This is a genomic window from Nonomuraea sp. NEAU-A123 (assembly GCF_018603905.1).
GTDB lineage: Bacteria > Actinomycetota > Actinomycetes > Streptosporangiales > Streptosporangiaceae > Nonomuraea.
The window spans coordinates 683386-741056 of sequence record NZ_JAHFZZ010000001.1; the positions used below are offsets into that span (position 1 = coordinate 683386).

The window sequence follows — 57671 nt, forward strand, 5'->3', positions numbered from 1 at the left end:
GGGCTCCAACTGATCGACACCGTCTGGTCGGTCGTGCTTCCGAGCGCGTTCTTCCCCTTCGGGGTCTACCTCACCTACCTCTACTACAACGACAACCTTCCGCGCAGCCTCATCGAGGCCGCCCGGATGGACGGCGCGTCGGAGTGGCGGGCCTTCGTGTCCCTCGGCCTCCCCCTGGGCCGGCCCGCCCTTGGGCTCACCGGGTTCTTCTGCTTCGTGCAGGCGTGGAACCAGTACTTCTTGCCCTTCGTCATGCTCGCCGACGACTCCAAGTACAACCTCCAACTCGGCCTCCAGACGCTGATCAGCTCCACCGCCGCCGTCAATCCGTCCTACGGCGCGACGATCCTGCCCATCCACCAGCCGGAGGCGGCGCTCGCCGGGCTCGTCACCGTCGGACCCATCCTCGTGATCTTCCTCGTCGCGCAGCGGTACTTGCGGGCCGGACAGCTCGGCGGAGCTGTCAAGGGATGATCAGCCACGTCCCCGCCACCGCGGCCGCTTCAGGAATGGGATTCCGATCTCGGAACAGGGTCGCGCGGAATCGCAGACCCGCCCGATCAAGCAGGCGCTGATCAATCGTTGGCAGCGCTGATTCCGAGCGATGGCCGACACTCGGCAACGCCGACAAGTTCGATATCGTCACGGCGAGCTACTGCCCAGCGCTCCCTCGTGAGCCTCCAACGATTTAAGGCCGCGGCTTCACCTCGTCGAGTGGCCCAAGTGACGCCGTTCGGCTCATAGCCCAGGGCCTGTGAGACACGATTCGAGGCGAGGTTGTCGTGGAACGCCTCGCTGGCAGTCTCCCGTGCTCCAAAGCCCTCGAAGGCCAGGTGCAGCACGGCCTGCCGCATCTCCTTGCCCCATCCGCGGCCCCGTACTTCGGGATCCAGCCAGGAGAAGGTGTGTACGGTGCCGAACGTCATGAATTCCGTGCCAATGAGGTCCTGCATCCCGACAGGCTCACCGTCCACAATGACGACGAAGTACAGCCGCCAGAAGTCTTCGCTGACCCGTGCCCGGCCCGCCCAGATCGCCCGCCGCCAAGCCCACTCACGTTCGGGGTTCTCCTTGTAGAGAGACATCGGGTCGTCGAACGGCCAAGGCTCAGAGACGGCAACTCCTTTACGGACCACCGGGACCAGGCGTTCGAGGAGTTCGTCAGTCGCCGCAGCCAACGTGAGGCGCGGGGTGCGAACCTGCAGGCGAAGCGGAGGATAGGAGGACATGGCTGACGAAGGCATCGACATGGTCCCGCACCCTAGACGGGGGCCTCGATGCCGCGCATCCGAATAAGTCGGCCGCCAACGACGCCCGCTTGGAAAGCTCGCCACCGCCGAGGCGCTTCCGGGGCGTGGCTGTCCCGGTTTGCCGAGGTCGGCGAGTTTGCGGACGTGGTGGACCTGGATGGTGCCACGTGTGCCGCATAGCTCGCATCGGCCTGCAAGGAGACGGACGATCAGCTCCTTGCGGCGGATGATGCCCGGACCGGGTGAGCGTCGCGATCGAGAGCGAGTTGCCCGGGAACGCGGTGGGCAAGGTCCGCAAGAACCGGCTCGTCGCCACGGTGGGATAGACCGCACACAGGTTCTCAGCTGGTGGCGCCCCAGGTGAGAGAGAGGCCGGTGGCGGCGCGTTCGGTGCGGATCTCCATCATGCTGCCGAGGATGGTGGCATGGTCGGACACCACGGGCGTGGCGTCGAGCGTGTAAGTGATCCGGGTGCTGACGAGCACCGGGCTGCCCTGCGGCTCGTGGAGGTGGCGGGCGGCGGCGGGGTCGAGCAGACCGGGCCGGACCGCCTCGGACGCCCGGGCGACCGTCACTCCCGCGTCGGCGAGGGCCGTGTAGAGGGAGACGGCGGTGAAGTCGCGGTCGCGGATCTGGTCGGCCACCGGCCGGCGGACCCAGGACACCTGGTGTACGGCGGGACGTCCCGCGAACTCGCGGACCCGCTCCAGCCGCAGAGCGGTGTCGCCGGGACGCAGCCGCAGCTCCGCGGCGATCCGGGCGGGGGCCCGGCGCACCGCCCGCCCGGCCACCGCGGTGCGTACGTCGTGGCCCTGTTTACGCAGGTCGTCGACCAGGCTGCGGAGCGAGTCGAGCTGGTACGCCAGGTGGGGCGGGGCGACGAACGTACCCCTGCCGGGCTGCTGCACGATCAGCCTCTCGTCGCTGAGCTCGCGCAACGCCTGGCGCAGCGTCATGAGGGTCACCCCGTAGGAGGCGCTCAGCTCCCGTTGCGGCGGCAGGGCCGCACCGGGGGCGTAGTGTCCCGACCGGATCTTCGCGGCGAGGTCGGCGGCGATGGCGCGGTATCTCGCCTCGTGCCCGGCGTCGGGAGTCATCGTGGTTGGTCACACTCCTGGTCGAGGGCTTGCCGCAGAGTCGCGAGGAAGGCCCGCAGGTCGTCCGGCCCAGCCCCGTCGAGCACCCGCCGCATGACCGCGGCGCCGACCACCACGCCGTCGGCGTGCCGGCGGGCTTCGCGTGCCTGGTCCGGGGTGGAAATGCCAAATCCTAGCAAGACCGGCCGGTCGGTGACGCGCCTGATCCGCTCGGTGAGCTCCGCCGCCGAAGCGGCGAGGGCGGTCCGCTCACCGGTGGTGCCCATCAGCGACACCGCGTAGACGAATCCGCGGCTGCGGCACGAGATCTCCGCCAGCCGCGGCTGCGGCGTCGCCGGCGACGCCAGCAGGACCAGCTCGATCCCGGTGGCGGCGGCCACGTCCGTCAGCTCGTCCGCCTCGTGCACCGGCAGGTCGGGCACGATCAGGCCACCGACGCCGGCCCGGCGCAGTGCGGCGCAGAACGTCTCGGGGCCGTCGTGCAGCACCAGGTTGTAGTAGGTGCTGACGACCAGCGGCACGCCCAGGTCCGGCATGCCGGACAGGTCGGCGAGGATCCGGCGGGTGCTCGCCCCCCGGGCCAGTGCCGTTTCGCTGGCCTGCTGGATGGTGACGCCGTCCAGCGTGGGGTCGGAGAAGGGCAGGCCGACCTCGATCGCGTCCGCCCCGGCGGCGGCGAACGCCCGCAGGTAGTCCGTCCAGCCGGGCGTGATCCCCGCGGTGACGTACGGCATGAGCAGGCCGCGGCCGGTGTCCCGGCGGGCACGTAGGTGGCGTTCGACCGCGCCCGCGGTCAGGGTGGGGTCCGTCACAGCAGCTCCTTCAGGGTTGAGACGTCCTTGTCGCCCCGGCCGGACAGCGTCATCAGCACCGTCGATCCTGCGGGCAGGTCGCCGTCGCCCGCCGCGCGGATCACCCAGGCGAGGGCGTGCGCCGATTCGAGCGCCGGGACGATGCCTTCGGTACGCGCCAGCCGTACCGCCGCGCCGACCGCCTCGTCGTCGGTCACCGTGACGTAGCGGGCCCGGCCCAGGTCGCGCAGGTGGGCGTGTTCCGGGCCGACTCCCGGGTAGTCGAGCCCGGCGGCGATGGAGTGCGCCTGGGTGATCTGCCCGTCGTCGTCCTGCAGGAACAGCGAGCGGCAGCCGTGCAGGACGCCGAGCCGGCCGCGGGCCGCCCCGGCGCCGCCCTCCGCCTCGACACCGACCAGGCGCGCCGGGGTGTCGGCGAATCCGGCGAACGTGCCGGCCGCGTTGGAGCCGCCGCCGACGCACGCGACCACGTAGTCCGGGACGCCGGTCCGCAGCTCGGCGGCGCACTGCCCGCGGGCCTCGTCGCCGATGATCCGCTGGAACTCCCTGACCATCCATGGGTACGGATCCGGCCCGACGACCGAACCGATGCAGTAGTGGGAGTCGCCGGTCGCGCCCACCCAGTGCCGCATGGCCTCGCTGGTCGCGTCCTTGAGCGTACGGCTGCCCGTGGTCACCGGGACCACCTCGGCACCCAGCATGCGCATCCGGAAGACGTTCAGCGCCTGCCGCTCGATGTCGCGCTCGCCCATGAACACCGTGGCCTCCAGCCCGAGCAGCGCGGCGGCGGTCGCGGTGGCCACCCCGTGCTGGCCCGCTCCCGTCTCGGCGATCAGCCTGCGCCGCCCCATCCGGATGGCCAGCAGGGCCTGGCCCAGCACATTGTTGATCTTGTGGGATCCGGTGTGGGTGAGATCCTCGCGCTTGAGATACAGCTGTACGCCCAGCGCCTCCGACAGCCGGTGGACCGGTGTGAGCGGGGTCGGCCGCCCGACATGCACGGCGAGCAGCCTCGCCAGGGCACCGCGGAACCCCGGATCCGCCCAGGCCTCCCGGAACGCCTCGTCCACCTCGCGGCACGCCTCCACCAGGGACTCCGGCGCGTACCGTCCGCCGTACTCGCCGAATCGGCCCCGCGCTCGGGGCTCGCCCATCGTCGCGTCCAGCGGGACTGGCTCACGCCACGGCAACGCTTCTCGCATGCCATGCTCCGATCGTCGTTCTATAACTCTATAGAGAGTTCTATAACAGTGAGTGTGGCACGGGAGGCCTGGACGCGCCACCACCTGTGCTCGGCATGGCAGCCAGGAGGGCCTTCGGCCGCGAATCGCAGCACGAGCGTGCGGTTACGGGTGCCGCGCTGAGTGGCGGCCAAGTCGATCTTGCGCAGCGGCAGCTTGACAGAGTGCCGCAGGTGCCTGTGGCCAGCGAGCGGCCGTCGATCAAGGCAGAATGCTACGCATGACCAAGACAGTGGACTTGCCTGGTGGGACTGCGTTGCCGTTGATCGGTTTTGGGACCTGGCAGCTCTCGCCCAAGACGGCGTACGAGTCGGTGCGTGCGGCGCTTGAGATCGGTTATCGACATGTCGACACCGCGACCTTGTACCAGAACGAGTCGGACGTCGGCAGAGCCGTGAAAGACAGTGGCCTGGACCGGGAGCAGGTCTTCGTCACCACCAAACTCCGCCCGCAGGACGCGCGGCATGCCCGTCGTACTCTGGAGTCGAGTCTTCGGCTGCTCGACACCGGCTACGTGGATCTCTGGCTGATCCACTGGCCGACGAGCCAGGACGAGCTCGTCTCGACGTGGCAGGAACTGTTGTCCGCCAAGGATGCCGGACTGGTCCGGAACGTCGGTGTCAGCAACTACAGCCCCGCACAGATCGACCTTCTGACCAAGGCGACCGGACAGCAGCCGGCAGTCAACCAGATTCCGTGGAGCCCGGCGCAGCACGACCCAGCCCTGCTGGAGGAGCACCGCCAGCGAGGGGTGGTCGTCGAGGGCTACAGCGGCCTTAAGAACACCGACCTGAACAACCCGGTTCTCACCGAGATCGCCCAGAGGCACGATGTCACTCCCGCCCAGGTCGTCCTCCGCTGGCATCTGGAACACGACATCGTGATCCTGCCCAGGTCCTCCCGCCGGGAACGCATCGCCACCAACTTCGACCTGCAAGGCTTCAGCCTCACAGCTGAAGACGTCACCGCGATCGACACCCTCACCCGAGCCGGCTGAGCGAAGACGGCGGGTGAACCTCTCCCGCGTGAACTCGGAGTCCACATACCCGCCCTATCTGCAGACCGCTCCGGTCCTGGAGAGCTGGGATGTGGTGGGCCGTCCAAGTCAGCGGCGGCTCGGCCGCGTTTCACAAGGGTGTTGAGCCACTGGTTGATCGCGGCGATGATGGCGACGGCTTCGTAGCGTACGGCGGCCAGCCTTGGTGGCCGGGAGAGGCGATCGCCGCCGTCGCGGCATTGCTCGATGCGCCCCATGGCCTCGGCGATCCGGTCGAGCGCGGTGAGAAAGCCGCGGCGGCGCTTGGCGCACGATTCGTGCAGCTCGACGTGACCGACGACGCATCGGTGAGCAACGCGCTGGCGGCGATCGACTTGGCTGAGGGCCGCCTCGACGTCCTGGTGAACAACGCAGGCATCCTCGGGGACGGCGTCACCGACGGCCCCACGGCTCTTCGGGCCTTCGACACCAACGCGGTGGGAATCGTGCGGGTCACGGAGGCGGCACTTCCCCTCCTGCGTAAATCCTCGAACCCAACCGTGGTCACCGTTTCGAGCAGTGCCGGATCGTTCTGGGCAGTGACCAATCCGGACCGGCCGGAATTCAACTTGCCGTTGGCGCTCTACTCCGCCTCGAAGTCCGCAGCCACCATGCTGACGATCCAGTACGCCAAGTCCCAGCCGGGCATCAAGTTCAACGCAGTCGAGCCCGGCACCACCGCGACCGACATGACCGCGGCGTTCGGAATCGGAAGGGCGCCGGAGGCGAGTGCCAGGGTCGTCGTGCGTTTGGCAACTCTCGACGCGGACGGCCCGACAGGAACTTTTCAGGACGAGAACGGGGAAGTGCCTTGGTAGCCGTGTAGGTACGAACACGAGCGAGCGAGCGGCGAGACCTGGCGACACCAGGAGAACTGTCGGAAAGTGCTGCGCGGCGACCGCGTAGAACTGGCCTTCGATGACCCGCCCGCCAACAGAGGCTCTCAGACGACCGGAGGCTCCAGCTCTACAGGCTGGAGCCTCCGTCGTGTACTGCCCGTTTTGCGCTACTCAGTAATGGGATGGCTCTTGCGCAGGCCTTTGCCGAGATTATGCGCCGGGACATGGATTGTTGCGCATACCCTCGCCGAGATTGAACAGACGGTCGTCCCACTTATCGCGGCCTTCAGGGGTCTTCAGGCTCTCGATCTCCCGCCGGACCTTATCGCCTACGTAGGCGCCTCCGGCTGCTCCGGCCAGTGGATGCCCAACGAGAGTGCCGAGAGCCGTCCCCTTCACCGTGACCGCTGCATGAGTAATGACGGCTACACCGTCGATGATCTCGTGACTTACGGGGGTCTTCTTTTTCTTTCCCATATCGACCCTTCTCTGCAACCCCTAGGGGGGCTGGTCGCACATAGCTGCACGGTAAAACACGGCATGGTTTTTAGCGACGGCGAGCCATACGGTTGTGGCTTCCCAGGTAGCGCGCTGAATATTGACATGGGCCGTGTATTGGCCTGACAAGAGGCGGTCTTTCTGCCCGCGTTCGCGGACGTCGATCGCCAGGGCGTGGATCGCGGCCTCGCGATCGTCGAACAGCACGACGTCGCTGGGGGTGCCGTCGCCGCATTTCAGCTCGGGAGCGGGATGTGCCACGCATCCGCGCAGCTACTGTCGTGACGCCATCCGGCCGCGACCCGCCTCTTCTCGAACACTCATTTTATGAGAAGGCTCGCCAACGTCGAGGCGCGGCCGGCTTCTGGCGGCAGAAGGGACGGTTGCGGAACTCGCGTGCGATGGCCTGCGGAGTGATTGAGAGTCCATAAATGCGGTCGTGGTCGCCGGACGGCTCGCGGCGTCCCGAGGCGCGAGGACCTTCGGGGGTGATGGACGAACCAGGTCCGAAGGTCCTCACTTTCATTCAGGATGCTTTCAGCAGAGCGTCACGCGCTGGGATTCCACCGTGCCACCCCGGCTGATGGTCTGGGTGTAGTAATTGCCGTGGCCCCAGTTGCAGCTGCCGTAGACCCTGATCGGGTTTGACCCCGAGCCGGTCGCCACCAGAGCGTCGAGCCCGACCTTGTCCTGGTAAATGCGTGCTTCGATATTCGTCTCCCCGCAGCCCGTCGAGCCGCCGATTCCTCGGATCTCGCCGACGCCATAGGCGAATGGGGGGTTCGCGTAGACCGAACAGGGGAGGGCGGAGGTGGTCGCCGATGCCGCCGGGATCCCGGTTGCAGTTCCTGCCGTGAGAATCAGGGCTCCGACGAGTATCCTCGACAGTTTGGTCCGCATGGTTCTCCTATCTGGAATGGAGAGGTGTGAGGACATGGCACATTGGTGTGCCTGTATCCCCACAGGGGAAGGGACACTGATGTGCGAAAAGATTTGCCGCTGGTAATCGGAAGTGCCGTCTCCGGCGCCCGGTAGACCACCTACCGCGGGAAACGGCTTCCGCTGAACGCCATTTCTGCGGTTACTGTGTCAAGGCTCGCCCTTCATCACCGCTACCTCCTTTCGGTTGCCGATGACGCGTGTCCGCGCCGCAGTCCGCCCCGATGAGGGCGCGTCAATGAGGTCTCCATAGCTGGGCAGGATCGGCAGGCTGGGCTGGTGCACGGTGATCGGAGGGAGTTCTGCGTCGGGACTTGCGCTCGCACCGGATCAGCATGCCTGAACGGCGTTGTGGGTTCGTTGTGGGTTCGTTGCGGGGCCTGGACGCGCTACCGTTCCGGGTGATCGTGGATCTTGGCGCGGATCTGGTCGGCGTCGGCGTGGCCGAGTTGCTCGAAGATCTCCAGTGCGCGCCGCCAGGCATGGTCGGCCGGCTGGTCGTGGCCGGTGGTGTGGTGGGCGTCGCCGAGGTGGACGAGGGTGGCGGCCTCGTTGTAGCGGTCGGCGACCTCTCGGAACAGGTTCAGGGCCTGCTCATAGCAGGCGGCGGCGTGGGCGTGGTGGCCGAGATGCAGGTGCGCGTGTCCGAGGCTGTCCCAGGTGGTGGCCTGACCGTGCTGGTGGCCGAGTTCGCGGTGCAGGTCGAGGGCCTGCTCGCAGTGGGTCAGGGCCTGGTCGTGGTGGCCCAGCAGGGTGTGATACCAGCCGATCGCGTTGAGCGCGTGCGCGAGTCCGGCGCGATGGCCGGCCTGTTGGTAGAGATCTCGGGCCTGCTCGGCATGGCCGAGCGCCTGTCGATAGTTCTGGTGGGTCTCCAGGAGTGAGGCGACGCCGCGGTGGGCGTTGGCCAGGCCGACCCGGTCACCGAGTACGCCGAACAGGGTGAGCGTCTGCTCGACGTGGGCGCGGACGTCGTCATGGCGGCCCAGCCGGGTGTAGGCCCGGACGAGTCCGCTGTGGGCGTGGGCCTGGCCGAGTCGATCGCCGAGCCGCTGCGCGGCGTCCAGCGCGGTCTGTTGCGTGGCGAGAAGGTCCTGCCAGTGTCCTTGGTGGTCGAAATAGGTGACCAGGGACCAGGCCAGTTGCCAGGTGATGGTGCTGAATCCCAGGTCGGCGGCTTGCCGCACAGTGGCGATCAGCACCGCGTGCTCGGCGGTGAACCAGGCCATCGCCTGTTGCGGGTCCGTCAGGACCGTCGGGCGCACTCCGTCACGCGGCGCGGACAGGATGATCGGATGGCGGTGCGGGTAGAGCAGCAGCATGGCGGTGTGAGCGGTGTGTAGGTAGTGGTCCAGTACGCGGTGCGCCGCGGCACGCCGGGCGGCCTGTGTATCGCGCGTGCGGGCCTGCTCCGCGGCGTAGGCGCGCAGTAGATCATGGAAGGTGTAACGACCCGGCCGGTGCTCGATGAGCAGGTGCGCCCGCGTCAGCTCGGTCAACAGCCGTCGCGTCTGCGCAGGCTCCAGCCCGGCCAGGCTGGTCGCCGCCTCCTCGTCGGCGTCCGGACCGGGGTGCGTACCCAATAGTCGAAAAAGTCTGGCGGCCGGTGCCGACAAGGTGCGATAGGACCAGGAGAAAACCGCTTTGAGGTCGGCGGTCGGCTCTCCTGCGTCCAGGGCGTCCAGCCGGGCCGAGTCCCTGCCCAGATTCTCGGCCAGGGCCTGCAGCGGGAAGTCCGGGCGGACCTTCGCCCGGGCGGCGATGATGCTCAGCGCGAGCGGCAGCCCGGCGCACAGCTCCAGCAGGCTGCCCACGGCCGCAGGTTCGGCCGCGGCCCGCCGGCTGCCCACGTGGCGGGTGAAGAGCCGGCGCGCCTCGGCCTGGCCGAGAGGGGGCAACGTGATCGGGTGGGCGCCGTAACCGGTCATCAGGCCGACCAGCTCGTGGCGGCTGGTCACCAGCACGAAGCAGGACGGGCTTCCCGGCAGCAGGGGCGTCACCTGGGTGGTGTCGTGGGCGTTGTCCAGAACGATCAGCATGCGCTTGCCGGACACCAGACTGCGATACAGCGCTACCTGCGCGTCCAGCATCGGCGGGATCGCCGCCGGATCGACGGCAAGGGCGCCCAGCAGGGTCCGCACCGCCACCGTCGCCGACATCGGCGCGTCGCAGGGGGCGAAGCCACGCAGGTTCACGTACAACTGCCCGTCGGCGAACGCGTCCGCGTTCTGGTGCGCCCAGTGCAGCGCGAGCCAGGTCTTGCCGATACCGCCGCAGCCGTCGATCGTGACGATCCGCACCGTACCCGTCGTCTGCTGTATGGCCAGCGCCTCATCGAGACCCGCCAGTTCCCGGTCTCGGCCGACGAACAACGGCGGCGCCGCCGGCAAGGTCTGCGGCACCAGAGCGACGCCGCGCGCTGCCACAGCGACGTGTACCGCCGCCGGGGCCAGCGCGGGGTCGGCGGTGAGAATCTGCTGATGGAGCCCCTGGAGAGCAACGCCGGGATCGGTCCCTAACGCCTCGGCCAAGCCGCGCCGGATTTGCGCGTAGTACGCCAAGGCGTCTGACTGGCGGCCACTGCGATACAGCGCGATCATGAGTTGACCGGCCAGCCGCTCGTCCAGCGGATGCACGGCCGCCAGCGCTGCGAGGTCGGCGAGCAACATGGCGTCCTCGCCGCACCGGAGCCGGAGGTCGTGATAGTCGAGCTGCGCGGCGAACCGCTCGGCCTGCAGCGTGTGCCTCAGCGCCGCCAACCAGGGCGTGTCCAGGTCGGCGAACGCCTCGCCGCGCCACAACGCCAGCGCCCGTTCATACAGCGCCGTCGGCTCCGCACCGCTCCGGCCGCCCCGCGCCTGCGCCAGCAGTCGGCGGAACAGATGCAGATCCACGGCCGTCTCGTCAACCTCAAGCAGATAGCCGCCGGAACGACGCCGGATGCCCCACTCCTCGACCACCGGCACCGCGGCCCGCAATCGCGACAGGTAGCTGCGCAACGTACCCGCGGCCTGTGGTGGCTGGTCCTCACCCCAGACCCGCTCGGCGAGCTGATCCATGGACACCGGGTGATTCGCCTCCGCCAGCAGCACCGCCAGCACATAGCGCTGCCGCGCCGGCCCGACATCGACCGGCCTGCCGTCCACCCGGGCGCCCACCTCGCCCAGCAGCCGGAACTCGACTCGCATCGCTCTCCCCCAGCCGGGTCGTACGATGACCGAAGAAGGCGAGCGCATCGCCCATGCCCCGCAGCGGCCTCGGATCCTGCTTCAACTCCTGCGAGAACGCCCGCCCGCCACCGATGCCTGCCGCCTTGCTGCCCTCGTCCTCGGCGTCAGACCGCTCCACGGTCGTCTCGGTGAAATGCCGCTCGAACATCGGCTCCGCAGCGCCCAAGAGCCGTTCGATCCAGCCTGGCGTCGGCGGTTCGATCTTCTCCTCCCGGCATCGGGCCAGTAGCGCGGTCCGCAGCCGGTCACGGCGCCCATGATGAACGGAGCCGGTCGTCGATCGAGATGCCATTCGAGGAGATCAATGTGGTCGGCCGACGATGACTTCTCGGCCATAGGGTCGCCTTTAGCTGAACCATTCTTCCTGCTCGGACTTGTTGCCATTGCTCGCAATCACGCCCTCACATCGTTTCCATCCAGACTAACGGCGTGGGACCGAGAGCGGTCAACGGGCGGCTCTCGCGGTGACCCAGGTAAGGAACTCGTGGGTGACGCGACGCCGATCAGCACCTGCTTGTACGGGCGAGCGGGGATGTGGCCAGGGCCGGCGCCCATTCCGGCGACCGAGCCCAACCATGATCATCGCGGAGCAAGTCCGCATACCCGCCCCAACCGAAGCCACGACCGGCATCTCCCCGACGCGGACCTGACGGCCTCGAACGGGATCATCGAGTGTCCGAACAGTGCGATGGCTATCTGGGGTGGTTGACCCCTCTTAGCAGGTCAAAGCGAGACGACCTCTTCTGGCACGTCATTCGTGGCCGAGCAGCCACGCAGTGCCCTGCGGGGTGCCCTCCACATTTCCGCTGGAGGGCACCCGGTCTGGTCGCAAGAGGTTCAGTCGCAGTGCACGTTGTTGAGTTCGCGGGTCACCCAGTCCGGTACCGTTCCGGCGACGTCAATGCACTGGCCGGGCGCGGAGACGTACACCGGGCCGGCGTAGGTCGTGTAGTGCCCGGCATCGGTGTCTTCTCCGCTGCCGTCGCCTCTCGAGATCGTGACTCTCTTCCAGCTGTTGGTGTTGGCGAAGGAGCCGTAGCCGTAGGTCAGGGCGCAGTTCTTTCTGGCGCTGGAGCTGTAGTACACCTCCAGCGTGCCCGTGCGGGTCCCGTCTCCTCTGGAGATGGCGTAGACGCCGACCCGGGTGTAGCTGCTGCCGCAGGGTCCGGCCGCGCTGGCCGGGGCGGCGCCCGCTACCAGCGTGGTGGTGGCGGCCACGGCCGCGCCGGCCAGGAGGGTCGCCAGCTTGCGTGTGCGCACGAATATCCTTTCGATTTCCATTGGTGTGATCATGCGTACCACTGGCTCACGGCCGCCGCCCACGAGTTGTGATCAATGTGATGGTTCGCACATGTTGGCTCTGTTGTCCGTTTCGTGCGTGCGAAGGTACCGTCTACGCCGCTCGCTACCTGCCGACGGCGTACCTCCCGCCGGCCTCCCATCTCACCCTGGCCTGCCGCCATAACCTCCGACTGCGCGTGAACAGCACGGTGGGGCGGCCCCGCAGGACCGCCCCGCCGTCTCACGTCATTGCCGGCCCGGCGGCTTGGTGCACGAGACCTTCGCGAGATCCTTGCGGAGGTTTCCGCCCGCCTGCATGTTGCACTTGATCTCGCCGGTCACCCAGCGGCAGAGCGTGTTGCAGAACCCGACTCCGACGAGCGCCTGGATGAGCGGGTTGCCTGCGCTGGAGCCCCGGACGACGAGCTGGATGATCTGAGCGGTGATCCGGTTGATCTCGTTGAGCACGGCGACGTGTTGCGGCTTGGTCGTGTCGATGTCGCCGAAGTGCAGGATCTGCCCGTTGATCTTGTTGGCCTCCGCCAGCTCGAAGCAGAGGTTGTCGAGCACGATCCATTCTGGCTGCAAGGTGCTGAGCACCTGCGCCTTGCTGGTGAAGTGCTTGACGGGCTTCGAGAGCTTCGCCAGCACGTCGACGATCTCGAACGGCAGCTCGTACACCGTGCCGACCGGGAGTGCCGCCGCGTCGGTCGCGAGGCGCGTCAGGAACTCGGGGAAGTCCTGGAAGACGTCGTTGTTCGCGTGCATCGTGTGGAGCACCGGGCTGAAGGTGTTGCTCCACACCACGTCGTCCCGGCAGACGAGCTCCAGGATCAGATCTCTGACTTCCTTGTAGTCCGTTCCCTGGACTGTGATCATTTGTGTCCCCCCTCGGGTTGGTGACCCGGGCCCCCGAGAGAAGGTAGGCGGTGCCCTGGACTTCGCGCCAGCGGCGATTCTCTGGCGGCGAGGACAGGCGATTCTGACTGGGCGGTACGGCTTTGGCCGGGTATGGCTGGCTTTATTCGTATGCCCGCCGATCGCGACGGCGGCATGCTCGAAGGTGCCGTCGCACGGGATGCCCTGCCCGGGCAGCTAGACCGCAATCCGCTGGTACGGCTACATCGACGGCGCAATCCGCTCTGGCCAGACCGTCGCCGACGAAGTGCTCATGTCCTGAGACGTGGGGGCTGGGACGGCCCGACCGAAAATGGCCGACGACACCGCCTCCTGCCGCCGTTCTCGGAAGTCCCCGGGTGGAGAGCTTCTGAGAAGTTGCTTCGTGGCAAGCGTGGTGGCGAAGCCTCGATCAGGCAGCGAATCCGAAGGCCGCAGGAGCGTCAGGAGGATGATCGCCACAGCTACGGTCGTGTCGAGTATCAGGCAGAACTCGGCGAGTGAACGGGACACGACCTTGTTCGTCCTGTAGTGATAAACGTCCCATGCAGCGTGGCCGAGCAGGCCCAGCGCCACCAGGAAGCTGCCAACCGTCGCATTGACGAACAGCGCGAGCGTGGCCGCGGCGCCGAAAACGAGCATGGCGAGCGACTGTGACGGCAGCCCCGCCGGGTCAGGGCGCGTGCCCTCACGCAGTCGTCGTACGAGGCCGTAGCCACCCAGCAGCACACCCAGGCCTAGCACCGCCCAGGTCGCCTCGAAGTCCTCGTCGATGATGTCCGCGGCCAAGATGACAGCGAGGGTCACGAAGAACACGGGCCAGGTCGCCGATTGCTTTCCCAGGGCGGACGCCCCCAGGTACACCACCGCCGAGGCGGCCAGCAGCTTCGCCAGCTCGACTCCTGCGGTCATGTCGAGGATCACGAGTGCGGCCACCCCAACCCCGACCAGAACCGGCCAGTGCCGCAACACCGGACCGAGCCGTGAGGTCGTCGGTGTGGTCATCATCAACCTCCTGTCGGAATCAGCGCGTCCGGGGCTGCCATCAGCTGAGCCGCAGAGACGACGGCCCAGGCGATCCACCGTCGGATCCGGTCACGGTGATCACCGTAATGCGGAGGGGTTGACGGGACGCTGACCGCGGCCATGGCTCTTCGTTCCAGGTCAGAGGGGGTCGGGGGACCGTGATCGGCAATCAGGGGGCAGTGCGGGCTAGGCGTCGTCGGCCATCGGGCTGAACTGGATGCCGGCCAGCCTCCACGTCCCCTCCTGCTTCACCCAGACCTGCGACACCCGCACCCGCAGCGCCACCGCCCGGCCGTGCGAGGTCGCCTTGTTGCTCTGTACGTTGCGGACGATCGCCGTGTCGCCGTACATCCGGACGTCGATCTGGCTGGTGTCCAGGGCGTGGTACTGGAACTGGGCATGGCGGCCGATCCACTGGTCCTTGTCGAGTACGTACCCCTTGGGGCCGATTGACTGGAAGTCGTCGGCCAGCAGTTCGCGCAGGCGTTCGGCGTCCGCGGCCAGCTCGGCTGCGTCGAATTGCTGCTGAAGGCCTAAGACCGTCTCTTTCTCCGTGTACTCCATAAGAGCCGAGCATAGGCGTGAGATTGCGGAATGGGAAAGGGGGAATTGTCACGGTGGACCCGTTTGCTCGGTTTCCACAGATTCCTCTGTCAGCGCGCGGTGAAATGTCCGGTGAATGTCCGGTCAATTTGATTTAGGCTGCCGGCGGTGTGCACGATCGATATCGCGATGGCCTCTATGGCGGGCTCTAGCGCGGTGATCAGGAGGCCGGGCGGTCGCCGTCGAGTGCGGAGCGCAGTACGCCGACCACGATGGCGAGCTCGGACAGCAGCCCGGACACAGTGGTACGGTCGCCGCCGTTGATCGACACCATGCGCAGCTCCTCCGGCTTGGGGAGCTTCGCCATGATCTCGGGCAGCAGGCCGATCAGCTTGGCCTGCAGGCTGGCCGGGCTCTGCTGGTTGTCGATGTCGGCCCGCAGTCGCGTGCGCTCCACGTCGAGCAGGGCCCGGTCGTGGTCGGACTGGGTCTGGGAGCGGGCCAGATCCAGCTCGCCGTCGAGCTCAAGGCGCTTCAGCTCCTGCTCCCGCTGGACCCGGAGCCGGCCGGTCTCGGCCTCCTCGGCGTGACGTTCGCGTTCCATCCGCAGCGCGTGCCGGGTGGTCTCGGTCTCCAGTTCCGCCACCGCTCTGGAGTCGTCGTGCTTTCGCTGGGTACGCCGCAGCCGCTCGGCCACCTCGGTGTCGAACTGCCACGCCTCGTTGCGGGCCCGCAGTTCGGCGAGCTCCCGCTCGTACTCCAGGCGCTGGGTCTCCTTGAGCCGCTCGGTCGCCATCTCGCGCTGGGCGACGGCCTCCTCGGAGCGCAGTTCGGCTAGCCGGGCGATCTGTCCTTGTTCGGCCCGGTAGGGCTTCTGCAGGTTCTCCCAGAGCCGCGACGAGCTGACGACGGCCTCCTTGATCTGAACGGTGACGATGCGCAGGCCGAGCCCCTGGTCGCTGTCCGCCTCGCCCTCGGCCACCGCGCGCAGCCGGGCGGTCAGCTCCTCGATGATGGGCTGCTTGTCGCTGAGCACGTCGCGGACACCCATGGTCGCGACCTTGTCCTTGATGGCCGCCTCCGCCTGCTCGCGCAGTTGGAGGTTGACCAGCCTCATCGGATCCGCGGGGTCGCCGAAGTCCAGTTTGCGGTAGGCGATGGGGAAGGTGTGAATGATCCACTGAACGTACCCCTGCACCAAGACGCCTTGTAGTTCCTGGCAGATGCAGTACGCGTTGATCAGGATGGTTTGGGTGGCGCCCGGAACCACCAGGAAAGAGTCCGTGGCGGGGTTGAAGCGGAATGAGACGCCTAATCCGATGTGCAGGGGGTCTTCGCGGCCGCGGCGGGTGTGTACGACGAAGGCGTTCGGCGGGACGAGGACGTTCTTCCAGCGCCAGAAGCCGGTGATCCGGACATCCACCGGCCCCGGCGTCAGCCTGTCCGGTGCCGTGCCCAGAGCCCGCTCGCGCTTGACCAGCGGGGCCGCCGCGGGCATCGGCTCACCGGGGGTGGAGCTGCGGCGTGCCCGCAGATCGTCCTCGAGCACCGCCTGCTGCGCGACCACTTGTTCCAGATAGGCGTTGCCTCGGTCAGCGGTGCTCATCGTCCCCTCCGCCTCACCTCACGACTGCCGATGAGTCTCGTCTACGCCGCCGAATCACCGCAACCGAAATGCGCCCCCTGACGGGCAAACGTGACGCACGGGACTTGTACCTGGCCACCAGCGGCGCCACGGGCTAGGGCTTGAGAAGCATTGTGGCGTCGAGCCGGCGGAGTGGGCGTGACCCGGCAGGGTAAGAGCGCCTGGGGAAAGGAGCCGGGATGTGGCGCCGTAGCCACGTGGAGATCATCCATGTGCGTACCAACCTCGGCCTGGTGCCCGGCGTCGAGCAACTTGGTGGTGCGCTGCTTGACGAAGGCCTGGCCGAAGCTCTCGGCGCGATCGTCGGGCCGGTGGTGGAGGCTCCGTCGTACTCGCGGGATCGCACTCATCCGAGTCGGCTGCTCAACGCCGAGGCCATGGCCCAGGTCGCACTGCGCCAGGCGGTCGCGGTAGGAGACGTGCTCGACGCGGGCCGCTTTCCCCTCGTGCTCGGTGGGGACGACAGCGTCATCTTCGGCAGCCTGCTGGCATTGCGCCGCAGAGGTGCCCATGGCCTGGTATTCCTCGACGCGCATACCGACTTCTACCCGCCCGAGGACTCCCCGACCGGTGAGGCGTCAGACTCCGAGCTGTACCTCGCCTTCGGGCACGGCACTGACGTGATCGCCGACTTGGACGGCTCGAAGCCGCTGGTCGCCGACCGCGCCGCAGCGCTGATCGGCCAACGCGACCCCGACGAGCAGCGGGACACCGGCGCCGCGCTGAGCGCCACTGACGCCCTGGTCGTCTCCCTCGCGGAGATGCGCGAGACGGGAGTGGAGGCCACAGCGCGGCGGGCGCTCGCCCACCTGGACGGCGCGGGCGTCGAGAGGTTCCTCCTGCACGTCGACGCCGACGTGCTCGACGACGCCCTCATGCCGGCAGTGGATTACCGGCTGCCGGACGGGGTCGGCAGCCGGGAGTTCGCGATGCTGGCAGGGACGCTGCTGGCCGATGGGCGGGTCGCGGCGCTCGACGTTACGATCTACAATCCCACGCTCGACCCCAGTGGCGAAGCGCGGCGCCACCTCACCGGCTGCCTGCTCGACGCGTTCGCCCACGCGGAAGCCCTTGTACGTTAAGTGGCGAACACATTGGCGAAGAAGCCGATCGCCGCGAACACTACCGCCAGAATTACCGCCCAGATCAGAGTGAGCCCCAGAAGGGAGAGCGCGAAAGTATGCGCCCCCGCGATGACGGCCGTAACAAGGAAGGCGCCAAAGTCGGAAACGAGTTCTTCCCAGGATTTGAAAACCAGAAAGCTGGCGACGAGGCCGGTCAGTATGGTCAAGGCCACTACTCCGGTCGCACTCCAGAAACCGGGTGAGGAAGAGTTTGCGTCTTCTGTGTTTTGGTCATCCGTAGTCGGGGCATACTGCGTGACCGTAACCAGGGGAGTGGCCCTCGAGTCTCCAGCGGCGACTTCCTTGTCGTGCTCAAGGGCGAAGACGGCCACGACCACGCCGACAATCGCCACGACAAGGGCTAGAACAGCAGCAACTTCAGCGTAGACAGTAAGCCGTCGCGGCTTAGCGGGTTCGTCCGCCATGTTTGTCCTCACAACGGGGAGAGCGACTCAGGGTTGACACTCTAACGAGACGCTCGGTGGCGGAGCCGTCACGGCCGGGTTCCATGGTCTGGGTTCAGCTCGTGGCTCATGATGGCGCATCGGGTGGCGATCCGGGCGTACGCAATTTTGCTAATGTGCGGAAACTTCGTGGGCATGCATTCTTGGTGCTGTCGCCGAAATCGGCGAAACACACCCCAGGAGGATTCCATGAAGTCGACCAGCCGGATCAAGAAGATCTCCGTCCGCCGTACCGGTGACGTGCGTCTCACGAGCGCCGCCTGCTCCTGCCCTTACCCGGCCAGCAACTGACGCGCGAATAGCGGATAACGGGGGGCCGTGCGCTCCGGTGCACGGCCCCGCCTTTTCCTACGGAGAATGTCCATGGGTGACGTCGCGGTTGCTTTTCACGAGTTGAGTTTCGTCCCCGAGGGGGACGAGGTGGTGGTCGGCAGGGTCGATGCCGATTCGTACGCGGTCCTGCCCGCCGACGGCGCCGCCCTGCTGCGCGAGATGGCCAGGGGCGTGCCTCCCGAGCGCGCCGCGCGCTGGTACGAGGACACCTACGGTGAGCCTGTCGACATCGAGGAGTTCCTGGAGACCCTGCATGAGCTGGGGTTTGTGCGTACCTCGGTGATCGCGCAGGAGCAGGCCGGGACAGGGCGTCTCCCGTTGCGGTGGCTCGGCCGGGCCGCGTTCTCCCCGCTTGCCTGGATCGTCTACGCCGCGGTGTTCGCCATCGCGGTGCTGGCCATCGTCGGTGATCCGGCGCTCGCGCCGCGCCCGGGGCACATCTTCTTCACCGATTCGCTGCTCGTCGTGCAGCTCGGGATAACGTTCGGGCAGTTGCCGTTGATATTCTTTCACGAAGCATTTCACACGCTGGCCGGCCGGCGACTCGGACTGCGCAGCCGGCTCGGCGTCAGCAACAGATATGTGTACATTGTTTTCGAAACGCGTATGAACGGGCTGTTGAGCGTTCCGCGGGCGAAAAGATATTTGCCGTTCCTGGCCGGGATGGCGTGCGACGTGGTGGTGTTCGCGATTCTCGAACTGGTCGCGGACGCCACCCGGCAACCGGACGGCGATTTCTCGCTGATCGGCCGGATCGCGCTGGCATTCGCGTACACCGTGGTGATGCGCTTCGCCTGGCAGTTCCAGCTCTACATGCGCACCGACCTCTACTACGTCTTCGCCACCGCGCTCAACTGCCACGACCTGCACGAGGCCAGCACGGCATTGCTGCGCAACCGCGTCTGGCGGCTGCTCGGCCGGACTCGGCGGCTCGTCGACGAGCAGCAGTGGACCGAGCACGACCGCCGCGTGGGCCGGTGGTACGGCCCCTTCATCGTGCTCGGCGTCACCGTCATGCTGCTGATCGCCGTGCTCGGCTCCGCGCCCGTCGTCGTGCAGTACGTCCAGACCGCGGCGCACGGCATGCGGCAGGGGCCGCTGCATCCGGCGTTCTGGGACGGGGTGCTGGGGCTGGCACTCGTGGCCACCGCGTTCGTCCTTCCGGCCTACCTGGCCCGGCGCAAGCGCAGGCGCCCGGTCTCCGTCACCACCGAGGAAGTGAGCTGACATGCGTCACCTGTGGATCGTCGGCGACCGCCGGGCCGACCGGCTGCGCGCCGCCGCCGAGTACGGACCCGGGATCGTCGCCGGGTGCCATCGGCGGCTGCGTGGTCCCTACACCGGGATCGACACGGTGCTGCACGCGGTGCTTCCCAAGGCGTTCGCGCGGTGGCCGGAGCTGGTCGAGCGGCATCGGATCGCGTTGCTGTACGGGATTCCCGAGCTGGCCGAGGTGATCGGGGCGGGGCCGCGGCAACTGGCGTTCACCGGGCCGTTCGAGCAGCGGACCCGGTTCTACGGGGCGCAGATGATCCGGTGCATGAATCAGGGGATCGTGACGTTCCTGACCGAGTACGCGCGGGTGGCACAGGCACCTTTGGTGGTGGTCTTCGACGACCTGCACGCGGCTGAGGAGACCACGCAGGAGCTGGTCGCGTTGCTGCTGCGGCGGGGGGATCCGGAGGCGCTGCGGGTGGTGGCCGGCGGCCGGCGCGACGGTCTCGGCGGTCAGCTTTCTACGGCGCTGACGCGATACGCCGACATGATCGCCGTGCCCTCGTCCGCCTCCCCAGTGAAACCGGCTGATGGCGGGGACGCGCTGGTTCGGGCGTTCGTGGTGGCCGATGGGGTCAGCGACGATCCGGCGGAGATCGCCGCGTACGAGGCTGCGGACGCGGGGCTGCGGCGCGAGCTGCACGACCGGCGGGCCGCCGAGCTGGCCCCGGGCGCCGGCTACGGGCTCAGAATGGGGGCGATCCCCTATCACTTCGAACGCGGAGGCGACCCCGGCGGGCGCGGACGGGAGGCGCTGGCCGACGCGCTGCGGCTCAGCGCCGAGATCGGGTTCTCGGCCGCGACCGTCGACTTCGGCCTGCGCGGCAGGGAGGTGACCGACCCGGACGCCTGCCCGGACGATTTCCGGCTGTTCACCTCGCTGGCGGCGAACGCGCTGGTGCCCCTGGACCGCCCGGACGAGGCGTACGCGCTGTACATGGACCTGCGCACCCGCTACACCGACGCGCGTGCCCACATGATCACCAGTTACGGCATCGCCATGCTGTACACGAGGTTCTTCACGCCCCGCGACCACGAGACCGCACTCGCCTGGCAGAACAACGCGGTCGCGATCTCCGCCCTGCTGCCCGACCCCAGGGAGCGCACCACGCGCCAGGTGTTCAACGACAACGCGCTCGCGCTGATCGAGATGCACCGCGGCAACCTCGACCGCGGGCTGGAACTGATCGAGGCGGGCATCACCCGTCTGGACCAGGAGCTGACGCCCGACGACTGGGTGGTGCACCGCTCCCAGCTCCTCTACAACAAGACCCGGCTGCTGGCCGCGCTCGGGCGGCACGAGGAGGCCTACGAGGGCTTCACGAAGCTGATCGAGATGGACCCGTACTACACCGATTACCTCAGCGAGCGCGCCAGGATCTCCCGCCGCCGCGGCGACCTGGAGGCCGCGCTGGACGACTACGACCGCGCCGTCGCCATGGCGCCGCCGTACCCCGAGCTCTACTACAACAGGGGGACCTGCCGGGCCGAGGCGGGAGACGTCGCCGAAGCGCTGGCGGACTTCGGCTATGTGCTGGAGATGGAGCCCGATGACGTGCCCACCCTGTTCAGGCGGGCGGAGCTGCTGTTCGACGCCGGCGATCTGATGGCGGCCGAGGCGGATGTGACGGCAGGGCTGGCAGTACGGCCCGGCGACGCCGAACTGCTGTGCCTGCAGGGGATGATCGCGCTGGAGCGCGGTGAGGCGGAGCGGGCGGCGGATCGTCTGGACGCGGCGCTGGTGGCCGCGCCCGACTACGCGGCGGCGCTGGTCAACCGGGCGGTGGCCAGGTTCGGGCTCGGCCATCCTGACGGGGCCGTCGACGACCTGACGCGGGCGTTGGAGCTGCTCGGGGACGATCCGGATCTGCTGCTGAACCGCGGCCTCGCGCACGAGGCGGCGGGCCGGCCCCGGCAGGCGGTGGACGACTTCGACGCGGCACTGTCCCTGCCCGGCGCCGACACGGCGGAGCTGGAGCCCGCCCGCGAACGCTGCGGCAAACTCCTGGCCGGGGTGTGACCGATGCCCCCGCCCCTTGATCCGAACGGCCGGCGCGCGAACGGCGGCCCCTTGGAGCCCGCCGGCTCGCGTGCGAACGGCGAGGGTCATCACCTTCGTGAGGCGCTCGTCCCGAGAGACCGCTTTCGCGATGCGCTTGCCACCGTCGCCACCGCCGTGTCAGTGGTCGCGACGTTCGACGATGGCGGCCGCCCGCGGATGGTGACCATCGGGTCGCTCTGCTCGCTCTCGCTCGACCCCTCGCTCGTGCTGTTCTGCCTGGCCAAGGATGCGGGGTCGCACGCGGTGTTCTGCTCAGCGGCGCGCTTCGCGGTCACCGTGCTGGCCGAGGACCAGGCCGACGTGGCCCGCCGCTGCGCGGGTCCACGCCAGGCGCGTACGACCGTGCCGTACGCGCTGATGGACGAACTGCCCGTGCTGCCCGGAGCGCTGGCCCATCTGTCGTGCTCCGTGCACGCGCTGGTGGCGGGCGGTGACCACACGATCGTCATCGGCCTGGTGCGGCGAGTGGCCGTGTACGGCGGGTCTCCGCTGCTCTACCACCAGCGCGACTTCCGCGGACTCGGCGCCCCATGGGGGCTCGTGGCGGACACCGCGTCGGGATTCGTGAAGGGCGCCCCGGGGGGATGCGGGGACGCGACTTCACGGGGGTTCGGGGACGACTCCTCAAGGGGGTTCAGGGACGACGCCTCACGGGGGTTCGGGGACGAGCCCGAACCGCTGTGCGAGGAGCACGGCGTTGACCCGGTCGCTGATGCCCAGCTTGCGGTATAACCGCTCCTGGTGCTTGGTCACCGTGCGCGGCGACAAACCCAGGCGCCTGGCGATCGCGGTCGGGCTGAGCCCCTCGCAGAGCAGCCGCAGAACGTCCTGCTCACGGGGCGTCAGCCTGGCTTGAGCCGCCCGTTCTCGCCGTACCCGCGCGATCGCGGCATGCGGCTCGATGAGCGGACCCGTCAGTTTCTCCAGCGCGTCCAGTTGCGGGCTTTCGAGACCTTCGGCCCTCGTCTCGATCAGCTCCGCCAGCCGTACGGCGGGGGAGTGGGGCGTGGGCGTCCAGTGCCACACCCCCTCGCGACAGGCGAGGACGCCCAGCTCGCGGCCGATTCCGACGAGTTCGCCGGCCAGCGTGCGGTCCCCCTGGGAGGCGGCCCAGAGCAATCGCAGAGTGTCCGGGTCAACGATGCCACCGAGTAGCCCCGCGATGTGCTCGTCGGATCGCTCGGGCGAATCGCCGCCGGCTCGAACGCGCGCTGTGGACGACCCCGAGTCGTGATGCACCTGCATCTCCTCATGCTCGAGTTGCTCCTTTCGTTGCCCGCCTGGAGAGGCGTTCTATCGACTTCAATTCGTCATGAATAGGGGTCGGGATGCGTACCCGGCATTTCGGTCCCTTGGGTAGCGGAAGGCGGTCTGTCGCCAATTACAGAGATGACTCTTGACGATTACACATGTACGTGACTCGTGATTACAGAGATCGGCGTAGTGCCCGGCGTCGCGAAGGACCGGTAAATGTCCGGTTGCTGACCTGTTTCTCGCTCTCTCCACATGAGAGCGTGAGGTGCCCAGGAAAAGGGCCACTTCGGGGAGCTGTGTTCTCACTCGCGGGCAGGAGCTCAGGCCGGCGAGCAAAGCGGGGGATTCTGCGGCGCGTTCGACTGAACCGCGCCATGCGTATTGATCCAGGTAATTGATCACCGCAACCGATGAAGGAGCGAGTATGCGCATGCCTACTTCACGCCTGCGTAAGTTATCCCTTGGTTTAGTCACGGCGGCCATGGTCCTCCCGATCCTCGCCGCCGTGCCCGCCGCCGCCGAGGTCGCCGAGCCGGAAAGCGGCGTTCAACAGATCGGCCCGGGCCAGTATTTCCCCGAGAGCAAGATCTTCGAAGTGAGCGAGACCGATGTGGCGGCCGGATCGATCGGCCGCAGGCACCGGGTGGCCGCCGTGGACGGTGGCCTGGCCCGTCCGGAGACCGTCAACCGCACTGACCTGGCGGTATATGGCCCTGGCTGGCAGGCCGAGTTCCTCGGCGGGACCACCAGCCGCTCGCTGAGCGCCCAGGGCGACACGATCACGGTCACCGAGAGCGGTCTGTCCGGCTCCATCCGGTACGACCTCCAGAGCAGCGTCTCGTTCCCGGCCGGTGGCGGCGTCCGTAAGTTCGAGGCGGCCGACGGTTCCAAGCTCAGCGAGACGACCCGCTGGGACTCGGCGGCCGGTGCGATGCGCAGCACGGTCACCGAGACGCCCGCCCTGGACCTCGGCGCGCCCGCCGACGGCACCGCCACCAGCTCGGCCGACTACGCCCTCACCTACACCTGGGCCCAGGTGAACCCCACCGACTCGGCGTCGTGGCGGGTGACGGGCGTGGGCGACACCGCGTACGGCACCTCGTCCGTCAGCTACGACCCGCAGGGTCGGGTGGCCTCTGTGACAGAACCGGCTGCCGGTGAGAGCCCCCAGAGCGTGCTGACCTTCACCTACGCCACGGCGACGACCGCCACCTCCGGGACGTTCGGCGACTTCGCCGGCCGCGTCAAGGAGGTCTCGCTGGCCACCGGCTCGGACGCGCCGCAGGTCGTCGCCAGGTACGGCTTCGACGCCGCCGGTTACCTTCGCACGGTGACCGACCCGGGCGTGGGCGAGCAGGCCGGCTACGCCTACGACGCCTCCGGGCGGGTATCCGTCCTGACCTCGGAGGAGAAGGGCGCCTGGGAACTGAGCTACGCCGGTAGCTCGGCAGTGCCCGCCGCCACCTCCACAGGTCCCGACGGCCTTCCCGACGCCCCCGACGCGGCGAGCAGCACGCAGCCGCCCCCCGGGGCGCCGAGCCTCGCCGACCCGTCCGCCACCGGTCCGCCCACCGCCGAGTTCCCGTCCGGCGGCATTGACGGCACCCAGGCATATCCCCGGCAATGCTGGTTCGCCACGGCCTGGCTCTGGTACACCCGCAACGGCTGCTCGGCCTGGGTCGCGCACTACGGCTGGCACAAGCCCTTCTGGCGTCAGCTCCCCTCGCGCCGGTGGGTCGTCGGCATCCTCTATGACCATTGCACGTCCCCCGTCGGCAGTTTTCCCGGCGGATTCGACTTCCGTGCGGCCTGTGACATGCACGACTACGGGTACGGGCTGATCGGCAACACGTACAAGGGCTACCGCTATTACCTGGACAGGGGGCGGAAGACCGACGTAGATGACGTCTTCTACACCACCCTGCGGATCTACACCTGCTCCGCCTACAGCGCGAAAAAGCAGGGGAACTGCCGAGCCTGGGCCTGGGTCTACCGCCTGGGCGTCCGCTTCGGCAACCCGCGGAACGGCGCGAACGCGACCTGACTCGTCGGGCAGGCCCGCCGCGGGCCTGCCCCCTTTTTTGAGAAAGCGTCTCGACTGACGGGAAACACACGTGCAGAAATGGCCTGCTGTACTGGCGGTCTTAGCCTCGATCGCCGCGACGATGGTCGCCGGGGTGGCGGCGCGAGCCGTATCGGATGATCCGAAGATTGAGACAGGGTTGGCCAAGCAGTTGTCCACCGGTGGAACGGCCCGAGTGATCGTGACCGCCAGGACCAGAGCCGACCTGATTGCCGCGACCGGCGCTGATCCGGTGCTGCGGCGGTACACCAAGCTGCCGATGGTGGTGTTGCGGGTGAACCGGGCAGGGCTTGCCCGGCTGACCGACCAGCCCGAGGTCGTGAGCGTGGTCGAGGATCGGCCCGCGCCGCCGGTGCTCGGCACGAGCGTGCCGCTCATCGGCGCCGACAAGACCCGGGCGGCGGGGCTGACCGGCACGGGCACCGCGGTAGCCGTACTGGACACCGGGGTCGCGGTGCGGCACCCGTTCCTGAGCGGCCGGGTGATCGCGGAGGCCTGCTTCTCTCCCGCCGACGCCGATTACGGCGCCACCAGCCTCTGCCCGAACGGGGCCGAAACGGCCGAGGGGCCGGGAACAGCCGACTCCGAGCAGGGGCCGTGCGCTTCCCTCGACTGCGCGCACGGCACGCATGTGGCCGGGATCGTGGCCGGTGGGGTCGGCGTGAGCGGCTCCGACGGACCGGGGGTGGCGCCCGCGGCCGGCATCGTGGCGATGCAGATCTTCAGCCGGTTCGACTCGGAGGACTTCTGCGGGCCTGGCGGCGCGCCCTGCGTGCTGAGCTTCACCAGTGCCCAGCTCGCCGCGCTGGAGAAGGTGCATACGCTGCACGAATCGGGCGTGCCGATCGTGGCGGCCAACCTCAGCCTCGGCTCCGGGCGGTACACCTCCGCCTGCGACGCCGACCCGCGCAAGGCGGTGATCGATCGGCTGTGGGCGCGTGGGGTGGCCACCGTGGTGGCCGCGGGCAACGACGGGTACGGCGACGCCGTCAGCGCTCCGGCGTGCGTGTCCACGGCGATCACCGTCGGGAGCACGACCGACACGGATGAGCTGTCCACGTTCACCAATCGGGGTCCGTTGCTGGACGTGCTCGCGCCGGGTACCGGCATCGTCTCCTCGGTGCCTGGTGGGCGGTGGGCCTCGATGAGCGGGACGTCGATGGCGGCGCCGCATGTGGCGGGGGCGTTCGCGGTGCTGCGGCAGGCGTTGCCGTCCGCGAACATCGGCGAGCTGGAGGCGAGACTGAAGTCCTACGGCAAGGCGATCAGCTATTCGGGGGCTACCACGCCGCGGATCAATGTCTACGACGCGGCCACGGGGACGACTCCCTCCCCTTCGCCCACTCCCACCCCGACGCCGACTCCGACGCCCCCTCCTGACGGGAAGTACTGGGTGGACACCTTCGCCAATGCTCAGGGGTATCCGTGGACGTACTGCGTCGGGAAGTGTCCGTCTCAGGGGCAGCTCTGGGAGGCGACCAACTACGTGTTCTGCAAGAAATGGGGTGATGAGGTCAGGGACTCCGCTGGTAACTACAACCGTTGGTGGCTGTTGACCGATCTGGACTCGATGCGGGCCGGTGGGAGCGAGCGGGCCTATGTGTCCGCGTACTACCTGAGCCGGTGGGGCAACGACGAGGCCCGCGACAACAACGGCGCGGTCATCCCCGACTGCACCGGGAAGAGCGACGGCAAGTACTGGGTGGACACCTTCGCCAACGCCACGGGGTACTCCGGGCCGTGGGATGGGTCGACGCCGCAGGGCACGCTCTGGAAGGCGACCAACTACGTCTTCTGCAAGACCTGGGGCAAGGAGGTCAGGGACTCCTCCGGTGATCACAATCACTGGTGGCTGCTGACCGACCTGGACTCGGTGAATTCCGGCGCGAGCGGACGGTCCTACGTCTCGGCGTACTACCTGAGCCGGTGGGGCAACGACGAGGCCCGCGACAACAACGGCGCGGTCATCCCTGACTGCGGCTGACGCTCTGCCCGCCGCCGGCTCGGCCCAGTTGGGCCGGCGGCCGGCCATCGTGAATACCGGCTGTGAACATAAGTCAACAGGCAGGCACCAAACGGCAATCTAAGCAAGAATCGGTGAAGACCGTAATCGAGGAGGTTTTCCCGTGCGCGCAGTTCTTGCCGCGGTGCTCGCGACGTTCACGCTGTTGGCCACCGGAGTCAGTCCGGCCAGTGCCGCATCATCTCTGTCGGCCTTGCCTGGAGGAAAGGCCAACTTCGTGGTCACGCAGGGCTTCCTGCGCGCCGCGTCCACCCAGAACTGGGTGCGCCTGGGTACGTACCAGTTCAAGACCAACGGCACCGTCAGTGCGAACAGCTACCTGTGGTGGCAGCGCAACCCCGAGGGCAGACAGGCCACTGGTGTCGTCCCGGATTCGAGCTGCGCGACCAAGGCAGGCGGCAAGAGCACCCGCGTACGCGCCTGCGACGTCCTGACCGCCCCCGGTTACACCGGCGCCCCGGACGAATCCCACACCGGAACCTACACCGTGGCCGGCAACGTGGTGAGCATCCGCTGGAAGATCAACCAGACCTGGACCGAGCAGTGGCGCGTACGGCTGTCACCTGACGGCAAGCTCGCCCAGCTCCAGTTCGCCAACAGCACCCTGGCCACCCACGGCTACGGCTACGGCAGCAACGCCTCGCTCACCACCCGCCGCGCGATGAGCTCCGTGCGGGCCTTCCCCGGAGCGCTCCGGCAGGACCTGGTCTCCTGGTCGGGCAACCACATCGTGAACTCGGCCAGCCAGCCCTTCAGCCAGTCCGCCTTCCGCGGCTGCGCCACCACCACCTGGTGCCTGACCTACCTGCAACCGGCGTCCAAGGGCGCCTGCCAGAAGTCCGGCGGCTGCCCCAACTACGGCGGCGGCACCAAGGCGAACGTCAGCTCCATCCAGTACTACCTCACCAAGATCTCCAACACCGACCGTCGCGACACCCTGTGGCACTGGTGCACCTGCCTGGCCATGGAACGCAAGACGTTCTGCTACTCCGGCAACTCCCACATGAAACCGCTGTTGCAGATCATCGACGACAGCGGAGCCTTCCGCGGCTGGGTGGGCGCGGAGGCCTCCTTCTACCCCGGCGGCCCCAGGACCAAGGACATGATGGCCGTCTTCCGCCTCTCCGACTTCCGCTGACGCCGGCATGCGGAGGGGTCCTAGGGCTAATTGCCGGTACGGGTCTAGGACCCCCGCCGGAGGTGTGGAGCCGCAGGTCAACGTAGGTTCGACAGTATGACGAGGAACGCGTTGACGGCCGGCCTGCTGGCGATGGTGTCGCTGGTGGCCTTCGAGTACATGGCGGTCGCCATCGCCATGCCGGTCGTGGCCAGGGACCTCGGCGGGCTGGAGCTGTACGGGCTGGCGTTCAGCGGCGCGATGGCCGCGAGCGTGATCGGCACGGTGCTCGGCGGCCGGTGGGCGGACGTGCGCGGTCCTCAGGCTCCGCTGTGGACGGGGGCGGCGGGGTTCGCCGCGGGGCTGACGGTCGCCGGGCTGGCGCCGACCATGGAGGTGCTGATCGCGGGCCGGTTCCTCCAGGGCTTCAGCGGGGCGCTGGTCAGCGTGGCGCTGTACGTGGTGGTGGCCAGGGTCTACCCCGAGAGCCGGCATCCCAAGATCTTCTCGTTGTTCGCGACCGCGTGGGTGGTGCCCTCGATGGTGGGGCCGGCGATCGTGGGCGTGGTGACCGACACGCTCGGCTGGCGCTGGGTGTTCCTGCTGGTGCCGATCCTGACCGTGGTCGCCGGCCTGGTGCTGCTGCGCGGGCTGGCCGGGCAGCCCGTGAGCGGCGGGCAGGGCGAGCCCGCCCCCGGCCTGCTCGGCAAGGTCGGCTGGGCGGCCGTGACCGCCGTCGGCGCGGGACTCATGCAGTACGGCAGCGGCGGCGGACGGCTGCCCCTGCTGATCGCCGGCATGGTGGTGCTGGCCGTGGCGCTCCCGAGGCTCCTTCCCCGCGGTACGCTCCGCGCCGCCCGCGGGCTGCCTGCCGTGGTGGGGCTGCGCGGTCTGTCGGCCGGGGCGTTCTTCGCGGCCGAGGTGATGGTGTCGCTCATGCTGGTCGACCACCGTCACCTGCCCACGTGGGCGTCCGGGCTCGCGCTCATGGGCGGGTCGCTGACCTGGTCGTTGGCCTCCTGGGTGCAGGGGCGCGAGTTCTTCAGCCAGAAGACGAACCTGCGGCTCGGCTCGGCCATGATGGCGCTCGGCATCCTGATCACGGGTACGGTGGCGTTCGCCTCGGTCCCGGTGGCGGTGGCGTATCCGGCGTGGATCATCACCGGGTTCGGGATCGGGCTGGTGTACCCGACGCTGTCGGTGCTCACGCTGGAGCTGTCGGCGCCGGGGGAGCAGGGCAAGAACAGCTCGGCGCTGCAGGTGGGCGAGTCGGTGGTCTCGGTGGTGGCGGTGGCGGTCACCGCCGCGCTGTTCACCGCCTCGGGGTCGGGTTACTGGGCGGTGTTCGCGGCCACGCTGGTCATGGCGCTGGCCGGGCTGGCCATCGCCGGACGGTCGATCAAGGACGGTCCGGCCACGGCGCCGGGATCGTCTCCAGAGTGCCTGCCTCATCCCGCGTGACGTCCGCCCGTCGGGCACCAGCCGTGGCCGCCGAACCTGCCGGCCGCCTCAGCTCCGCTCGGCCAGGCATCGGTAGAGGGTGTCGACAAGTCTGGCGGAGAACGCGCCTGACATGGCCAGGTGGCTGCGGACGAAGCCGATGGAGACGCGGTTCACCGGGTCGCAGATGCCTATCTCGCCGCCACATCCCTCGGCCCCGTACGCCTCGGGGGTGGGACCGTAGCGCGGGGGTTGGCCGGGAGCCGCGAAGTTGCCGATATAGCCGAGCGTCCTCGGGACGAGGAGCGCGCCCGGGCCGTCCTCGCTGATCGCGTCAGGGCTCTTCACCCGGACCGTGCTGAAGGCCGCCACGGTCTCCGGTGACAGCAACCGCACGTCGTCCAGCTCGCCGCCCATCGCCAGCAGCGCGAAGAGCCGGGCGATGCCGCGGGCCGTGGAGGTGCCGTTGACGGAGGGGATCTCGGCGGCCAGCACGCCGGGGTCGGCGAAGAACGTGTCGACACGGTCGAGGAACGTGGCGCCGTCTCTCGCGGCGAACGCCTGGCCGGCCAGCGTGCCGGGATCGCGGGTGCGCGCCTGCCGCGCCTCGAAGAGACGCTCGGCCTCCGGCGGCAGGCCCGCGAACGAGAACGGGAGGACGGGCGCGACCAGCGGTTGTTCGGCGAGTGGTGTGCCGATCCTGGTGTCCAGCCCGAGGGGGACGGCGATCTCCTCATGGAAGAAGTCGCCGGCGCGCCGGCCGGTGACGCGGTACACGAGCTCACTGAGGAGCCAGCCGTAGGTCAGGGCGTGGTAGCCGTGACTCGTGCCCGGCGTCCAGGCGGGCGTGGCCGCGGCGAGGCCTTCGGCGATCGCCTCGTAGTCGTCCCAGCCGGTGCCGTCCAGATGGAGCAGCTTCCGCTGGCCGGGAAAGCAGAGAACACCAGAGGTGTGGGTGAGAACGTGCCGGACCAGCACCTCCGCTTTGCCCTCCGCCGCGAACGCCGGCCAGTACGTGCTCACAGGCGCGTCCACGTCCACCCATCCCCGATCGACCAGGACCTGGACGCACATCGTCGCCAGCCCCTTGGTCAGCGACATCAGCACGGCACGGTTGCCGGCCCGCCACGGTTGGCCCGTCCGGCTCTGGCCGCCCCAGACGTCCACGACCGGCTCGCCGTCGACGTACGCGCAGAACGCCCCGCCCCCGTCACCCAGTTCGGCCGTGTTGGCGGCGAAAGCCGCACGCACCGGCTCGAAGCCCTCAGCCACGTATATCTCCATGACGGTCACCGTATTGATCGCGCGTTGACGGGCGACTCCATCGTCACCGCAGCGAAACGGCCAGCTCAGCGAGCTGATCCCCGGAGCGATCGGCAACAAGCAGGAACGAACCCCCCGCCAGGATGCGCCGGTGCGCCTCGCGCAGTTGGGCGCCGGGCTCCACGCCCAACTCCTCCCGCAGCCGCCGGCGGATCAGCGTGAAGACCGACAGTGCCGCGGCCTGCTGGCCGCCGCCCGCCAGAGCCAGCATGAGCTGTGCGTGCACCCTCTCGTGCAGTGGTTCCTCGTACGCCACCGCGCGCAACTGCTGGATCGCCCGCTCCCAGGCGTCGTAGCGCCCTGCCAGGCCGGCATGGGCCAGCACGACGGCCAGCCGGCGCTGCCTGGCGGCCTCGGCCAGCGGATGCTGCTGCAGCCGGCTGGTCAGATCCCGCAGCACCGGGCCCTGCCAGCATGACAAAGCACGTTCCCACAGGTGGAGCGCCTCAGCCGGCTCCCGCGACCGCGCCTGCCCGGCCCGGCGGGCCAACTCGTCGAAGTCGGCCAGATCGAGCTGGACCTTCTCCACCGCCAGCCGATACCCGCCCCGCTCCGCGACGAGCACGTCCGGATGCAGCCGGCTACGCAACCGGGAGACATAGGTGTGCATGACACTGCGGCACGAGACCGGCGGCCGGTCATCCCAGAGGACATCGATGATCTCCTCGTGCGTCACCGGGTGACCGGCGTGCAGGGCGAGCAGGCCCAGCAGGTACCGCTGCTTCAGCGTTCCGGCCACGACGACCTGCTCGTCAACGCGCACCCGCAGCGGTCCCAGAACGGCCACCTCCACGCCGACCCGGCCCAGGACGGTCTCCGGATCCAGCCCCACGGCGCCCGCCAACCGCCGCAGCGACGCCATGCGCGGCCTTGCGATCCGGTTCCGCTCGATGTCGCGGAGCGTGCGCACGCTCACCCCCGCGCGCTCGCTCACCTCGGCCTGCGTCAATCCCGCCCGAAGCCTGACCACCCGCAACCGCCTGCCGAACGACGCCGTCACCACGTCCATCTGGCGCCTCCCCTTGCTGCCGCGACACCTGTGCATTCTTGACCGGCCTCAGGGAGTTCACCAGGTAAACAACCGGACACTTGGGGGACTCTCGATGCCGGCCCGCCCACGTGCGGGAGGACGCCTGCCGGCAGGTCCGTGATCGCGGGCAATGTCCGCGAAATGTCCGGTCGAATGCCCTGGATCAAGGACTTTCGACGGCTGAAACTAAGCCTGGCCAGGACGTGAGCCATCCTCCGTCATGGTGAAGCCGATCCGACCCAGCGACCGATGAAGGCGCTGCGGGCTGCCCGATTACTTCTTGGAGGCATTGTGTGGCGACGTTTGCGTGCTCCGGTCGTGGGATTAACGGCGGTATTCGCCGGTTTATTACCGATGGCGACATCGGCGGACGCGGCTCCGGCGAGTCCGCCGGCGATCGCGTCGGCGGCTACCGGGGGTTCAGTCGCTGACGATCCGGTGGGTTCGGCGTCCTGGGCGGCCGGTGAGGCGAAGCGGTCCGGCAAGCGAGTGGCGGTGACGGCGGAGCAGTCCGAGGTCCGGGACGTCTACGCCAACCCGGACGGATCGTTCACGGCCGAATTACACATCATCCCGGTCCGCGTCAAGCGCGGTGCGGGCTGGGTGCCGGTCGACACGACATTGCGGCAGCGGGCCGACGGCGGTGTCGAGCCGGCCGCGATCACGGTCCCCGTCGTCTTCTCCGGCGGCGGGGACCAGCCTTTGGTACGGCTCGGACAGGACAAGAGGCAGGTCGAACTGCGCTGGCCGGGATCGCTGCCCAAGCCGGTGCTGAACCGTGACTCGGCGACCTATCCCGAGGTCCTGCCGGGGGTGGACCTGCGCGTGAGCGCCACCGCACAGGGCTTCTCCCAGGCGCTGGTGGTGAAGGACAAGACCGCCGCGGCGAACCCGAAGCTCGCCGAGCTGACGTTCGGTGTGACGGCCAAGGGGGCCAAGGTACGTGACGACGGGCACGGCGACGTCGGCGCCTACGACGACAAGGGAAAGCTGGTCCTCGGGTCCGGCGCGCCGATGGCGTGGGACTCGACGCCGTCCGCCCCCAAGCAGGCCGTGGGCGAGGTCGATCTGGGCAAGGACACCCTGGTCCTGCGGCCGGACCGGAAGCTGCTGACCGATCCCGCGACGACGTTCCCGGTGCGCATCATGGCGGACTTTCCGGCCACCCAGACGGGCTGGGCCATGGTGCTTTCCGGCCACAAAGACGATCACTACTGGGGTGGCGACGGCCAGAACCTGGCCAAGGTCGGGTACTGCGGCTACGACGGCTGCAACGGCATCGGCGTGGCTCGGTCGTACTTCCAGTACGACGCGTCGTTCCTGCTGGGAAGGCACATTTTGGAGGCGGAGTTCAACGCGTTCGAGAACTACGCTCCGAAGTGCAGGACGCCGCGGGTGGTGGAGGCATGGGGCACCAACCCGGTCGACCCTGGGACGTCCTGGGGCAACCAGCCCTTCCCGGGTGGCGGCCCGGTCTACCTGGGCGGCGCCAATGTGTCCTTCGGCTACGACGCCTCCTGCCCCGGCGACTGGGTCGGGTTTCCCGCCGCCGCCGCGGTCATCAAGGGGCTGAATGAGTACGGCGGCCGTACGGCGATCATGCTGAAGGCCGCGGACGAGGGTGAGGCCTTGTCCTGGAAGAAGTTCGACACGAACCCGAGCCTGGACGTCACGTACAACAGCTACCCGAACGAGCCGACCGGCCAGACGGTGGAGAACGACAAGGCATGCGCCGTGCAGCCGAACGAGCCGTACATCAATCCCTACATCGACAACGATCCCAACAAGGGGCCGCGCGGGCCGAAGCTGGCGGCGGTCGTCTCCGATCCTGACGGTGGCCTGGTGCAGGCCCAGTTCGAGTGGTACACGAGGTTCGGCGCGCGGCTCGGGGTGACGGCCACGGAGTTCAAGGCCTCCGGCTCGACCTTCAGTGTCGACGTGCCGTCGGCGAATGCCGGCGACGGGGCCAATCTGGCCTATCGCGTCCGGGGCGCCGACGGTGTCGACTTCGGGCCGTGGGGTCAGTGGTGTGACGTCACGATCGACAGGAAGGCCCCGGACAAGGCGCCGAAGGTCAGTTCGGTGACCTATCCCGAGTGCCCGCCACCGGATTACGACCCCTGCCCCAGAGGCGGCGGCGTCGGACGCACGGGAGGCTTCACCCTGGGCGCCGACGGCGTCCAGGACGTGGCCGGGTTCGAGTACCACCTGTACGGCCAGGAGGTCTTCAAGACCAACGCCACTTCCGGCGCCGCGAACATACTCGTCACGCCGCCCGAGGACGGTTCGATGGACCTGTACGCCCGCAGCGTCGATCGTGCGGAGAATGTGGGGCCGGAGTACCGCTACCACTTCATTGTCGGACCCGGCACGCCCCCGAGGGGGCACTGGAAACTCGAGGGTTACGTCGAGAAGAAGGCCGTCGACGACTCGCCCAACGGACACGACGCGACCATAGGGTCCGACACGGCGCGCTGGCGGGTCGGACGGCACGGTGACGCGCTCTGGCTGGACGGTGCCACCGCGTACGCCAACACCGCAGGCGGAGCCACCGTGGACACCAAGAAGACGTTCACCGTCTCGGCCTGGGTGAAGCTCGACCGGCTGGACACCACGTTCCGTACGGCGGTCAGCCAGGACGGCACCCGGATCAGCGGGTTCTTCCTCCAGTACAACCCGAGCACCAAGAAGTGGAACTTCATGATGCCGGCGTCCGACGCCGACAACGCCGAACGTCACATCGCCGAATCGCCGACCCAGGCGGTCGCGGGCCGCTGGACCCATCTCGTCGGCACGTACGACGCCGCCGCCGCCCAGCAGATCAAGATCTACGTGGACGGCGTCGCCGGCACACCCGCCGGCCACACCACGCCGTGGGGCGCGACCGGAACGGTGCAGCTCGGCCGGGCCCGATACGCCGCGGGGCCGGTCGACTACTGGCCGGGCTCGCTGGACGAGGTGCGGATCTACGACCGGACCCTGGCCGCCGAGGAGATCCACGACCTGGCCGCGGCTCCGGCGGCCGAGGAGCTGTTCCTGCCGTTGGACGAGGGGACGGGCACGACGGCGCAGGAAGCGTCCGGCAACTACCGCGTCGGCACGCTCGGCAGCGCCGGATCCTGGACCACCGGCAAGGTGGGAACCGGAGCGGTGCGGTTCGACGGGACCTCGGCGACCCTGTCGACCAGCGGTCCGGCACTCCGTACCGATGCCGGCTTCACCGTCACCGCCTGGGTCAAGCTGGACGCGGCCGACGATCAGACGCGCACGGTCCTCAGCCAGGACGCCGGCCAGGTGAGCGGCTTCCAGCTGCGGTATCGCGGTGACACCCACAAGTGGTCGTTCGCGCTGCCGCAGTCCGAGACCGACGCCCAACTGGCCCTCAGCGCCGACTCGGGGGAGAGCGCGCAGGACGGGGAGTGGACGCACCTGGCCGGGGTCTACGACCCGGCGGACCAGGAGGTCCGGCTCTACGTCGACGGCGTGAAGGTGGCCTGGAAGAAGGGGCCGGCCACGGTGAACGCCACCGGCGCCTTCCAGGTGGGCCAGGGCAGGCAGAACAGCGCGGCGGCGACGCCGTTCGCCGGAGAGATCGACGACGTGCACGCATGGACCGGCGTACGCACCCCCGACCAGATCAAGGCGGAGCGCCAGAAGCCGGTCACCGGCCGACGCAGCCTTTACGGCGGCCAGCTCGCCCGGTACTACAACCTCACCGGCCATCACATCGTCACGAACGGGCCGGTGCCACCGGGTTCGCACTTCGAGTTCTCGCTCGGCATGACGGCGCCGGCGGACGCGCCGAACACGCAGGCCCTCTACTCCTGCCGCAGCGGGACGGGCGACTACTTCCTCGCCTATGACTGTGGCACCTACACGAACCTCGGCAGCGTCGGACGCCTCTACACCACACCGCCCGCCGGCGTGCCCACGCGCCTGATCTACCGCTGCCAGGTTCCCGGCGTGGGGCACTTCGCCTCCGCGGACCCGGGGTGTGAGGGCCAGACGACGGAGCTGCCGGCGCTCGGCTACACCCGCGCCTACACCCGCCTGATCAGGCATACAACGACCGGCTATCCGTACGATCACGCCAGCGCCACCGCCCGGCTCGAGGCGAACTACCGTCCGGAGGGCAGCGCCGCGATCCTGTCGATGACCCAGTTGCCCGGCACAACGGCGTTGCTGAGCTGCCAGGACGGCATCGACACCTTCAGCTCCACCGACTCCGCCTGCGAAGGCAAGACAGTCGTTCGCCGGCTCGGCTTCATCTGGACCAGCGCGCCGCAGGACGTACCCGGAGCGCCGGGCGCGATCGGCGTCGAGCTGTTCCGCTGCCGGGCGAGCTGGGGCGACCTGTTCGACTCGGGCGATCCCAGATGCGAGGGGCAGACGCTCGACCGCTCCCTCGGCTTCGTCGCCACCGGACTATGACCAGGGAAGGGAAGTCGACTCATGCGTCGTCATCGGTGGCCGATCGTGGCCTTGGCCTGCTTATCCACTGTGCTGATGGCCGGCACCCCGGCTCAGGCGGCACCGGCGATGATCGTCGATGCCATGGCCGGGCAGGGGCCGGTGAAGCCGAGCAAACCGGACGAGGTCGAGCCGGTGCCGGGCAAGGACTTCGTGCCGCCGGCCGCCCGGCCCGACCCTGAAGCCGCCCCTGCCCGGCAGGGCGCGCCGAAGGCGGACTGGCCCGCGGCCGGCGCCGCCGAGGTCACCGTGCTCGCGGCGGCGAACCGCTCCGCCGAGGCGGCACGGACCCGGGCCGGCGACCTCCCCGTCTGGGTCGCGCCGGCCGAGCAGCCGGGGCCGGAACGAGTGAAGGTCGAGGTGCTCGACAGGGCCGCCACTGAGCGGGCCGGCGTGTCCGGGTTGCTCGTCTCCGTCAAACGAACAGACGGCAAGGCCGAGCGCGGGCCGGTGACCGTGACGGTCGACTATTCGGCCTTCAAGGACGCGTACGGCGGCGACTGGGCATCGCGCCTGCGGCTCGCCCCCGCCCCGGGGGACCAGACCTCGGTCATCGCCGTACGCAACGACCTCAAAGCCGCGACGGTGTCCGCCGAGGCGTCGGTCGGCGACGCGGGCAGCACGCTCGCGCTGACCGCGGCGGCCGCGGGATCGAAGGGCGATTACAAGGCCACCTCGCTGGCCCCGTCGAGCACATGGCAGGTCTCCGCGCAGTCGGGCGATTTCTCCTGGTCGTACCCGATGCGCACGCCGCCGGTGCCCGGAGAGCTGGCCCCGACCTTGGCGGCGTCCTACTCCTCCAGCGCGGTGGACGGGCACACCGTGGTCACGAACAACCAGCCGTCCTGGGTGGGTGAGGGCTGGAACCTGTCGCCCGGTTTCATCGAGCGGTCGTACAAGGGCTGCGCGGACGATCTCGGCGGGAACAACGGCCAGACCAAGACCGGCGACCTGTGCTGGGAGACCGAGAACGCCACCCTCTCCTTCGGCGAGCAGTCCGGGCCCATGGTCTACCAGGACGGCGTGTGGCGGCCGGAGGACGACGACGGCACCCAGGTCGAGCACCTGTTCCGTGCCGACCCCCAGGCCAATGGCGACGACAACGGCGAGTACTGGAAGGTCACCACCAACGACGGCACGCAGTACTTCTTCGGCCTGAACCGGCTGCCCGGCTGGGCGACGGGACTGGCCACCACGCAGTCGGCCTGGACAGAGCCGGTGTATGGCAACGACACCTTGGAGCCGTGCAACCAGACCACGTTCGCCGCCTCGGCGTGCCAGCAGGCCTACCGCTGGAACCTCGACTACGTCGTGGACGCGCACGGCAACTCGATGAGCTACTTCTACGAGCAGGAGACCAACAAGTACGCCCAGAACATGGGTGCGACCACGGGCACCTACGTGCGCGGCGGCACGCTGGCGCGCATCGAGTACGGCACCCGCGCCGGCGCCGAATACACCACCCAGGCGCCCGCCCGGGTGGTCTTCGACAGGGCCGACCGTTGCCTGCCCGACCAGAGCTGCGCCACCCACACCACCACCGTCTGGCCGGACGTGCCGTGGGACGCCGGCTGCGCGTCCACCGCGTGCGGGGACCGGACGTCGCCGACATTCTGGTCCACCAAGCGCCTGGCGAAGGTGACCACCCAGGTGTCGACGGGCGGCGGGAACTACCGCGGCGTCGATGAGTGGGAGTTCTCTCACACATACCCGCCGGCCAACGACGGCACCGGTGACAAGGCGCTGTGGCTGAACGGCATCACCCACACCGGCCTGGCCCGCACCCCCGCGATCAAGCTGGACGCGGTGACGTTCGACGGCACGATGCTGGCCAACCGGGTCAACTTCGTCGCGGACGGCCTGCCCGCCCTGAACAAACCCCGGATCACCACCATCACCTCCGAGTCCGGCGGAGCGATCAACGTCAGCTACGCCTCGCCCGACTGCACCCCGGGCGCCCTGCCGGCCGCGGCGGAGACCAACATCAAGCGCTGCTTCCCGCAGCGGTGGGTGATGCCGCCCGCGACCACACCGGTCAACGACTGGTTCCACAAGTACGTGGTGGCCAAGGTCGTCGAGGACGACCTGGTGACAGACGCTAAGGACATGGTGACCAGCTACGACTACGTCGGGGGTGGCGCCTGGGCGTACAACGACAACCCGCTGGTGGCCGAGAACCAGCGGACCTGGTCGGAGTGGCGCGGGTTCGAGAAGGTCGTGGTCCGCAAGGGTGACCCGGCCAACGACGAGAACAAGCCCGAGTCCAAGACCCAGTACCTGTACTTCCGCGGCCTTAACGGCGATCGGCTCAACGCCAGCGGCGGCGCCAAGACGGTCAGCGTCACCGACTCGGCCGGCGTGGCGCTGGCCGACGCCGAGCCGCTGAAGGGCTTCGTCCGCGAGCAGATCACCAATGACGGCACCAACGAGGTCATCGGCCAGATCAACGACCCGTGGATCCGGCTCACCGCCACCCAGGGCAGTCTCCAGGCGAATCAGGTGGAGACCGCGGTGACCGAGACCCGGGAACGGTATTCCACCGGAGGCTACCGCGTCACCCGGGAGGAGAAGACCTACGACGAGTACGGCAACGAGACCAAGGTCAACGATCTGGGCGACGTCGCCTCGACCGGCGACGACCAGTGCACGACCACCACGTACGTGCACAACGTCGCCGCGATGCTGGTCGAGTTCCCCAGCAGGACCACGACCGTGGGTGTGGCCTGCGGCACTACGCCGTCGTACCCGGCTGACGCCATCTCCGACACCCGGCTGTCGTACGACGGCCAGGACTTCGGCACGGCGCCGCTCCGGGGGGACGTGACCAAGACCGAGACGGCCAAGTCCTATACCGGCAGCACGCCGGCCTACCTGGTCAGTGGGACCGCCACGTTCGACGATTACGGCCGGGCCAAGGAGTCGCGTGACGAGCTGGAGCGGGCGACCACCACGTCGTACACCGAGGTCAACGGGCTGACCACCGCGACCGGGATGACCAACCCGCTCGGCCACACGGTGACCACCACCCTCGACCCGGCATGGGGGAGCCCTGTCCAGGAGAAGGACGCCAATGACCGGACGACCTCGCTGAGCTACGACGCGCTCGGCCGCCTGGTGAAGGTGTACAAGCCGGGCCGTACCGAGGCGGCCGGTGAGAGCCCGCACCTGCGCTACGAGTACGGAGTGCGCCGCAGCGGCGGCCCGAACTGGGTGCTCACCAGCACGCTGGAGCCCAACGGTAACCGCGTCGCGACGTACGCGCTGTACGACGGCTTCCTGCGGCCCCGGCAGACCCAGGCCCCCAGCCCCGCCGACGGCCGGATCCTGACCGACACCCTGTACGACTCACGCGGCCTGGTCAGCGTGAAACGGGCCGCCTACCACGACACGGAAGCCCCCGGGACGACGCTGTACCAGCCAGACGCCGGCGCGGTGCCGGCCGCGACCGTCAACGCCTACGACGGGGCGGAACGGCCGACCAAGGAGATCTTCCTGAAGCTGAACGCCGAGCAATGGCGGAGCACGACGTCGTACAGCGCCAACTGGGTCAGCGTGATCCCTCCCGAGGGCGGGACCGCGACCACCAAGTACACCGACGCCCGCGACCACGTGACCGCGCTGGTGCAGTGGCACGGCAGGACCTTCACCGGCGCGAACGACGTCACCCGCTACGGCTACACCAAGGCCGGCGAGCTGAACAAGATCGCCGACCCGGCGGGCAACGTGTGGCGGTACACCTACGACGTGCTCGGCCGCCAGACCAAGGCGGAGGACCCGGACAAGGGCCCATCGGTCATGACTTATGACGACGCGGACCAGCTACTGACCATCACCGACGCGCGCGGCAAGACCGTCGCGTCGGTGTACGACCAGCTCGGGCGCGTCGTGGAGACCCATCTGGACTCGGCGACCGGGACGCTCTTGACCAAGACCGTCTACGACACGCTGGCCAAGGGCGCCTTGACCTCCGCCACCCGGTACGTCGACGGCCATGCCTATGTGAGCGAGGTCATCGGCTACGACCGGGCGGGACGCCCGGAAGCGACCTCGGTGACCATCCCCGACGTGGAGCAGCAGCTCGCCGGGACCTACACCACGACGATGACGTACGCCGCCGACGGCAGCCCCGCCACCAAGACGGTGCCCAAGCTGGGCGATCTGGAGAAGGAGACGCTGACCTACGGCTACGACGATTTCGGCCGGCCGGACACGGTGGGCGGCGACCTGACCTACGTCACCGACACCGAATACAACGAACTGGGCGAGCTCGCCCAGCGTGAGCTCGGTCCCGCCGGGAAACGGCTGTGGCGCACCACCTACTACGAGGAGGGCACCCGCCGGGTCACCGAGTCCCTCACCGAACGCGAACAAGCCAACGGCATCATGGTGCACGACCTCACCTACGGCTACGACCCGGCCGGCAACGTCAAACGCATCACCGACCGCACCGCGGGCTCGGCGAAGGACACCCAGTGCTTCACCGTCGACTACCTGCGCCGCATCACCGAGGCCTGGGCCCAGGGCACCGACACGTGCGCGGCCACCCCGTCCGCGTCGGTCATCGGCGGCCCCGCGCCCTACTGGCACCAGTACGACTACGACCTGACCGGCAACCGCAAGACCAAGACCGTCAAAGGCGTGGGAGGCGCCGCTGACACGGTCACCGCCTACTCCTACCCCACCGCGGGCGACGGCGTCGTCCGGCCGCACGCGGTGACCGCCACGACCACGGGTTCGACGAGCACGGCCTACGACTACGACGCGGCCGGCAACACCATCACCCGCCCGGGCCCCAGTGGTGCGCAGGCCCTGACCTGGGACAACGAGGGGCTGCTTGCGTCGATCACCGCCGGCGGCAAGACCACCGCCTACGTCTACGACGTCGGCGGAGGGCAACTCATCCGGCGCGACCCCGGCTCGGTGACGCTGTTCGTCGGCGACGGCGAGCTCCGGCTCAACACCGCCACCGGCTCGACCACCGGAACCCGCTACTACGAGGACCTGGGTACCCGCACCGGCGGCGGCTTCACCTGGACGGTGGCCGACCACCATGGCACCTCCCAGGCCGCCATCGACGCCACCACCCTGGCCGTCACCTCCCGGCGGCAGGACCTGTTCGGCGACCCGCGCGGCGCGGCCCCCCAATGGCCCGCCGGCAGCCGCGGCTTCGTCGGCGGCACGACCAACCCCGAAACCGGGCTGACCCGTTTGGGTGCTCGCGAGTATGACCCGGCGATCGGCAGGTTCCTCTCGGCCGACCCGATCATCGATCCGTTCGACCCGCAACAGATGAACGCCTACGCCTACTCCAACAACAACCCGGCGACGATGAGCGACCCCGACGGGCTGATGTACTCCGCTCCCAGGAATCCCATCAAAAAGGCGCTCACGAAGAACCGCAATGCCGCCAAGAAGCGGCTGATGAACGCCTTGCGGAAGCACTCCGAGCGACAGATCAAGCAGCGTAAGAAACTCGGCCGGGGTCTACGCGACTGGGGCAGGACCCACCCGCCGGCCCGCAAATACATCCCATGGAAGGGCCCCCACGGTCCGGGGTACGAGGACTATTCGGGCCCTCACGGCCCGGGGTATGAGAACTACAAGGGCAAGGGCGACTGGGATGTCGTTCTGGACGATGGCTTCTGGTATCGCATACTCCAGCACATGGACTGGGCCCACATGCTCGGACAACCGGCCCATTGGGAGAACCTGGGCAGAGCCTTCGCGTGGATGTGGGAGAACCGAGGTAAAATCCTCGGCACCCTCGGGGCAATCGCCAGCGCGGTGTGTGTTTTCGGCATCGCATGCGCCATGGCGAAAGCCCTGTGGGTGCTCGGAACGACAGACAGCATCATCGGGTGCATCGGTGGAGACAACATCGCCTGTTTAGGGGCCTCCCTGAGCACGGTGACAGGGCTACTCGGCGAAACTGTGCTCAAGGGTAATAAGCCAGGTGAATTAGCTCTTGCCGGGATTGACCTGGCGTTAACCTGGATCCCCTTCGGCGGCGACACGGTCAAAAAATGGAACGGGCGTTCCCGTAACCTCCCCAAGTTTTGCGACGATGTAACCTGCTGAGCATTTCAGCAGCATAGGGATCACGGCCCACCGATTCACCTTCGATCTGAGCTCGCCGGAAGCCTTCCGGCGACCTTCAGCGTCCCGCTGTCGATCTTCGGCTTGAGCACCGACATCGCGCTGTTCCAGAAGATCGTGGCGCTGCTGTCGACAGGGGACCCGCCGAACAGCTCGACGTTGAACGAGCCCTTTTCGGGTCGTACTAGCACGTCCGTGCGTTACGGCCCAAGGCCGTCAGGAGTCAGGGATGCCGGAGTCGGTGCGATCGGCGTCGATCAGGTCAGTGAGCAAGGTGACGATGGCGGCGGCGAGGTCCTTCAGCGTGGTGTCGGGGATCGCCGGGTCGCTCTCGAATGCGCGCTGGACGGTACGCGCGAGCAGGTCCGCCCGCTGTTCCAGGCTGCCCGCGAGGGCGGCGCCTTCCGCGCGCAGGAAGCCCTCGAAGGTGGCCTGGTAGGCGTAGCCGAGCTCGTCGGCGTGCATGTCATCGCGGAGCAGGCCGTGCTCGGCGAGTAGTTCGAGGTAGTCGCGGGCCATGTTGCCGTGCCGGTCGTCGCGGGCGATGTCGGGGGAGCTGGTCAGCTTGCCGAGCAGGTGGGGGTCTTGCAAGAGGAACCCGTGCAGCAGGGGGCGGTTCGTGATGGCCAGGAAGTAGACGCGCGCGAAGTTGCGCAGCAGGCAGGTCCGCGGGTCCTTCCGCAGCGCTTGTCGTAGTTCGTCCATCGCGTAGAGCACCTCGCGCGCGAAGACCGCGCCGAACAGTTGCTCGCGGGTCTTCCAGTGCAGGTAGACGGTGCCCTTGCCGATGTCGGCTCCGGCGGCCACGTCGTCGATGGTCACCCGTCTGTAGCCGTGGCGGAGCAGCAGGTCCGCTGCCACGTCGAGGATCCGGGTGGCCCGTTCGGCTCGCTGCTGCGGGTCTCGGAGTCGTTCGGTGCTGGTGCTCACGCAGGGACCATATGACCAGATGCGAGATCTGGTCAACTAACATCTTTCTGTTGACTAAATTTCAAATTTCGTCATATGGTCATGTCGAGACAGCGGCACCACATGCGACAGGAGCGAGTCATGAACACCCCCATGGACACTCACGGCAAGACCATCCTCGTGACCGGCGCCACCGGGAACCAGGGCGGCGCGACCGCCCGCCACCTGCTCGCCGATGGTTGGCGGGTTCGCGCCCTCGTTCGAGACGACACCGCGCCGGCGGCCGCCGCGCTCGCCGCCGCCGGCGCCGAACTCGTCCGCGGTGACCTGGACGACCGCGCCTCCATCGACGCGGCGATCCGCGGCGCGTACGGCGTCTACAGCGTCCAGTCCGCCAACGACAACGAGATCGCCCAAGGCAAGAACGTCGCGGACGCCGCCAAGGCCGCGGACGTGCAGCACGTGGTGTACTCGTCGGTCGGCGGCGTCGAGAGCCAGAACCGGTTCTACGTGGAGCACGGCTGGGGGCCCATCGACAAGTGGCAGATCGAGGAGCACCTCCGCGGTCTGGGTGTGCCCGCGACGATCCTGCGCCCCGCCGGGTTCATGCAGGACTTCACCAGCCCGGCGCGGTTCTTCCAGAACGGCTCGCTCAACGTGCCCTGGCACGACGACCTGGTCATGCAGCTCGTCGCCATCGACGACATCGGAGCGTTCGCCGCGCTGGCCTTCGCCGAACCGGCCGCCTACCTGGGCGAGGCCATGGAGATCACCGGCGACAGGCTGACCGCCCCGCAGATCGCCGACGCGCTGAGCACGGCGGCCGGTCGCCGGATTCCGCGCACGCGAATCCCGCTCGAGACGCTCTGGGAGCACAACCCGGAGGTCGCGAAGGTCTTCACCTGGGCGAACGAGACCTACTACGACACCGACCTGGCGCCCTTGCGGAAGGCCCATGCCGCCCTCATGGACTTCAGCACCTGGCTGGACCGCTCGGGCAAGGCACGGCTCCTGGCACAACTGGACTCCCTGCCGGCGTAGCCGATCGAAGCCGCCAAGGCCTGGAGATCGGTCTGCCACTCCCGGCCTGGCAGGCCGCTGCCTCTCCGCACCGGCCTGGTGTTGATCGATAGAGGATCCCTCCGGTGCCCCGGTCTGAAAGGCCCTCACCCAGGACGGCCCCCGCGCTGGGAGCTCGAAACCGTGGCAGGCCGCCGAATCTACTGTCTGCGCAGCAACAGGTGGCCTCGGCGGAACCGTTCCTCCTCTCGGGGCTCGCGCAGCATCCGGCCGATCTCGACGAACTCCGCCTCGTACGCCAGCCCGGCAAGGTCGTCGATCGGCCACCGGTAAGCCGTCGCCACCGCGTGGTCGAACGCCGTCACCGGGTCGCCCTCGGACTCGAAGAAGGCGAGCAGAAGGTGACCCCCCGGGGCGAGCACCCGGCGGAACTCGGCGAAGTACGGCGGCAATTCCTCCGGTGGTGTGTGGATGACGGAGTACCAGGACACGACACCGCCCAGCGTGCCGTCGGCCAGGTCCAGCGCGTCCATCGAACCGACCTCGAAGCGCAGGTCCGGGTAGGCCTGGCGGGCAAGATCGATCATCGCCGGGGACAGATCGACGCCGAACGCGTCCAGTTCCAGGTCCCGCAGGTGCGCTGTCATCTGTCCGGGCCCGCATCCGAGCTCGGCTACGGCCCCGGCGCCGGCGGCCCGTACGAACTCGGCGAACGCGGCGAGTATCGCGCGATCCAGCGGCACCTGGGCGAGGTAACCCCGAGCGAAATCGGCGTAGCGAACGGCGACGGCGTCGTAGGCCTCCGCGGTGGCACTCAGATAGGAGGGGGATGTGGTCACGACGGACGATGGTAGCCCGCGGTCCGCGTCGCCGCGCCGGGACAGTGGCCGACGATCTCCGTGTCAGCTCCGGTGACCGGCCAGTACGGCTCGGAGTGCTTCGCCGAATGCGGTCTGTGGGAATGCCTGCCGCCGGCTGGTGTAGGAGGGCAGGTCCAGGGCGCCGAGTGCGCGTTCCACCTGTCTTCCCGTACGCAGGGCGAGGACGAGGGTAACCGTTGGCTCAGGCCCGGCTTCGGTTCTGTGGACCACCTCTGCCGGCTGCGTATAGATGCTCCTGGCCACGTGACGCGTTTTGCGCTCGTGCTCGATTCTGGCCAGGGCATCGGTGCGGGTCACCCGGTCGACGGGGCCCTCGCCGCTAATGTTGAAGACCCGGAAATCCGCGCTGGACGGCTCCGCCACCTCGACGACGCTGACTTCGATGTTGTCGAGGGAGCCGAAGGCGACGTAGCTGATGAGGTCCCACGTGTGATCGTGCATGGGGGACACCTCGTCGGCCGTCAGGCGTCGGCGCTGGGCAAGCGGGGGCCACAGATGCAGTCGAAGTGTGGCGTGTCCCCACCGGGCGAGCGGTGCGTAGATGAAGCCGAGAGGATGCAGCAACGGCTCCACGTGGTGACAATCCTCGGCGAGGTCGTCCATCAATGCGGAGCACGCCTTCTCAAGAGGCTGAAGGTTCTGCGTCTGAAGGAGGTCGGCAATCTCCATAAAGTCAGCCAAACGGAACACAGATCTCCCCACGACGTTGCACCGATAGCTGCACATCCACGCATCCGAAGATCGCGAGACGCAGGCTACCTCAGGGGATGAGCCGCATCCCAGGAGACACGCAAACGGTCAGTCGCCGTAGGGGTTTGACGGGGTCAACGCCTGCTGGATGATGTACGCGACGTCGTGGTCTGTATGGGACCGCAGGGGAAGACGGAGCTGCTCGAAAAGCTGTCTGATCTCCGCCATGGTGGGGGTTTCCGCGAGCATGGTGTCAGCGGCGGCGCTGAAGCTCACCAGCCGGCCCTGCCGGAAGCTGATCGACAGGTGCGTCAAATAGTCCGCGTAGAGTTTCGTGTAGCTCCGGATCCGGTACGCAGGCCACCCTTTGTCGCGGACCGTCATCAGGAGATAGTCGTCGCAACGATCGAAGCGTTGGTTCGACCATACCGACGACAGCGACAGCTCTATGTCCAGGAGCGAGCTCTGGTTGTACCGGAAAGCCGCGAGAATGGTCGCCAGGCAGGACAGCTGAATATTCTTCCCGGTGCCTTCGCCGTTGTTCTGCGGCCATAGTTCGCGAGTGATCTGCTGCTGGTATCTGGCATAGGCGTCGCACAGTGGTAAATCGTCTGGGTCAAGGATTTCGATGCGGACGCGGATGGGTCTGCTGCGCATTCGCGACAGCCGGGCGAGCTCGGGCAGGGTTTTGGCCCGAAGATATGTGCCCGTGCCCCCTTTGAATTCCCAGAAGGCGCAGGCCCGGCGGGCCTCCGCGAAGGCTCGGCTGATCGCCGGCCCGGCCAGGACCTCGACTTCCGCCAGGCCCTTGAGAAGTCCGCGCACCGGCGCCAGCTCTCCGCTGAGATCCTGCGCCTCCCGGTGCTTGCCGAGCGTCGCGTCGAGCTCGTTGACGAGGTGGGAGAATCTGCGCAGCACCGATTCGCCCGTGTCCTGCTTGCGCCAGCGGTCCCTGAGCAGCGAGAAGGCCAGTACGGCCAGCGTCACCAGAATCGCATTGTTCACCACGTCCATCGAGACGGTTTCCAGCACCCCGAGAACACTGAAAACAACTGCCAAAGCAAGCGCGAGCGCGGTGTCGGCCTGTTCCTTCGCCCGAATGAGCCACCGCCGCATGGCGCCACCTTTGGGAAGATCGCGAGACCCGACCTCTCTGGAGAACTTCTACCCGAAAGCGTCATCAGCCAGACATGAACTGTTGCTCGCATTATGCACGGCAGCCACACCACGCCCTGCATTCTCATATACCTCTTTTATTCTCGAGCTCCGCGGCGCGGATCATTGGGCGGCGGTGCTGCGTGTCCAGCAGGACGCCCGTCCAGCCCGGCGGGCCTCCGGTCAGCTCGGGGTAGCCGTTCATCGCGTCCATGAGCTGCCAGCCGTGCGGCCGCTGGGTGGCGCTTTTCACCGCCGCGACGAGGTTGGCGCGTTCGGCGTTCATCCAGGCCAGTGCGGCGGCTCTGTCCGTGAAGCCGATCGGGTGGTCGCCGCCGGCCGTGGGTGCGCGCAGCGGGTGCGGGTGGGCGAGGTTCCCGGCCTCTCGCACGACGCGCAGGTACCAGTCCATCAGCGCGTCCAGTGCGCGGGTACGGTCGGGTTCGCTCTCCTCGGCCCGGGCGCGCTCGCGGGCGTACTCCCGCATCAGGTCGTGGAAGGTGTAGCGGCCCGGCTCGCCCTCCTCGATGAGGTGTGCGGCGGCGAGCCGGCACAACAGGTGATCGGTCTCGGACAGGGGCGCACCGGAGAGCGCGGCGGCGGCCTCGGCGGTGAACGTGGGTCCGGGGATGAGACCGAGCAGCCGGAACAGCCGCCGCGACGGCGGATCCAGCCGGCGATAGGACAGATCGAACGCGCCCCGTACCGCCGCGTGCGGATCTCCGCCGACCGCCAGCGAGGACAGCCGGGTCATCGTGAGCCGGCGGACCTGGCCGGCGATGCCGGCGCTGGGACGGCCGAGGATGCCGGCCGCCGCGATGCGCAGCGCCAGCGGGAGGTAGCCGCAGACCCTGGCCAGTTCGCGGGCGGCGTCCCGTTCGGCTGCCAGGCGCTCGCCGCCGAGGAGCCTGCCGAACAGGGTGCCCGCCTCGTCCGGGGCCAGCATGCCGAGCGGAACGGGGACCGCGCCGTCCCGGGCGACGAGGCCGGCCAGGCGGTCCCTGCTGGTGATCACGGCGGCGCAGCGCCGGCCACTCGGCAGGAGTGGCCGGACCTGCTCCTCGCTGCCGGCGTCGTCCAGGATCACCAGGATCCGCCGGTCGGCGAGCAGGCTGCGGTAGGCGGCGCTGGCCTCCTCCTCCGCGGCCGGCACGCGTTCAGCCGGCACGCCGAGCCCGCGCAGGAACTGCCCGAGCGCCTCGATCGGGCGCAGCGGCCGCTCCGGCGAGTGGCCGTGCAGGTTGACGTAGAGCTGGCCGTCCGGGAACCGGGAGCGGATCCGGTGCCCCCAGTGGAGGGCCAGTGCCGTCTTGCCGACCCCGCCCGCGCCCGTGATCATGGCGATCCCCGCCGTGTCGCCGCCGGTCGCGACCGAGTCCAGCAGGCCGAGCTCGGCCGCCCGGCCGGTGAACTGCCCCGGCTTCGGCGGCAGTTGCGCCGGCACCGCCGAAACCTCCGCCAGAACCTCCGCCTCGGCCGAGGCGGAGAGGCCGGGTGATCTGACGGTGAAGACGTTCCCCCGGAGGATCCGCTGGCGGAGCTGCAGCAGCTCGGGGCCGGGGTCCAGGCCGAGCTCCTCGATGAGGCGGCGGCGGGTGCGTTCGTACTGCTCCAGTGCGTCCACCCGACGACCCGCCCGGCATAACGCCAGCATGAGCAGTCCGACCAGGCCCTCCCGGAAGGGGTGTTCGGCGACGAGCGCGGTCAGCTCGGGGACCAGCCCGGCGTGCCGGCCCGCCCGCGTCTCGACGTTCAGGCATTCCTCGGTGATCGCCAGCCGTTCCTCGCCGAGGGCGTCGCGCAGCCGATCCAGCAGCCCTCCGCCGGACACGCCCGTCAGCGGCTCGCCCCGCCACAACGCCAGGGCGCGTCTCAGCCCGGCGGCCTGCGCCTCGTCGCTCTCCGTGGTCCGCGCCCGGGCGACCGCGATCCTGAACTCGTGTACGTCCACCTGCTCGGCGGGGAGCACGAGCAGGTAACCGCGCGGGTAGTAGGCGATCGTGACGCCGGCTCTGGCCAGGGCGGGCCGCAGCCGCGAGACGTACCCCTGCACCATGCCCCGCGCGCCCGCCGGGGCCCGCTCTCCCCACAGCCCCTCGATCAGCCGTTCCACCGACACGGCCCGGCCCGCCTCCAGCGCCAGCATCGCCAGCACCGCCCGCTGTCGCGGTGGTCCGAGGGGGATCTCCTGGTGTTCACGCCACGCCCGCACCGCTCCCAGCAGCCCGATCTTCAGTACGTGGTCGAGGGCCGGCAGTTCGCATCCGTCTGGCATATCACTCCCGGTCTGGCACTCGTGGTTACAGCCCGCCATACGAAAGACACGAGACGCAGTCCAGTAGAAATCCTGACGAAATCAAGCCCCCGTGCAGCGCCGTGCGGAACTCTGAACGCGTTCTCGGGGGTTCATTCGAAGTCGAATGACCATGGGATGAAAGTACGCGGTACTCGCCGGGTCATCTCGGAAAGAGGCAACCTTGTCTTATCCGCACGACGTGATGAAGGACTTCGCCGGCGCGGTCAGCCGCTATCCCGACCGACCGGCGATCACGCACAACGGCCGGACTCTTACCTACACCGAACTCCACGCGTGGGTGCGCGCGACCGCCCGGCGGCTGAGACCGCGTCCCGGGGTGGTCGGGGTGCTGGCATCACGGTCGCCGGCGACGGTGGCCGGCCTGCTCGGCACGCTGGCAGCGGGCGGAACGTACGTGCCCATCGATCCGGCGCACCCGTGGCCGAGACGACGGGCGCTGATGTCGGCGAGCGGCTGCGCGACGGTGATCGCGACCGAGCCCACCGAACCTACGAAGCCTACTGAGCCCGCCGAGCCCGGCGGGCGCCTGGTCGGCCTCCCGAGCCTCCCTGACCTCGCCGAATCTGCCCACAAGCCGGAGCCGGACACGGACGTGGTCGTCGCCGGGGACGATCCGGCGTACATCCTGTTCACCTCCGGCTCCACCGGCGCGCCCAAGCCCGTGGTGACCCCGAGGCGGGCCATCACCACCGCGACCCGCGCGCTGCGAGAGCTGTTCGGCCTCACCCCGGGCGACCGCGTCCTCCAGTTCGCCTCGCTGAACTGGGACACCTGCTTCGAGGAGATCCTGCCCACGCTCACCACGGGCGCGACGCTGGTCTTCCACGACCACGCCCACTCGGGATCGTTCCACCGCGTGCTGCGCATGATCGACGCCGAGCGGATCACCGTGCTGGACCTGCCGTCGGCGTTCTGGCACGAGCTGGTGCGCCACCTGGTGGACGAGCGGGCCACGCTGCCCGCGTGCGTCCGGCTGGTCGTCATCGGCGGGGAGGCCGTGAGCCCGGCGCGGCTGGCCGACTGGCGCGCGCTCGGCACCGACGGGATCCGCCTGGTCAACACCTACGGGTGTACGGAGACCACACTCATCACCCACGCCATAGACCTGCACGGCCCGCTGGCGGCCGGGGGAACGGGGGAGCGGGTGCCGATCGGGCGCCCCCTGCCGCACGTCAGGCAGCACCTCAGTGAGGACGGCGAGCTGCTGGTCGGCGGCCCGTCACTGGCGCTGGGCTACCGGGGCCTGCCGGAGGCGACGGCGGAGCGGTTCGTCGAGCTCGGCTCCGAGCGATACTTCCGCACCGGCGACCGGGTCAGCCCGGTCGCTGACGGTTCGGCCGCCGACGGCCCGGCCGCCGACGGCGCGCTCGTGTACGAAGGCCGGCTCGACCACGAGCTCAAGATCCGCGGCATCCGGGTCGATCCGGGCGAGGTCGAGGCGCAGATCTCCGGCCATCCGCGAGTGGGCGCCGTGGCGGTGGCGGGCGTCACCGTCGCCGATCACACGACGCTCGCGGCCTATATCGTCCCCGGCCCATCCGCCGATGACGACCCGACATTGGCCGCAGACATCCGCGACTACCTGCGGGACCGCGTCCCGTGCCATCTCGTGCCCAGCCGGATCACCGTCGTCCCCGAACTCGTCTACACGGCGAGCGGAAAAGTCGACCGGGCCGGTTCGCATCGGAGATACGCGTCCGCCACCGTTTGAGGGAGACCATTCCGTGAATGTCAATGCCGTCTCGGATGTATTTCGGCGCGTGCTGGAAAACCCGGAAGTCAGCGCGGACTCAGACTTTTTCGTAATGGGCGGGGATTCGCTGCTCGCCACCCGCGTCCTGAGCGCGATCGCCCGGGCCAGCGGCGTTGAACTGGATTTCGACGACTTCCTCGACGCGCCGACTCCGAGCGCCCTCGCCAAGAAGATAGCGAGCCAGGCATGAGCGTCGTCGTCGTGGGAGCCGGACTGGCCGGGCTCACCGCCGCCGCCGGCCTCGCGGCACGCGGCGTCGAGGTCACCGTCTTCGAGGCGCGCGAGCGGGTCGGCGGCCGTACGCACGGCATCGAGGTCGCCCCGGGCGCCTGGGTGGACGCCGGCGCCGCGTACCTGGGAGACCGGCACACCGCGCTGACCGCCCTGCTGGCCGAGCTGGACCTGAAGACCACCCCGACCACCATGACCGGCGCCAGCCGGTTCGCGCTCGGCGGCGACGACGGACGGACCCGGGCGGGCCGGTTCCCGCCGCTGTCCGCGGTCGCGCTCGGCGAGCTGTTCGACGCGCTGGACGAGCTGGACCGAGGCGTACGCGCGGAGGCCCCCTGGCTGTCCGCGGACGCCGCCCGGCTGGACCGGCTGACCGCGGCGGAGTGGGCGCGCGAGCACCTGCGCCACCCGGACGCGCGGCTGTTCTTCCCGCTGTTCCTCGGCGAGATGATGGCCGCGGACCCGGCGGACGTGTCCGTCCTGCACCTGGCGTTCTACCTCCGCTCGGGCGGTGGGATCCGCTACCTGAACGCCTTCGCGGGCGGCGCGCAGGAGAACCGGATCGACGGCGGCGCGCACCAGGTGTGCCGGCGGCTGGCCGCCGGGCTGGGCGACCGGGTGCGGCTCGGCGAGCCGGTGCGCGCGATCCATCAGGACGGCGACGGCGTGACCGTCGTCGCCGCGACCGGATCGGTACGGGCCCGCGCCGCGGTCGTCGCGGTGCCGCCGACGCTCGCCGACACGATCGACCACCGGCCCGGCCTGCCGGTGCCCCGCTCCGGAGCCCGCACGGCGCCCGGCTGCGCGGTGAAGGTCCACCTGGTGTATCCGGCGCCGGCCTGGCGGGAGCAGGGGTTGTCCGGCTGGTCGGTCAACGCGCGCGGCCCCTTGCTGTCCACCGTGGACGACTCGCCCGCGGATGGCGGGGTGGGCGTGCTGACCGGGTTCGTGACCGGCAGGGAGGCGCACAGGTACGCGGCGCTGCCCGCCGCCGAGCAGCGCGAGCAGGCGTTCGCCCAGGCCGCGCGGCTGTTCCCCGGGTTGCCCGAGCCGATCGGCTGCCATGTCACCGACTGGGTTCACGAGGACTACAGCCGGGGCTGCTACGCCGCGCTGTTCGGGCCGGGGGACTGGTCACGGCTCGGCCCGCGGCTGGCGGTTCCCCACCAACGGGTGCACTGGGCCGGCACCGAGACGAGCACGGAGTTCTTCGGCCTGATGGAAGGCGCCATCCGATCGGGACACCGGGTGGCCGCGGAGATCAACGCGATGTACCGATGGAGGGACATCCATGACTGACAGCACGTCCATCGCCCCCCTGGCCGTCCGGCAGGGATTCATGACCGAGCCCGGACTGGGCGCGGGCAACTTCCTCGACCACGCCCTGGCGGCCAACCCGAACCGGGCGGTCCCGTTCGTCTACAGCCACCACAACGACCACCGCGGCCGGGTGGTGCTGCGCGGCCACAGCCTGGTCGACCTCGCGGCGCTGCGCGACCGGTACGCCAAGTGGTACTGGGCCAACGGAGTGCGGCCCGGCGAGCCGGTGGGCATCGTGGTGGCGGAAGGGCTCGAGCCGCTGCTCCACTACCTGGCGCTCACGGCGCTCGGCGCCATCCCGACGATGATCAACGACGCGATGCGGGCCGACGTCATGGTCCGCTACCTCGACCACGTGGGCGTCGTCGGCATCGTCGCCGACGACACGACCAGGCTGTTACTGGCCTACCGCAACGCCCCGCAGACCAGGCCCAGGTTCATCGCCCTGGCCGCCGAGGTACGGGCCTACGACGCCGAGTCCGGCCGGCTGCCGGAGGAGTACCCCCACCGGCACGCCCCGGACGACATCGTGGCGTTGATCCACTCCTCCGGCACCACCGGCACCCCGAAGTCGACGACGCTCGGGCATCGCAGCTTCTGGGACGGCAAGCAGGCGCGGATGCTGCGCTTCCCCGCCGAGCCGTACGACCGGCTGATGTCGCTCATGCCGCACACCCACGCCGGCGGGCTCAGCTACTTCCTCACGGCGGTGCTGCTCGGACTGCCGACCGTGGTCATGGCGGACTGGCGGCGCACGGTCGTGGAGCCGGTGATGGAGGCGTTCCAGCCGACCATGGTGGCCTCGTTCCCGCGGACGTTCGTGGAGCTGGCCACCGGCGAGCTGCCGGTCAAGGCCGGGGCGAAGGTCCACTCCTGGTTCAACACCGGAGACAGCGCCCACTACGGGCACATCAGGCGGCTGGTCCAGCTCGGCGAGCGGCCCGCCGGGCTGATCAGGTCGTGGCTGCTCCCGGAGGGCGCCGCCACCGGCGAACCGCTGCCCGGCTCCCAGTTCGTCGACGGGCTCGGCTCCTCTGAGATGGGGATGGCGCTCTTCGGCCAGGTGACCGCGCCGGAGACCCCACGCGACGACCGGTGCGTGGGCAAGGCGCAGGACGCGGTGATCAAGGCCGCGGTGCTGGACGAGAACGGCGAAGAGGTGCCCGATGGGACCGTCGGCCTGCTGGCCGTGATCACCCCCTCGCGCACGCCGGGCTACTGGAACGACCTGAGGCTGACCCGCAGCTTCGAGCTCAACGGCTACTGGCTGACCGGCGACGTGGCGCGCAGGGACAGCGAGGGCAATTTCTACCACCTCGACCGCACGGTGGATGTCATCGACACCGCGGCCGGGCCGGTCTACAGCCTGCCCATCGAGGAGATCCTCATCGCCGACTGCGCCGACCTCGTCCAGGACTGCTCGGTCGTCGGCGTACCCGGCAAGGCGGGGGAGGGGCAGCGCCCGATCGCCGTGGTACGGCTACAGGCCGACGCCGCCAACGCCACCGCCGACGAGGTGCGGGAGAAGGCGAACAAGGCCCTCGCCGACGCCGGTCTGGCCACACTCGCCGCGGTCATCATCGCGCGGACCGACGAGGACTATCCGCTCGGTCCCACCGGCAAGGTGCTCAAGCGCGAGCTCCGCACCCGCCACGCGGTGCTGTTCACCGAATGAGCCATCAGATGAACGCCGACGCCGCCCGCCACCCGTACACCTATGTGCGCCGTCCGCTCGTCGAGCCGGACTGGCGACGGCTGCCGGGCTGGCGCGGCGTCACCGACGCGCAGTGGCGCGATGCCCAGTGGCAGCGCGCCCACTGCGTGCAGCACGTCGGGCAGTTGCGCGCGGTGGTCGGCGACCTGCTCCAGGAGTCCTTCTACGCCGACCTGGCGGCCGACCGGGCCCGGTTCGCGACCATGTCCATGCTGATCACGCCGCAGTTGCTCAACGTGATGGCGCCGGACGCCGTGAGCGATCCGGCCGCCTTCACACGGGCGTTCCTGGCGGACCCGGTCCGCCGCTACATGCTGCCGGTCGGCTCCGACCGGCATCCGGTCTGGCCCAGCCATCCACGCGCGCGCCGCGACTCGCTGCACGAGGCCGAGATGTGGGTGGTGGAGGGGCTGACCCACCGCTATCCGACCAAGGTGCTGGCCGAGCTGCTGTCCACCTGCCCGCAGTACTGCGGGCACTGCACCCGGATGGACCTGGTCGGCACCTCGACCCCGCAGGTCGCCAAGGCTCGGCTCATGCTCAAACCCGTGGACCGGCAGGAGCTGATGCTGGACTACCTCAAGCGCACGCCCGCCGTGCGCGACGTGGTGGTCTCCGGCGGCGACCTGGCCAACCTGCCCTGGCCGCGGCTGGAGGCGTTCCTGCTGCGGCTGCTCGAACTGGAGTCCGTACGGGACATCCGCCTGGCCACCAAGGCGCTGATCGGCCTGCCGCAGCACTGGCTCCAGCCCGGCGTGGTCGAGGGGATGGGCCGGGTGGCCACGATCGCCCGCGCCCGTGGGGTGAACCTGGCCATGCACACCCACGCCAACCACGTGCGGTCGGTGACGCCGCTGGTCGCCGAGGCGGCCCGGGCCATGCTCGAGGCGGGCGTGCGGGACGTGCGCAACCAGGGCGTGCTCCTGCGGGGCGTGAACACGACCCCGCGCGACCTGCTGGACCTGTGTTTCGCCCTGCAGGGCGAGGCCGGGATCCTGCCCTACTACTTCTATCTCTGCGACCTGATCCCCAACGCGGAGCACTGGCGGATCCCGGTCCACCAGGCGCAGCGGCTGCAGGAAGCCATCATGGGCTACCTCCCCGGCTACGCGACGCCCCGGCTGGTGTGCGACGTGCCGTACGTCGGCAAGCGCTGGGTGCACCAGGTGGCGGAGTACGACCGGGAACGCGGCATCTCGTACTGGAGCCAGAACCACGGGATCGGGCTCCAGCCGGCCGAGCAGGACCGCCGCTTCCCCTTCTACGACCCGATCGACACCTTGCCCGAGCCGGGCCGCCGCTGGTGGGCCGACGGAGAGGGACGACCATGACCCCGAGCACACTGCGCCGCATGTGCTGGATCTTCCCCGATCGCGAGTCCACCCGGGGCACCGCGATGTGGCACCCCTTCTTCTGGGACCTCTACGCCGACGTGGCCGCCGAGCTCGGCCTGCGCTGGAGCAGGCATTCCCCCGACGCGGTGACGGTCGACGGCCTGGAGCCCGGCAAGCCGCGCGTCTACGTGGACGACGAACCCGTCACCCCGGAGGACACGCTCTTCATCACCGCGCTGTACTCGCTGCCCTACCAGTCCATGGACGTCTTCAACCAGTACGCCCTGTACGCCGTGCTGGAGCAGGCCGGCTTCTACCTGTCGTTCCCGCCGGGCCTGTCGCCCATAGCCAACGACAAGCTGGCCACGGTCCTCTACCTGCACGATTCGCCCATTCCGTCGGTGCCCACGCTCCGCATCGGCACCGGGCGGGACACCAGCAAGCACCTGTACGAGGTGGCGCTGGCGAACCTGACCTACCCGGCCATTGTCAAGCCGTCCGGGTGGTGCGGCGGCGGCGGGGTGAACCTGGCCCGCGACGCCGAGGAGATCCGGGGCCTGGCCAGCCTCGCGCAGGGCGGCGACACCACGCTCGTGATCCAGCCCTACCTGGGCGACGGCACGGTCGACTACCGGGTCTACGTCGTCGACGGCGAGCCGTACGCCGTGATGAAGCGGATCCCCGAGCCCGGCTCGCCGGTGGCCAACGCCAGCCGGGGCGGCGCGATGGAGTTCCCGCCCGTCCCGCCCGAGCTGGCCGAGGCGACGGCGTACTTCTACGAGAAGCTGCCCATTCCCTTCTTCTGCGTCGACTTCCTGTTCGACGGCGAGCGGTACTGGTTCTCCGAGCTCGAACCCGACGGTGTGATCGCGCCGGACTTCGGCGACCCGCACCGCACGCTCCAGCGCGACGTCACCCGGGCCCGCTGGACCGCCTACCGCGACGCCCACACCCGCTGGCTGACCGAAAGTCTGGTGATGAAATGATCGAATCGTTCTCGCTGTCGCCCGAGGCGGCCGAGCCGCACCTGCGCGTCCCGCGGCGAGCCCTGGAGCAGCTCAGGAGCGTGCCCGCGCTCGCGCCGCGCTACGCCGGCTGCGAGAAGCTGCTCACGCTGGAGGACGTCGCCGCGCTGCCCGCGCTGGTGAAGGACGACCTCAACGTGGCGCTGGCGCACCTGAGGCCCAAGGCCGAGCAGGGCGCCACCTGGCTCTTCCAGAGCGGCGGCAGCACCGGCGCGCCCAAGGTCGGCTACGCCCCCACCGGGTTCTACATGGCCGGCGTGTACGAGCAGTGGCGGCCGCTGGAGCCCGACGACGTCTTCGTCAACTGCTGGGGCGCCGGCCGCATGTGGGGCGCCCACTTCCTGGCCGGCGCCTTCGCCGACCTGTCCGGCTGCCGGGTCATCGCGCTGGGCTCGGTGACGAAGGACGAGTACGGCGACTGGCTGTCGTTCTTCGCCGCCCAGGAGGTGACCGCGATCGGCGGCACCCCCAGCGTGCTGCGGCTGTGGTTCGCGCACGCGCGGGCCACCGGCGTGCGCCTTCCCGCGCTGCGCAAGGTGCTCTGGCTCGGGGAGGCGTGGCACCCCCAGCTCGACGAGGACATGGCCGCGGTGGCGCCGGACGCGCGCCGCTGGGGCATGTTCGGCAGCACGGAGACCTGGGTCATCGGCACCAACACCCCGCAGTGCCCGGCGGACGTCTTCCACCCGCTCCCCGCGCAGCTCGTCCACGCGGACGCCGACGAGCTGCTGGACTTCACCACGCTCGACCCGGACATGCTCAACCCGGTGCTGCGCTACCGGACCGGCGACGCCGGCCGGTTCGTCACGTGCGCGTGCGGCCGGGAGGACAGAGCGCTGCGGGTGCTGGGCCGCCGGGACTCGGTGGTGCAGGTACGCGGGCTGGGGCTGCACG

44 protein-coding genes (2 of these 44 only partly in view) are annotated in these 57671 nt (G+C 69.0%); 21 read left to right on the forward strand and 23 right to left on the reverse strand.

From position 1 onward, the window contains the following. Positions 1-474, forward strand: partial view of a carbohydrate ABC transporter permease gene (locus tag KLK06_RS03170; RefSeq protein WP_214633715.1) — the 3' portion only. The gene continues 456 nt to the left of window position 1, outside the view; 474 of the gene's 930 nt are visible here — the last part of the coding sequence; the start codon falls outside the window, past its left edge; the stop codon is at positions 472-474. A 101-nt stretch (positions 475-575) separates the two neighbouring features. Here the strand turns inward: KLK06_RS03170 and KLK06_RS03175 are convergent, their stop codons facing one another. From KLK06_RS03175 to trpB, 4 genes are all read right to left on the reverse strand, one after another. After that, positions 576-1250 carry a GNAT family N-acetyltransferase gene (locus KLK06_RS03175; protein WP_214633716.1) on the reverse strand — a complete coding sequence of 225 codons (675 nt, stop codon included), beginning with the start codon at positions 1248-1250 and terminating at the stop codon, positions 576-578. 341 nt (positions 1251-1591) lie between these two features. After that, complete coding sequence (locus KLK06_RS03180) at positions 1592-2347, reverse strand: GntR family transcriptional regulator (protein ID WP_214633717.1); 756 nt, start codon at positions 2345-2347, stop codon at positions 1592-1594. Beyond that, entirely contained in the window at positions 2344-3159 is an 816-nt protein-coding gene (trpA, locus tag KLK06_RS03185; RefSeq protein ID WP_214633718.1) for a tryptophan synthase subunit alpha, read from the reverse strand. Before trpA ends, KLK06_RS03180 begins: the two co-directional genes overlap by 4 nt. Beyond that, positions 3156-4361, reverse strand: coding sequence for a tryptophan synthase subunit beta (trpB, locus tag KLK06_RS03190; protein ID WP_214633719.1), 1206 nt, complete (start codon positions 4359-4361; stop codon positions 3156-3158). Before trpB ends, trpA begins: the two co-directional genes overlap by 4 nt. 259 nt (positions 4362-4620) lie before the next feature. Here trpB and KLK06_RS03195 point away from each other — a divergent pair, with 259 nt between their 5' ends. Continuing rightward, positions 4621-5397 (forward strand): aldo/keto reductase, encoded by a 777-nt coding sequence (locus tag KLK06_RS03195; protein ID WP_214633720.1) that lies wholly within the window; start codon positions 4621-4623, stop codon positions 5395-5397. Positions 5398-5486: 89 nt separating this feature from the next. Continuing rightward, positions 5487-6254, forward strand: coding sequence for an SDR family NAD(P)-dependent oxidoreductase (locus KLK06_RS03200; RefSeq protein ID WP_250904762.1), 768 nt, complete (start codon positions 5487-5489; stop codon positions 6252-6254). A gap of 231 nt (positions 6255-6485) precedes the next feature. Here KLK06_RS03200 and KLK06_RS03205 read toward each other — a convergent pair whose 3' ends face one another. The 9 genes from KLK06_RS03205 to KLK06_RS03245 form a co-directional block, all read right to left on the reverse strand. Continuing rightward, the gene (locus KLK06_RS03205) at positions 6486-6752 is read right to left on the reverse strand and encodes a hypothetical protein (protein ID WP_214633721.1); all 267 of its coding nucleotides are present in this window, start codon (positions 6750-6752) and stop codon (positions 6486-6488) included. Between the two features lie 21 nt (positions 6753-6773). After that, positions 6774-7034 carry a hypothetical protein gene (locus KLK06_RS03210; protein ID WP_214633722.1) on the reverse strand — a complete coding sequence of 87 codons (261 nt, stop codon included), beginning with the start codon at positions 7032-7034 and terminating at the stop codon, positions 6774-6776. A 276-nt stretch (positions 7035-7310) separates the two neighbouring features. Further along, positions 7311-7673: a hypothetical protein gene (locus KLK06_RS03215; protein WP_214633723.1), complete on the reverse strand. Its 363-nt coding sequence runs from the start codon at positions 7671-7673 to the stop codon at positions 7311-7313. Between the two features lie 428 nt (positions 7674-8101). After that, positions 8102-10900 (reverse strand): BTAD domain-containing putative transcriptional regulator, encoded by a 2799-nt coding sequence (locus KLK06_RS03220; RefSeq protein WP_214633724.1) that lies wholly within the window; start codon positions 10898-10900, stop codon positions 8102-8104. A gap of 879 nt (positions 10901-11779) precedes the next feature. Next, positions 11780-12202, reverse strand: coding sequence for a hypothetical protein (locus KLK06_RS03225; RefSeq protein WP_308168080.1), 423 nt, complete (start codon positions 12200-12202; stop codon positions 11780-11782). Between the two features lie 267 nt (positions 12203-12469). Beyond that, entirely contained in the window at positions 12470-13102 is a 633-nt protein-coding gene (locus tag KLK06_RS03230; protein WP_214633726.1) for a hypothetical protein, read from the reverse strand. A gap of 240 nt (positions 13103-13342) precedes the next feature. Further along, the gene (locus KLK06_RS03235; protein WP_214633727.1) at positions 13343-14128 is read right to left on the reverse strand and encodes a hypothetical protein; all 786 of its coding nucleotides are present in this window, start codon (positions 14126-14128) and stop codon (positions 13343-13345) included. A 204-nt stretch (positions 14129-14332) separates the two neighbouring features. After that, positions 14333-14710, reverse strand: coding sequence for a nuclear transport factor 2 family protein (locus KLK06_RS03240; protein ID WP_214633728.1), 378 nt, complete (start codon positions 14708-14710; stop codon positions 14333-14335). 199 nt (positions 14711-14909) lie between these two features. Continuing rightward, positions 14910-16295 (reverse strand): SPFH domain-containing protein, encoded by a 1386-nt coding sequence (locus KLK06_RS03245; RefSeq protein ID WP_214633729.1) that lies wholly within the window; start codon positions 16293-16295, stop codon positions 14910-14912. A 218-nt stretch (positions 16296-16513) separates the two neighbouring features. Here KLK06_RS03245 and KLK06_RS03250 point away from each other — a divergent pair, with 218 nt between their 5' ends. Then, the gene (locus KLK06_RS03250; protein ID WP_214633730.1) at positions 16514-17416 is read left to right on the forward strand and encodes an arginase family protein; all 903 of its coding nucleotides are present in this window, start codon (positions 16514-16516) and stop codon (positions 17414-17416) included. Here the strand turns inward: KLK06_RS03250 and KLK06_RS03255 are convergent. Further along, a complete protein-coding gene (locus KLK06_RS03255) occupies positions 17413-17883 on the reverse strand; it encodes a hypothetical protein (protein WP_214633731.1) in 471 nt (156 codons plus the stop codon). The two genes, KLK06_RS03250 and KLK06_RS03255, sit on opposite strands and share 4 nt — an antisense overlap. A gap of 402 nt (positions 17884-18285) precedes the next feature. Here KLK06_RS03255 and KLK06_RS03260 point away from each other — a divergent pair, with 402 nt between their 5' ends. From KLK06_RS03260 to KLK06_RS03270, 3 genes are read left to right on the forward strand one after another with little or no spacing between them, the layout of a single operon-like run. After that, positions 18286-19482, forward strand: a complete 1197-nt coding sequence (locus KLK06_RS03260; protein ID WP_214633732.1) for a hypothetical protein — start codon at positions 18286-18288, stop codon at positions 19480-19482. 1 nt (position 19483) lies between these two features. Continuing rightward, positions 19484-21550 carry a tetratricopeptide repeat protein gene (locus KLK06_RS03265; RefSeq protein WP_214633733.1) on the forward strand — a complete coding sequence of 689 codons (2067 nt, stop codon included), beginning with the start codon at positions 19484-19486 and terminating at the stop codon, positions 21548-21550. Positions 21551-21553: 3 nt separating this feature from the next. Continuing rightward, a complete protein-coding gene (locus tag KLK06_RS03270; RefSeq protein WP_214633734.1) occupies positions 21554-22324 on the forward strand; it encodes a flavin reductase family protein in 771 nt (256 codons plus the stop codon). On the opposite strand, the gene KLK06_RS03275 is transcribed toward KLK06_RS03270, so the two are convergent. Then, a complete protein-coding gene (locus KLK06_RS03275) occupies positions 22241-22831 on the reverse strand; it encodes a LuxR C-terminal-related transcriptional regulator (protein ID WP_214633735.1) in 591 nt (196 codons plus the stop codon). The two genes, KLK06_RS03270 and KLK06_RS03275, sit on opposite strands and share 84 nt — an antisense overlap. A 496-nt stretch (positions 22832-23327) precedes the next feature. Here KLK06_RS03275 and KLK06_RS03280 point away from each other — a divergent pair, with 496 nt between their 5' ends. From KLK06_RS03280 to KLK06_RS03295, 4 genes are all read left to right on the forward strand, one after another. Further along, positions 23328-24890 (forward strand): phospholipase A2, encoded by a 1563-nt coding sequence (locus KLK06_RS03280; RefSeq protein WP_214633736.1) that lies wholly within the window; start codon positions 23328-23330, stop codon positions 24888-24890. A gap of 178 nt (positions 24891-25068) precedes the next feature. Then, the gene (locus KLK06_RS03285; RefSeq protein ID WP_214633737.1) at positions 25069-26913 is read left to right on the forward strand and encodes a S8 family serine peptidase; all 1845 of its coding nucleotides are present in this window, start codon (positions 25069-25071) and stop codon (positions 26911-26913) included. A gap of 142 nt (positions 26914-27055) precedes the next feature. Continuing rightward, a complete protein-coding gene (locus KLK06_RS03290; protein ID WP_214633738.1) occupies positions 27056-28090 on the forward strand; it encodes a hypothetical protein in 1035 nt (344 codons plus the stop codon). 96 nt (positions 28091-28186) lie between these two features. Next, on the forward strand, positions 28187-29530 hold the full coding sequence (locus KLK06_RS03295; protein WP_250904764.1) for an MFS transporter: 1344 nt from the start codon (positions 28187-28189) through the stop codon (positions 29528-29530). A 48-nt stretch (positions 29531-29578) separates the two neighbouring features. On the opposite strand, the gene KLK06_RS03300 is transcribed toward KLK06_RS03295, so the two are convergent. Further along, entirely contained in the window at positions 29579-30793 is a 1215-nt protein-coding gene (locus KLK06_RS03300) for a serine hydrolase (RefSeq protein ID WP_214633739.1), read from the reverse strand. A gap of 43 nt (positions 30794-30836) precedes the next feature. Continuing rightward, positions 30837-31841 carry a BTAD domain-containing putative transcriptional regulator gene (locus KLK06_RS03305; protein ID WP_214633740.1) on the reverse strand — a complete coding sequence of 335 codons (1005 nt, stop codon included), beginning with the start codon at positions 31839-31841 and terminating at the stop codon, positions 30837-30839. A gap of 516 nt (positions 31842-32357) precedes the next feature. Between KLK06_RS03305 and KLK06_RS62170 the strand changes: the two genes are divergently transcribed. Both KLK06_RS62170 and KLK06_RS03315 read left to right on the forward strand, forming a co-directional pair. Then, positions 32358-36293, forward strand: a complete 3936-nt coding sequence (locus KLK06_RS62170) for a LamG-like jellyroll fold domain-containing protein (RefSeq protein ID WP_214633741.1) — start codon at positions 32358-32360, stop codon at positions 36291-36293. Positions 36294-36368: 75 nt separating this feature from the next. Next, positions 36369-42410, forward strand: coding sequence for an RHS repeat-associated core domain-containing protein (locus KLK06_RS03315; RefSeq protein WP_214633742.1), 6042 nt, complete (start codon positions 36369-36371; stop codon positions 42408-42410). A 35-nt stretch (positions 42411-42445) separates the two neighbouring features. On the opposite strand, the gene KLK06_RS03320 is transcribed toward KLK06_RS03315, so the two are convergent. Together KLK06_RS03320 and KLK06_RS03325 are read right to left on the reverse strand one after the other, a co-directional pair. Continuing rightward, a complete protein-coding gene (locus KLK06_RS03320) occupies positions 42446-42619 on the reverse strand; it encodes a hypothetical protein (protein WP_214633743.1) in 174 nt (57 codons plus the stop codon). Positions 42620-42644: 25 nt separating this feature from the next. Continuing rightward, the gene (locus tag KLK06_RS03325; protein WP_214633744.1) at positions 42645-43358 is read right to left on the reverse strand and encodes a TetR/AcrR family transcriptional regulator; all 714 of its coding nucleotides are present in this window, start codon (positions 43356-43358) and stop codon (positions 42645-42647) included. A gap of 120 nt (positions 43359-43478) precedes the next feature. Between KLK06_RS03325 and KLK06_RS03330 the strand changes: the two genes are divergently transcribed. Then, positions 43479-44378: an NmrA family NAD(P)-binding protein gene (locus KLK06_RS03330; RefSeq protein WP_214633745.1), complete on the forward strand. Its 900-nt coding sequence runs from the start codon at positions 43479-43481 to the stop codon at positions 44376-44378. 179 nt (positions 44379-44557) lie between these two features. Here the strand turns inward: KLK06_RS03330 and KLK06_RS03335 are convergent, their stop codons facing one another. The 4 genes from KLK06_RS03335 to KLK06_RS03350 all read right to left on the reverse strand — a co-directional run bounded on the left by KLK06_RS03335 (position 44558) and on the right by KLK06_RS03350 (position 49358). Next, positions 44558-45196, reverse strand: coding sequence for a class I SAM-dependent methyltransferase (locus KLK06_RS03335; RefSeq protein WP_214633746.1), 639 nt, complete (start codon positions 45194-45196; stop codon positions 44558-44560). Between the two features lie 63 nt (positions 45197-45259). Then, positions 45260-45907, reverse strand: a complete 648-nt coding sequence (locus KLK06_RS03340; RefSeq protein ID WP_214633747.1) for a hypothetical protein — start codon at positions 45905-45907, stop codon at positions 45260-45262. A gap of 129 nt (positions 45908-46036) precedes the next feature. Beyond that, positions 46037-47044: a hypothetical protein gene (locus tag KLK06_RS03345; RefSeq protein WP_214633748.1), complete on the reverse strand. Its 1008-nt coding sequence runs from the start codon at positions 47042-47044 to the stop codon at positions 46037-46039. A 124-nt stretch (positions 47045-47168) separates the two neighbouring features. Further along, positions 47169-49358 (reverse strand): AfsR/SARP family transcriptional regulator, encoded by a 2190-nt coding sequence (locus tag KLK06_RS03350; protein WP_214633749.1) that lies wholly within the window; start codon positions 49356-49358, stop codon positions 47169-47171. A gap of 202 nt (positions 49359-49560) precedes the next feature. Between KLK06_RS03350 and KLK06_RS03355 the strand changes: the two genes are divergently transcribed. The 7 genes in view from KLK06_RS03355 to KLK06_RS03385 are tightly spaced (at most 13 nt apart) and all read left to right on the forward strand, a layout consistent with a single transcriptional unit that may run on beyond the window. Beyond that, complete coding sequence (locus KLK06_RS03355) at positions 49561-51111, forward strand: amino acid adenylation domain-containing protein (RefSeq protein WP_214633750.1); 1551 nt, start codon at positions 49561-49563, stop codon at positions 51109-51111. Positions 51112-51124: 13 nt separating this feature from the next. Beyond that, positions 51125-51343 (forward strand): phosphopantetheine-binding protein, encoded by a 219-nt coding sequence (locus tag KLK06_RS03360; protein ID WP_214633751.1) that lies wholly within the window; start codon positions 51125-51127, stop codon positions 51341-51343. Further along, positions 51340-52683 (forward strand): FAD-dependent oxidoreductase, encoded by a 1344-nt coding sequence (locus tag KLK06_RS03365; protein ID WP_214633752.1) that lies wholly within the window; start codon positions 51340-51342, stop codon positions 52681-52683. Before KLK06_RS03360 ends, KLK06_RS03365 begins: the two co-directional genes overlap by 4 nt. After that, positions 52676-54379, forward strand: a complete 1704-nt coding sequence (locus tag KLK06_RS03370) for a class I adenylate-forming enzyme family protein (protein WP_214633753.1) — start codon at positions 52676-52678, stop codon at positions 54377-54379. The genes KLK06_RS03365 and KLK06_RS03370 overlap by 8 nt, the downstream gene beginning before the upstream one ends. Positions 54380-54387: 8 nt before the next feature. Continuing rightward, entirely contained in the window at positions 54388-55749 is a 1362-nt protein-coding gene (locus KLK06_RS03375) for a KamA family radical SAM protein (protein WP_250904766.1), read from the forward strand. Beyond that, positions 55746-56738: a RimK family alpha-L-glutamate ligase gene (locus KLK06_RS03380; RefSeq protein WP_214633755.1), complete on the forward strand. Its 993-nt coding sequence runs from the start codon at positions 55746-55748 to the stop codon at positions 56736-56738. The genes KLK06_RS03375 and KLK06_RS03380 overlap by 4 nt, the downstream gene beginning before the upstream one ends. Beyond that, positions 56735-57671 carry the 5' portion of an AMP-binding protein gene (locus KLK06_RS03385; RefSeq protein ID WP_214633756.1) on the forward strand. Its footprint extends 293 nt past the window's final position, so the window shows 937 of its 1230 coding nt (coding positions 1-937); the start codon lies at positions 56735-56737; its stop codon lies beyond the right edge, outside the window. The genes KLK06_RS03380 and KLK06_RS03385 overlap by 4 nt, the downstream gene beginning before the upstream one ends.

Coding starts and splice junctions, on each gene's coding strand:
- KLK06_RS03175 (WP_214633716.1), bottom strand. CDS start 1,250: ATGTCGATGCCTTCGTCAGCCATGTCCTCCTATCCTCCGCTTCGCCTG.
- KLK06_RS03180 (WP_214633717.1), bottom strand. CDS start 2,347: ATGACTCCCGACGCCGGGCACGAGGCGAGATACCGCGCCATCGCCGCC.
- trpB (WP_214633719.1), bottom strand. CDS start 4,361: ATGCGAGAAGCGTTGCCGTGGCGTGAGCCAGTCCCGCTGGACGCGACG.
- KLK06_RS03195 (WP_214633720.1), top strand. CDS start 4,621: ATGACCAAGACAGTGGACTTGCCTGGTGGGACTGCGTTGCCGTTGATC.
- KLK06_RS03200 (WP_250904762.1), top strand. CDS start 5,487: ATGTGGTGGGCCGTCCAAGTCAGCGGCGGCTCGGCCGCGTTTCACAAG.
- KLK06_RS03205 (WP_214633721.1), bottom strand. CDS start 6,752: ATGGGAAAGAAAAAGAAGACCCCCGTAAGTCACGAGATCATCGACGGT.
- KLK06_RS03215 (WP_214633723.1), bottom strand. CDS start 7,673: ATGCGGACCAAACTGTCGAGGATACTCGTCGGAGCCCTGATTCTCACG.
- KLK06_RS03220 (WP_214633724.1), bottom strand. CDS start 10,900: ATGCGAGTCGAGTTCCGGCTGCTGGGCGAGGTGGGCGCCCGGGTGGAC.
- KLK06_RS03230 (WP_214633726.1), bottom strand. CDS start 13,102: ATGATCACAGTCCAGGGAACGGACTACAAGGAAGTCAGAGATCTGATC.
- KLK06_RS03235 (WP_214633727.1), bottom strand. CDS start 14,128: ATGATGACCACACCGACGACCTCACGGCTCGGTCCGGTGTTGCGGCAC.
- KLK06_RS03240 (WP_214633728.1), bottom strand. CDS start 14,710: ATGGAGTACACGGAGAAAGAGACGGTCTTAGGCCTTCAGCAGCAATTC.
- KLK06_RS03245 (WP_214633729.1), bottom strand. CDS start 16,295: ATGAGCACCGCTGACCGAGGCAACGCCTATCTGGAACAAGTGGTCGCG.
- KLK06_RS03250 (WP_214633730.1), top strand. CDS start 16,514: ATGTGGCGCCGTAGCCACGTGGAGATCATCCATGTGCGTACCAACCTC.
- KLK06_RS03255 (WP_214633731.1), bottom strand. CDS start 17,883: ATGGCGGACGAACCCGCTAAGCCGCGACGGCTTACTGTCTACGCTGAA.
- KLK06_RS03260 (WP_214633732.1), top strand. CDS start 18,286: ATGGGTGACGTCGCGGTTGCTTTTCACGAGTTGAGTTTCGTCCCCGAG.
- KLK06_RS03265 (WP_214633733.1), top strand. CDS start 19,484: ATGCGTCACCTGTGGATCGTCGGCGACCGCCGGGCCGACCGGCTGCGC.
- KLK06_RS03270 (WP_214633734.1), top strand. CDS start 21,554: ATGCCCCCGCCCCTTGATCCGAACGGCCGGCGCGCGAACGGCGGCCCC.
- KLK06_RS03280 (WP_214633736.1), top strand. CDS start 23,328: ATGGTCCTCCCGATCCTCGCCGCCGTGCCCGCCGCCGCCGAGGTCGCC.
- KLK06_RS03295 (WP_250904764.1), top strand. CDS start 28,187: ATGACGAGGAACGCGTTGACGGCCGGCCTGCTGGCGATGGTGTCGCTG.
- KLK06_RS03300 (WP_214633739.1), bottom strand. CDS start 30,793: ATGGAGATATACGTGGCTGAGGGCTTCGAGCCGGTGCGTGCGGCTTTC.
- KLK06_RS03305 (WP_214633740.1), bottom strand. CDS start 31,841: ATGGACGTGGTGACGGCGTCGTTCGGCAGGCGGTTGCGGGTGGTCAGG.
- KLK06_RS03315 (WP_214633742.1), top strand. CDS start 36,369: ATGGCCGGCACCCCGGCTCAGGCGGCACCGGCGATGATCGTCGATGCC.
- KLK06_RS03330 (WP_214633745.1), top strand. CDS start 43,479: ATGAACACCCCCATGGACACTCACGGCAAGACCATCCTCGTGACCGGC.
- KLK06_RS03340 (WP_214633747.1), bottom strand. CDS start 45,907: ATGGAGATTGCCGACCTCCTTCAGACGCAGAACCTTCAGCCTCTTGAG.
- KLK06_RS03345 (WP_214633748.1), bottom strand. CDS start 47,044: ATGCGGCGGTGGCTCATTCGGGCGAAGGAACAGGCCGACACCGCGCTC.
- KLK06_RS03350 (WP_214633749.1), bottom strand. CDS start 49,358: ATGCCAGACGGATGCGAACTGCCGGCCCTCGACCACGTACTGAAGATC.
- KLK06_RS03365 (WP_214633752.1), top strand. CDS start 51,340: ATGAGCGTCGTCGTCGTGGGAGCCGGACTGGCCGGGCTCACCGCCGCC.
- KLK06_RS03370 (WP_214633753.1), top strand. CDS start 52,676: ATGACTGACAGCACGTCCATCGCCCCCCTGGCCGTCCGGCAGGGATTC.
- KLK06_RS03375 (WP_250904766.1), top strand. CDS start 54,388: ATGAACGCCGACGCCGCCCGCCACCCGTACACCTATGTGCGCCGTCCG.
- KLK06_RS03380 (WP_214633755.1), top strand. CDS start 55,746: ATGACCCCGAGCACACTGCGCCGCATGTGCTGGATCTTCCCCGATCGC.